This is a genomic window from Nocardia aurea (assembly GCF_003123685.1).
In the GTDB taxonomy this organism is placed as follows: domain Bacteria; phylum Actinomycetota; class Actinomycetes; order Mycobacteriales; family Mycobacteriaceae; genus Nocardia; species Nocardia aurea.
Map to the genome: position 1 here is coordinate 221195 of NZ_QCYJ01000020.1, position 57057 is coordinate 278251.

Annotated in this window: 56 protein-coding genes and 1 tRNA gene (2 of these 57 only partly in view); 20 read left to right on the forward strand and 37 right to left on the reverse strand. The window is 68.2% G+C overall.

The window, feature by feature from the left end; all coding sequences use genetic code 11:
* Positions 1–381 carry the 3' portion of a hypothetical protein gene (locus DAT37_RS06260; RefSeq protein ID WP_109523739.1) on the forward strand. It extends 261 nt beyond the left edge of the window, so only the last 381 of its 642 coding nucleotides appear in the window; the start codon falls outside the window, past its left edge; it ends in the stop codon at positions 379–381.
* Positions 382–664: 283 nt separating this feature from the next.
* On the opposite strand, the gene DAT37_RS06265 is transcribed toward DAT37_RS06260, so the two are convergent.
* Positions 665–737: transfer RNA gene (locus tag DAT37_RS06265), tRNA-Asn, on the reverse strand.
* A gap of 309 nt (positions 738–1046) precedes the next feature.
* Here DAT37_RS06265 and DAT37_RS06270 point away from each other — a divergent pair.
* A complete protein-coding gene (locus DAT37_RS06270; RefSeq protein ID WP_109523963.1) occupies positions 1047–1292 on the forward strand; it encodes a hypothetical protein in 246 nt (81 codons plus the stop codon).
* A 348-nt stretch (positions 1293–1640) separates the two neighbouring features.
* Here the strand turns inward: DAT37_RS06270 and dnaG are convergent, their stop codons facing one another.
* From dnaG to DAT37_RS06290, 4 genes are all read right to left on the reverse strand, one after another.
* Complete coding sequence (dnaG, locus tag DAT37_RS06275) at positions 1641–3560, reverse strand: DNA primase (RefSeq protein ID WP_109523740.1); 1920 nt, start codon at positions 3558–3560, stop codon at positions 1641–1643.
* 55 nt (positions 3561–3615) lie between these two features.
* Positions 3616–4878: a deoxyguanosinetriphosphate triphosphohydrolase gene (locus DAT37_RS06280; RefSeq protein ID WP_109523741.1), complete on the reverse strand. Its 1263-nt coding sequence runs from the start codon at positions 4876–4878 to the stop codon at positions 3616–3618.
* A complete protein-coding gene (locus DAT37_RS06285; protein WP_109523742.1) occupies positions 4878–5573 on the reverse strand; it encodes a YdcF family protein in 696 nt (231 codons plus the stop codon). Before DAT37_RS06285 ends, DAT37_RS06280 begins: the two co-directional genes overlap by 1 nt.
* A gap of 164 nt (positions 5574–5737) precedes the next feature.
* Positions 5738–6415 carry an MBL fold metallo-hydrolase gene (locus DAT37_RS06290; RefSeq protein ID WP_198654119.1) on the reverse strand — a complete coding sequence of 226 codons (678 nt, stop codon included), beginning with the start codon at positions 6413–6415 and terminating at the stop codon, positions 5738–5740.
* A 50-nt stretch (positions 6416–6465) separates the two neighbouring features.
* Between DAT37_RS06290 and DAT37_RS06295 the strand changes: the two genes are divergently transcribed.
* On the forward strand, positions 6466–8445 hold the full coding sequence (locus DAT37_RS06295) for a TPM domain-containing protein (protein ID WP_109523743.1): 1980 nt from the start codon (positions 6466–6468) through the stop codon (positions 8443–8445).
* A 47-nt stretch (positions 8446–8492) separates the two neighbouring features.
* On the forward strand, positions 8493–9317 hold the full coding sequence (locus DAT37_RS06300) for a MerR family transcriptional regulator (RefSeq protein WP_109523744.1): 825 nt from the start codon (positions 8493–8495) through the stop codon (positions 9315–9317).
* Positions 9318–9458: 141 nt separating this feature from the next.
* On the opposite strand, the gene DAT37_RS06305 is transcribed toward DAT37_RS06300, so the two are convergent.
* The 3 genes from DAT37_RS06305 to DAT37_RS06315 form a co-directional block, all read right to left on the reverse strand.
* Positions 9459–10262: a class I SAM-dependent methyltransferase gene (locus DAT37_RS06305; protein WP_198654120.1), complete on the reverse strand. Its 804-nt coding sequence runs from the start codon at positions 10260–10262 to the stop codon at positions 9459–9461.
* A 62-nt stretch (positions 10263–10324) separates the two neighbouring features.
* On the reverse strand, positions 10325–11761 hold the full coding sequence (locus DAT37_RS06310) for a molybdopterin-dependent oxidoreductase (protein ID WP_109523745.1): 1437 nt from the start codon (positions 11759–11761) through the stop codon (positions 10325–10327).
* Positions 11762–11843: 82 nt separating this feature from the next.
* Complete coding sequence (locus tag DAT37_RS06315; RefSeq protein WP_232839536.1) at positions 11844–13085, reverse strand: phthiocerol/phthiodiolone dimycocerosyl transferase family protein; 1242 nt, start codon at positions 13083–13085, stop codon at positions 11844–11846.
* Positions 13086–13176: 91 nt separating this feature from the next.
* Between DAT37_RS06315 and DAT37_RS06320 the strand changes: the two genes are divergently transcribed.
* Together DAT37_RS06320 and DAT37_RS06325 are read left to right on the forward strand one after the other, a co-directional pair.
* Positions 13177–13782: a TenA family protein gene (locus tag DAT37_RS06320; protein ID WP_109523966.1), complete on the forward strand. Its 606-nt coding sequence runs from the start codon at positions 13177–13179 to the stop codon at positions 13780–13782.
* A 62-nt stretch (positions 13783–13844) separates the two neighbouring features.
* Positions 13845–14240 carry a DUF1707 domain-containing protein gene (locus DAT37_RS06325; RefSeq protein WP_109523747.1) on the forward strand — a complete coding sequence of 132 codons (396 nt, stop codon included), beginning with the start codon at positions 13845–13847 and terminating at the stop codon, positions 14238–14240.
* 46 nt (positions 14241–14286) lie between these two features.
* Here the strand turns inward: DAT37_RS06325 and DAT37_RS06330 are convergent, their stop codons facing one another.
* The gene (locus DAT37_RS06330; protein ID WP_109523748.1) at positions 14287–15672 is read right to left on the reverse strand and encodes a glycine--tRNA ligase; all 1386 of its coding nucleotides are present in this window, start codon (positions 15670–15672) and stop codon (positions 14287–14289) included.
* Between the two features lie 312 nt (positions 15673–15984).
* Here DAT37_RS06330 and DAT37_RS06335 point away from each other — a divergent pair, with 312 nt between their 5' ends.
* The 3 genes from DAT37_RS06335 to DAT37_RS06345 all read left to right on the forward strand — a co-directional run bounded on the left by DAT37_RS06335 (position 15985) and on the right by DAT37_RS06345 (position 17840).
* A complete protein-coding gene (locus tag DAT37_RS06335) occupies positions 15985–16335 on the forward strand; it encodes an ArsR/SmtB family transcription factor (protein WP_109523749.1) in 351 nt (116 codons plus the stop codon).
* Positions 16336–16338: 3 nt separating this feature from the next.
* Positions 16339–16776: a Fur family transcriptional regulator gene (locus DAT37_RS06340; protein ID WP_109523750.1), complete on the forward strand. Its 438-nt coding sequence runs from the start codon at positions 16339–16341 to the stop codon at positions 16774–16776.
* Between the two features lie 83 nt (positions 16777–16859).
* On the forward strand, positions 16860–17840 hold the full coding sequence (locus tag DAT37_RS06345; RefSeq protein ID WP_157978339.1) for a hypothetical protein: 981 nt from the start codon (positions 16860–16862) through the stop codon (positions 17838–17840).
* Between the two features lie 282 nt (positions 17841–18122).
* Here DAT37_RS06345 and DAT37_RS06350 read toward each other — a convergent pair whose 3' ends face one another.
* Positions 18123–19103, reverse strand: coding sequence for an ABC transporter permease (locus tag DAT37_RS06350; RefSeq protein WP_109523752.1), 981 nt, complete (start codon positions 19101–19103; stop codon positions 18123–18125).
* A gap of 100 nt (positions 19104–19203) precedes the next feature.
* Here DAT37_RS06350 and DAT37_RS06355 point away from each other — a divergent pair, with 100 nt between their 5' ends.
* A complete protein-coding gene (locus tag DAT37_RS06355; RefSeq protein ID WP_109523753.1) occupies positions 19204–19818 on the forward strand; it encodes a TetR/AcrR family transcriptional regulator in 615 nt (204 codons plus the stop codon).
* Positions 19819–19822: 4 nt separating this feature from the next.
* On the opposite strand, the gene DAT37_RS46200 is transcribed toward DAT37_RS06355, so the two are convergent.
* From DAT37_RS46200 to DAT37_RS06380, 6 genes are all read right to left on the reverse strand, one after another.
* Entirely contained in the window at positions 19823–20026 is a 204-nt protein-coding gene (locus DAT37_RS46200) for a hypothetical protein (RefSeq protein WP_198654121.1), read from the reverse strand.
* On the reverse strand, positions 20026–20586 hold the full coding sequence (locus DAT37_RS46205) for a hypothetical protein (protein ID WP_198654122.1): 561 nt from the start codon (positions 20584–20586) through the stop codon (positions 20026–20028). Before DAT37_RS46205 ends, DAT37_RS46200 begins: the two co-directional genes overlap by 1 nt.
* A gap of 201 nt (positions 20587–20787) precedes the next feature.
* Positions 20788–21201: a YbjN domain-containing protein gene (locus tag DAT37_RS06365; RefSeq protein ID WP_109523967.1), complete on the reverse strand. Its 414-nt coding sequence runs from the start codon at positions 21199–21201 to the stop codon at positions 20788–20790.
* A 14-nt stretch (positions 21202–21215) separates the two neighbouring features.
* Positions 21216–22046: an isoprenyl transferase gene (locus tag DAT37_RS06370; RefSeq protein WP_109523754.1), complete on the reverse strand. Its 831-nt coding sequence runs from the start codon at positions 22044–22046 to the stop codon at positions 21216–21218.
* 71 nt (positions 22047–22117) lie between these two features.
* Positions 22118–22897 carry a DNA repair protein RecO gene (gene recO, locus DAT37_RS06375; protein ID WP_109523755.1) on the reverse strand — a complete coding sequence of 260 codons (780 nt, stop codon included), beginning with the start codon at positions 22895–22897 and terminating at the stop codon, positions 22118–22120.
* Positions 22898–22958: 61 nt separating this feature from the next.
* Complete coding sequence (locus DAT37_RS06380; RefSeq protein WP_109523968.1) at positions 22959–23549, reverse strand: helix-turn-helix domain-containing protein; 591 nt, start codon at positions 23547–23549, stop codon at positions 22959–22961.
* An 80-nt stretch (positions 23550–23629) separates the two neighbouring features.
* On the opposite strand from DAT37_RS06380, the gene DAT37_RS06385 reads away from it, so the two are divergent.
* A complete protein-coding gene (locus tag DAT37_RS06385) occupies positions 23630–24577 on the forward strand; it encodes an NAD(P)/FAD-dependent oxidoreductase (RefSeq protein ID WP_109523756.1) in 948 nt (315 codons plus the stop codon).
* Between the two features lie 113 nt (positions 24578–24690).
* Here the strand turns inward: DAT37_RS06385 and DAT37_RS06390 are convergent, their stop codons facing one another.
* On the reverse strand, positions 24691–25299 hold the full coding sequence (locus DAT37_RS06390; RefSeq protein WP_109523757.1) for a TetR/AcrR family transcriptional regulator: 609 nt from the start codon (positions 25297–25299) through the stop codon (positions 24691–24693).
* On the reverse strand, positions 25286–26152 hold the full coding sequence (locus DAT37_RS06395; protein ID WP_109523758.1) for an alpha/beta fold hydrolase: 867 nt from the start codon (positions 26150–26152) through the stop codon (positions 25286–25288). Before DAT37_RS06395 ends, DAT37_RS06390 begins: the two co-directional genes overlap by 14 nt.
* Positions 26153–26365: 213 nt before the next feature.
* Between DAT37_RS06395 and DAT37_RS06400 the strand changes: the two genes are divergently transcribed.
* Positions 26366–27835 carry an amidase gene (locus DAT37_RS06400; RefSeq protein WP_109523759.1) on the forward strand — a complete coding sequence of 490 codons (1470 nt, stop codon included), beginning with the start codon at positions 26366–26368 and terminating at the stop codon, positions 27833–27835.
* A gap of 1 nt (position 27836) precedes the next feature.
* On the opposite strand, the gene era is transcribed toward DAT37_RS06400, so the two are convergent.
* The 12 genes from era to hemW all read right to left on the reverse strand — a co-directional run bounded on the left by era (position 27837) and on the right by hemW (position 39835).
* A complete protein-coding gene (gene era, locus DAT37_RS06405; RefSeq protein ID WP_109523760.1) occupies positions 27837–28760 on the reverse strand; it encodes a GTPase Era in 924 nt (307 codons plus the stop codon).
* Positions 28753–29145 (reverse strand): cytidine/deoxycytidylate deaminase family protein, encoded by a 393-nt coding sequence (locus DAT37_RS06410; RefSeq protein WP_109523761.1) that lies wholly within the window; start codon positions 29143–29145, stop codon positions 28753–28755. The genes era and DAT37_RS06410 overlap by 8 nt, the downstream gene beginning before the upstream one ends.
* Entirely contained in the window at positions 29138–30514 is a 1377-nt protein-coding gene (locus tag DAT37_RS06415; protein WP_109523762.1) for a hemolysin family protein, read from the reverse strand. Before DAT37_RS06415 ends, DAT37_RS06410 begins: the two co-directional genes overlap by 8 nt.
* Positions 30511–31065: an rRNA maturation RNase YbeY gene (gene ybeY / locus DAT37_RS06420; protein ID WP_109523969.1), complete on the reverse strand. Its 555-nt coding sequence runs from the start codon at positions 31063–31065 to the stop codon at positions 30511–30513. Before ybeY ends, DAT37_RS06415 begins: the two co-directional genes overlap by 4 nt.
* 168 nt (positions 31066–31233) lie before the next feature.
* The gene (locus DAT37_RS06425) at positions 31234–32328 is read right to left on the reverse strand and encodes a PhoH family protein (RefSeq protein WP_109523970.1); all 1095 of its coding nucleotides are present in this window, start codon (positions 32326–32328) and stop codon (positions 31234–31236) included.
* Positions 32329–32816: 488 nt separating this feature from the next.
* Entirely contained in the window at positions 32817–33557 is a 741-nt protein-coding gene (locus tag DAT37_RS06435; protein ID WP_109523764.1) for a 16S rRNA (uracil(1498)-N(3))-methyltransferase, read from the reverse strand.
* A gap of 4 nt (positions 33558–33561) precedes the next feature.
* Positions 33562–34716: a molecular chaperone DnaJ gene (gene dnaJ / locus DAT37_RS06440; RefSeq protein ID WP_109523765.1), complete on the reverse strand. Its 1155-nt coding sequence runs from the start codon at positions 34714–34716 to the stop codon at positions 33562–33564.
* 240 nt (positions 34717–34956) lie between these two features.
* On the reverse strand, positions 34957–35988 hold the full coding sequence (gene hrcA, locus DAT37_RS06445; RefSeq protein ID WP_109523766.1) for a heat-inducible transcriptional repressor HrcA: 1032 nt from the start codon (positions 35986–35988) through the stop codon (positions 34957–34959).
* A gap of 224 nt (positions 35989–36212) precedes the next feature.
* Positions 36213–37031, reverse strand: coding sequence for an alpha/beta fold hydrolase (locus tag DAT37_RS06450; RefSeq protein ID WP_109523767.1), 819 nt, complete (start codon positions 37029–37031; stop codon positions 36213–36215).
* A 38-nt stretch (positions 37032–37069) separates the two neighbouring features.
* On the reverse strand, positions 37070–37888 hold the full coding sequence (locus DAT37_RS06455; RefSeq protein WP_332873268.1) for an alpha/beta hydrolase: 819 nt from the start codon (positions 37886–37888) through the stop codon (positions 37070–37072).
* Between the two features lie 358 nt (positions 37889–38246).
* Positions 38247–38456, reverse strand: coding sequence for a hypothetical protein (locus DAT37_RS06460; RefSeq protein WP_109523768.1), 210 nt, complete (start codon positions 38454–38456; stop codon positions 38247–38249).
* Positions 38457–38650: 194 nt separating this feature from the next.
* Positions 38651–39835, reverse strand: coding sequence for a radical SAM family heme chaperone HemW (gene hemW, locus DAT37_RS06465; protein WP_109523769.1), 1185 nt, complete (start codon positions 39833–39835; stop codon positions 38651–38653).
* 510 nt (positions 39836–40345) lie between these two features.
* On the opposite strand from hemW, the gene DAT37_RS06470 reads away from it, so the two are divergent.
* The 5 genes from DAT37_RS06470 (at position 40346) to DAT37_RS06490 (ending at position 45996) form a co-directional block, all read left to right on the forward strand.
* Positions 40346–42157, forward strand: coding sequence for a nitrite/sulfite reductase (locus DAT37_RS06470; RefSeq protein WP_109523770.1), 1812 nt, complete (start codon positions 40346–40348; stop codon positions 42155–42157).
* Between the two features lie 28 nt (positions 42158–42185).
* Positions 42186–42905 (forward strand): phosphoadenylyl-sulfate reductase, encoded by a 720-nt coding sequence (locus DAT37_RS06475; RefSeq protein ID WP_109523771.1) that lies wholly within the window; start codon positions 42186–42188, stop codon positions 42903–42905.
* On the forward strand, positions 42884–43831 hold the full coding sequence (cysD, locus tag DAT37_RS06480) for a sulfate adenylyltransferase subunit CysD (RefSeq protein WP_198654123.1): 948 nt from the start codon (positions 42884–42886) through the stop codon (positions 43829–43831). Before DAT37_RS06475 ends, cysD begins: the two co-directional genes overlap by 22 nt.
* A 1-nt stretch (position 43832) precedes the next feature.
* Positions 43833–45161, forward strand: a complete 1329-nt coding sequence (locus tag DAT37_RS06485) for a sulfate adenylyltransferase subunit 1 (RefSeq protein ID WP_109523773.1) — start codon at positions 43833–43835, stop codon at positions 45159–45161.
* 64 nt (positions 45162–45225) lie between these two features.
* Positions 45226–45996, forward strand: a complete 771-nt coding sequence (locus DAT37_RS06490) for a sirohydrochlorin chelatase (RefSeq protein WP_408637372.1) — start codon at positions 45226–45228, stop codon at positions 45994–45996.
* Positions 45997–45998: 2 nt separating this feature from the next.
* Here the strand turns inward: DAT37_RS06490 and DAT37_RS06495 are convergent, their stop codons facing one another.
* Positions 45999–46640, reverse strand: a complete 642-nt coding sequence (locus DAT37_RS06495) for a TetR/AcrR family transcriptional regulator (protein WP_408637373.1) — start codon at positions 46638–46640, stop codon at positions 45999–46001.
* A 100-nt stretch (positions 46641–46740) separates the two neighbouring features.
* Here DAT37_RS06495 and DAT37_RS06500 point away from each other — a divergent pair, with 100 nt between their 5' ends.
* Both DAT37_RS06500 and DAT37_RS06505 read left to right on the forward strand, forming a co-directional pair.
* Complete coding sequence (locus tag DAT37_RS06500) at positions 46741–48153, forward strand: MFS transporter (protein ID WP_109523775.1); 1413 nt, start codon at positions 46741–46743, stop codon at positions 48151–48153.
* A 2-nt stretch (positions 48154–48155) separates the two neighbouring features.
* Positions 48156–48845 carry an SGNH/GDSL hydrolase family protein gene (locus DAT37_RS06505; protein WP_109523776.1) on the forward strand — a complete coding sequence of 230 codons (690 nt, stop codon included), beginning with the start codon at positions 48156–48158 and terminating at the stop codon, positions 48843–48845.
* 210 nt (positions 48846–49055) lie between these two features.
* Here the strand turns inward: DAT37_RS06505 and DAT37_RS06510 are convergent, their stop codons facing one another.
* Entirely contained in the window at positions 49056–49463 is a 408-nt protein-coding gene (locus DAT37_RS06510) for a hypothetical protein (RefSeq protein ID WP_109523777.1), read from the reverse strand.
* A gap of 500 nt (positions 49464–49963) precedes the next feature.
* Positions 49964–50905, reverse strand: coding sequence for a helix-turn-helix transcriptional regulator (locus DAT37_RS06515; RefSeq protein ID WP_109523778.1), 942 nt, complete (start codon positions 50903–50905; stop codon positions 49964–49966).
* Positions 50906–50999: 94 nt separating this feature from the next.
* On the opposite strand from DAT37_RS06515, the gene DAT37_RS06520 reads away from it, so the two are divergent.
* Positions 51000–51413 (forward strand): VOC family protein, encoded by a 414-nt coding sequence (locus DAT37_RS06520; RefSeq protein ID WP_109523779.1) that lies wholly within the window; start codon positions 51000–51002, stop codon positions 51411–51413.
* 39 nt (positions 51414–51452) lie between these two features.
* On the opposite strand, the gene DAT37_RS06525 is transcribed toward DAT37_RS06520, so the two are convergent.
* The 4 genes from DAT37_RS06525 to DAT37_RS06540 all read right to left on the reverse strand — a co-directional run.
* The gene (locus tag DAT37_RS06525) at positions 51453–52253 is read right to left on the reverse strand and encodes an HAD family hydrolase (protein ID WP_232839538.1); all 801 of its coding nucleotides are present in this window, start codon (positions 52251–52253) and stop codon (positions 51453–51455) included.
* 156 nt (positions 52254–52409) lie between these two features.
* A complete protein-coding gene (locus DAT37_RS06530) occupies positions 52410–54530 on the reverse strand; it encodes an Hsp70 family protein (protein WP_198654124.1) in 2121 nt (706 codons plus the stop codon).
* Positions 54531–55105: 575 nt separating this feature from the next.
* The gene (locus DAT37_RS06535) at positions 55106–56698 is read right to left on the reverse strand and encodes an FAD-dependent oxidoreductase (RefSeq protein ID WP_109523781.1); all 1593 of its coding nucleotides are present in this window, start codon (positions 56696–56698) and stop codon (positions 55106–55108) included.
* Between the two features lie 13 nt (positions 56699–56711).
* On the reverse strand, positions 56712–57057 hold the final stretch of the coding sequence (locus DAT37_RS06540; protein WP_109523782.1) for an AurF N-oxygenase family protein. 656 nt of this gene lie beyond the right edge of the window; the window shows 346 of its 1002 coding nt (coding positions 657–1002); the start codon falls outside the window, past its right edge; the stop codon is at positions 56712–56714.

Genomic DNA, 57057 nt, shown 5'->3' on the forward strand with positions numbered 1-57057 from the left:
CGGTATCCATGGATCGCATACAACATCACCCTCGGCCTTGCGTCCGTCGTGCTCAGCAACTTCGGCGAGCAGTCCTTGCCCGACGGCGGAGCACACCAAGACACATTCGCCGTTGGCGTCCTCTCGGCCTGCGTCCTGATCGTGGTGACCGTAGCCCCGTCCCTATCACGCCAAAAAGCCCTTGCCATGATGCTGGGGGCTGCCGTCGTCGGTCTCGGCTCGGCGGCGCTCACCGTATGGGCATCGACTGCCGCCTCTGAGCAGTGGGTGGCTGATCACTACAACGCGCAGCTGACCGTCACTTCGATACTGGCGTCGGTGGCGCTATCCGGGACGGGCTTCTATGGGGTCGCGCGGACTCTGCGCAACAGCAGGTCGTGACGGATCATCCCCGTCACGCAACCGGATTGCCCCCACCCGGAACCACCCCGGGCCTACCTGTGGTTTCTCCCCACCGGATGAATATGACACACCTCACACCTCCGGATTATCGCAGGTCAGACCCTAAAAAGCCCCCCAAAACGCAGTTCAGCGTGGTTCGGCTAAAAAATTAGTGGGTTCACAAGACGTGCCATATACAGATGTTGGTACTTTTGTTGGTACCTCGACCTAAACTTCATAGTGGAGCTTCGCTATAACCACCGTTCAGAGTGGCAAATCGTTGCTCCCCCATCTGGACTCGAACCAGAAACCTGCCGATTAACAGTCGGCTGCTCTGCCAATTGAGCTATAGGGGACTATCCTTGTGGCCGTTCCGTGCCGGTCGGCCGAGATGAAACTTTAGCGCACGGTTGGTCGGGTTCCCAAATCGCGGTTCTACCTGGGCTGACGCTGGTGCGAAGGAAGACCACAGGGGCCACTCGAGGCACAGGCGTAGCGGGCGAACGACGAAGGCTGCGGGTCGATGAACGTTTCGGGCCACAGAACGCACGGTGCGACGTGTGTACCGGCGCGCCTCGGGCGGCACCCCGAATCCGGATCGACAGGTGGGGGCGGGGTCGGGCAGGATGGGAGCGCGCACTGGCTATTGGGAGGAGCTCAACGAGATGCTGCGGTTGATCATCGGCATTGCTGCCGGGTACGTGCTCGGCACGAAGGCCGGGCGGGCTCGGTACGAGCAGATCAGCGCGGCTACCCGCGCGGTGGCCGGGAGTCCGGTGACGCGCAAGCTGGTGTTGGTGGGGCGGCAGAGGTTGTCGGACAGATTGAGCACGCGGGCGCCGTTGGAGCCGATGGTGCCGTTGGATGAGCGGACCACGGTGCTGGTGCCGCAGGATCAGTTGCGACGCTGATCGTCGGACGTTCGGCGAGTGGCGGGGGTCGTATCTTCCGGCCGTAGGGGCTATCGGACCGCTGTCCGCGATTGTCTTGACGCTCCGGATCGGACTTCGGCGGTCAGACGGTCGTCGGATGCGTATGCGTGGACCTGATCGGGTTCATAGCCGCCCGAAATTCGGCCGATGCTACGGCTTCTGTCCGGCAGCGCGAGGCTGCCTGCCTCGGCGCGTGGGCGACGGCGTTCGACGCGCAGAACACTCACGCAACAGTTGTGGGCGCACACGACTTCCGCGAAACGCTCTCTCGCGGCCGTGACCATTTCCGGCCTCGCCTGCTCATCGCGTGGCTTTCCCCGAAAACACTCAGTTGGACACGAAGTCGTCCGAATTCCCCATCGCCTGCGTCAGCAGACTCTTCCGATACTGCTCCAGCGCGACCAGATCCCCGAACAGCGACATATACGTCTCCGCCGCATCCGTCGACGAGACCCGCTGCAACTTCGACTTCAGCTCGGCGACCTGCCGCCCCACCCACGCTTCCTGAGCCCGCGCCAGCACACCGGTGATGAACCGCGGAATGTCGTTGGCGGATTTCACCGGCAGCGGCTCGCTGGCGAGCTCGGACACCAGGGCGCGGAGGGTCAGTTCCTCGGTCCGGTCGGACACCGCGTTGACCCACTCGGCGCCGCCGAGCCCGCACGACGCACCGCCCGCTTCGGCGATCACCGCGCGAATGGCGATGTAGGCGGGGTGGGTGAACGCTTCCGGTTCGAGCGAGTCGAAGACGGCGCCCGCGATGGCGGGGTATTGCAGGGCCGCGCAGAGAACCTGACGTTGTGGCCGCAACACCGGATCGTTCGGATTCGGCCGCGCCGCAACGTGTTCGGGTGCGGCGGGAGCCTCGGCTCGGCCTTGGCGGAGGGGTGCGGCGGCGGTGCCACCGGCGCGGCCGCGTTTCGCTTCCTCGCCGACGCGGCGGACGACGGTCTGGATATCGTCCCAGCCGACCCAGCCCGCCAGCCGCGTCGCGTAGGCCTTGCGGGTGGCGTTGTCCTTGATCTGCGCGACGACGGGGACGGCGCGGCGCAGGGCCTCCACCTGACCCTCGACCTGATCGAGGTTGTATTCGGCGAGCAGTCCGCGGATGACGAATTCGTAGAGCGGTGTGCGGCGGGCGACCAGGTCGCGCAGGGCGCCGTCACCGGAGTGCTGACGGAGTTCGCACGGGTCCTGACCGTCGGGGGCTACCGCGATATAGGTCTGACCTGCCAGTTTCTGGTCGCCTGCGAAGGCTTTGAGCGCGGCGGCCTGGCCTGCCGCGTCGCCGTCGAAGGTGTAGATGATCTCGCCGCGCCAGAAATTGTCGTCCATCAGCAGGCGGCGCAGGATCGCCATGTGTTCGTCGCCGAAGGCAGTGCCGCAGGAGGCGACGGCGGTTTTCACACCGGCCAGATGCATGGCCATCACGTCGGTATAGCCTTCGACGACCACGGCCTGGTGGCCTTTGGCGATATCGCGTTTGGCCAGATCGAGGCCGAACAGGACTTGAGATTTCTTGTACAGCAACGTTTCCGGGGTGTTGACGTATTTGCCCGGCATGGTGTCGTCATCGAAGAGTTTGCGCGCGCCGAATCCGATGACCTCGCCGCCGAGGTTGCGCAGCGGCCACAGCAGTCGCCGATGGAAACGGTCGATGGGGCCGCGCTTGCCCTGTTTGGACAGTCCGGCCGCTTCCAGTTCCTTGAATTCGAAACCTTTGCGCAGCAGGTGTTTGGTCAGGGTGTCCCAGCCGTCGGGGGCGTAGCCGCAACCGAATTGCTGGGCGGCGTTGCCGTCGAAATTCCGTTCGGTGAGATAGCGGTGGGCGGCTTCGGCGTCGGGTTCGCGTAGGCGGGCCATATAGAACTCGTGGGCGGCGGTGTTCGCGGCGACGAGGCGGGAGCGGGTGCCCCGGTCGCGTTGGACCGAGGTGCCGCCGCCCTCGTAGTTGATCTGGTAGCCGATGCGGTCGGCCATCTGCTCGACGGCTTCGACGAATCCGATGTGCTCGATCTGCTGGAGGAATTTGTAGACGTCGCCGCCTTCGCCGCAGCCGAAGCAGTGGAAGAGGCCGTGGTTGGGCCGGACGTGGAAGGACGGCGATTTCTCGTCGTGGAACGGGCACAGGCCCTTTATCGAGTCGGCGCCCGCGCGTTTGAGGGCGACGTACTCCCCCACTACATCCTCTATCCGGACTCGGTCGCGTATCGCCGCGATATCGCGATCTGGGAGTCGTCCGGCCACCGTGTGAGTCTAGCCTCGAGCGCGGCGACGCTTCGATCCGGACGGGCGCGTTCGGTCAGGCGCGCAGGGTGGCCGCGACACGTTCCAATCGGCTCTCGGTGTAGGAGGCGATCTGGTCGACGATCACGCGGACGCGGGCGGTGTCGTCGGCGGCGTCGTCCCACCACGGCAGCAGAACCGGGTCGAGGGCGGCGGGCGCGGCGCGGAGCAGGCGGTGGGCGACGTCGAGGATGCGTTCGCGCTGGGCGGCTTGGCGTTGTTTGTGATCCTCGTCGGACATGACGTAGCGCAGCGCGACTGTTTTGAGCACGGCGACCTCGGCCTGCACGATCGGCGGGACGGTGAGGTCGGCGGCGTAGCGGGACAGGTGGTCGCTGCCCGCGGCCGAGCGGGTGGCGCTGATCGCGGCGATGGCGAAGCGGCCGACGAGTTCGCTGGTCAGGGCTTTGAGGGCGACGGAACTGGTGAACGAACCGTCGTAGGCGGCGACGGCGGCGACAACGGGGAGTTCGGACAGTCGCTGGGCTGCCGCGACCAGGTCGTCGGTGGACAGGGTGCGGTGCTGGGCGCTGCCCATGCCCGCCAGGGCGCGCTGTTCGGCGGGGTCGGCGAGCGCGCGCAGGTCGATGCGGCCCGCGATGACTCCGTCTTCGACGTCGTGCACGGAATAGGCGACGTCGTCGGACCAGTCCATGATCTGGCATTCCAGACTCTGTTTCCGGTCGGGGGCGTCCTTGCGGATCCAGTCGAGCCGGTCGGTGTCGATGTCGTAGGCGCCGAATTTCGCGCCGGGAGCGGGACGGACCCAGGGGTATTTGATGGCGGCGTCGAGGGCGGCGCGGGTCAGGTTCAGGCCCGCGCTGGTGCCGTCGGGGGCCATGACCTTGGGTTCGAGGCGGGTGAGGATGCGCAGGTTCTGGGCGTTGCCCTCGAAGCCGCCGTAATCGTGGGCGAAGGTGTCGAGGGCTTTCTCGCCGTTGTGGCCGTAGGGCGGGTGGCCGATGTCGTGGGCGAGGCCGGCCAGGTCGACGAGGTCGGCGTCGCAGCCGAGGCCGTCGGCGATGCTGCGGCCGATCTGGGCGACCTCGATCGAATGGGTGAGCCGGGTGCGCGGGGTGTCGCCGTCACGCGGGCCCATCACCTGGGTTTTGTCGGCGAGGCGACGCAGGGCCGCCGAATGCAGGACACGGGCGCGATCGCGGGCGAATTCGGTGCGGTGGCCGCTGTCGAATTCGCTGCGCGGCGGGCCGAGACCCGCCGTCTTCGCACCCTCGGAGACGAGGCGTTCCCGGTCGTGGTCGGTGTAGCCGCCGGTCATCACTGGCCCGCGGTGTAGGAGAAATCGGCGGAGAAATGGGTGAGTTGATACCACAGCAGCGCGCCGGTCTCCCTGGCGATGCCGTGGGCCTGGGATTCCCTGGTGTAGACGGCGGGACCGGTGCGGGTGGGGGCCGTCCACGCGTCCAGGCCCGCGTCGCGTGCCATGGTTCGGGTGCGCAGGGAATGCCACGGATCGCTGACCAGTACCGCCGAGGACATATCGCGCGCCGCCATGGCGGTGGCGACGGCCTCGATACTGCGCAGGGTGTCGGAGCCGGTTTCCACCGCGAGTATGTGATCGGCGGGCACGCCTCTGGATTGGAGATAGTTCTTGCCGGAGGCGGCCTCGGTGTAGAGGTCACCTTCCTGTTTGCCGCCGACGGTGATCACTTTCGACGCGACGCCGAGTTCGAACAATTCGTACGCCTGGTCGAGACGGGCCTCGAAAACCGACGACGGGGTGCCGGAGTATTGCGCGGCGCCGAGTACGACGATCGCGTCGGCTTTCGTGTAGTCGTCGATGCGGGCGACCTGCCAGACGCGAAATGCCGTTCCGCCGACCAGCACCGCCCCGGCGACCAGCACGCCGACGATCAACCGGACCGTCCAGCGCCGAAGGCCCGCGCCGAAGCCGCGCGGCAGTCCGGGATCTCGGACGGATCCGGCTGCGGAAGGCGGGGTTGACGAACTCACCGGGCCAAGTCTGCCAGGTCAGCCTGAATGCTCGATGAATTGGTGGGCCGAACACTCTGGGCCGCCGACGAATATGTGACGAGGTCGCCCGAATTTCCGGGAACTCGACGATTTCTCGCATCGATCGACCGGGTCCGATAACACTGCGAGCGCGGTGGAACGACTCACCAACCGCGCGATTTCCATTCCCCGAGTTGCGGCCGTTCGGTGCCGAGCGTGGTGTCGTCACCGTGCCCGGGATAGACGATCGTGTCGTCACCGAATACGTCGAAGATCTTGGCGGTCACATCGGCGAACAGTGACGCGAAGGATTCCGGGGTGGTCGTGCGCCCGAGGCCGCCGGGGAAAAAGGAATCGCCGGTGAAGAGGTGGGTGCGGCCGGAGGCGTCGGTCAGGGCGAGGGCGACGCCGCCGGGGGTGTGGCCCGCGAGGTGGATGACGGTGAAGGTGAGTTCGCCGATCTCGACGGTGTCGCCGTCGGCGAGCAGACGGTCCGGCGCGACCGAGAGTGGGTCGGCGTCGAGGCGGTGGGCGGCGGTGGGGGCGGCCGTGTCGGCGTGCACCTGTTTCAGGCCGAACCAGTGGTCGGCGTGCTGGTGGGTGGTGACGATGAGGTCGATCTTGCCCGGCGTCTCCTGGGCGACCAGCTCCGCGATGCGTTCGGGTTCGTTGGCGGCGTCGATGAGCAGGGTCGCGCCGGTGGCGGCGTCTTGGACCAGGTAGCAGTTGTTGTCCATCTTGCCGACGGACATCTTGATGATGCGCGCGCCGGGGATATCGCGCTGCTGCGGGTTGGACCCGGGGGACACGTGGCCGGTGTACGGCTGATCGATCGTGATCACTCTTCGATGCTAACCACCGGTCGGACCGGATCCGGGGATAGATTCATGACATGCCGCTGCCGTCGAATCACACTGTCCGCCGGTATGGCCGGGTGGTGGTGAGTTCCCTGCTGTTGTGCGTCGCGCTGATCGGCGGCCCGGTCGCCGTCGCGGAACCGCCGACACGCCTGGACACCTACGTGGTGGACGAGGCGAACGCGCTGGAAGGCGATCAGCCGGACCGGGTCCGTTCGGCGGTCGATCAGCTCTACGCCGACCACCAGACGCGGCTGTGGATCGTCTACGTGAACGATTTCGGCGGACTCACACCGGAGGCGTGGAGTTCGCGCACCGCGACCGAATCGCGGTTCGGACAGCGCGATCTGCTGCTGGCCGTGGCGACGGGGTCGCGCGAGTACGCCTTCGACGGCGTGGCGCCCGAGGGTGTCAGCGACGGGGAACTCGACGATCTGCTGATCCGCGACGTGGAACCGGCGCTGCGCGACAGCCGCTGGGCCGACGCGGGGATCGCCACGGCGGACGGACTGAACGCGGCGATGCGGGCCGACGGTATCGGCACCGCAACGCTGCTGATCCTCGGGCTGGTCGTGGTCCTCGTGGTGGGCGGCGTCGTGCTGTGGTCACGTAAACGTCGCCGGGACCGGGCGCGCGCGGAATTGGCGGCGGCGCGCAACCTGGACCCGGACAACAGCGCGGCGCTGGCCGCGTTGCCGGTGGAGGCGTTGCAGGCGCGGTCGCGCGAGGCGCTGGTGGAGCTCGACAACGCGATCAGGACCAGCGCCGACGAATTGGATTTGGCCACAGGTGAATTCGGCGCCACCGCGACGATGCCGTTCACGGCCGCGCTGGAGAACGCGAAAGCGGCGGCGGCCACGGCGTTCCGGATCAGGCAGCGTCTGGACGACGATATTCCCGAGACACCGGACCAACAGCGCTCGCTGCTGGTGGAACTGATCGGGGTGGTCGGGCGCGCGGATCGTGAACTCGACGCCAGGGTGGACGAATTCGACGCGATGCGCGATCTGCTGATCGACGCGCCGCAGCGGTTGGACGCTCTCACCAGGGATCTGGTCGAGCTCACCGGGCGGATCCCCGGATCGGAGGCCGAGGCGGCCCGGCTGACGGCGGCGCATCCGGCGAGCGTGCTCGCGCCGATCCGCGACAACGTCACGATGGCGCGGGAACGAATCACGTTCGCGGAACAGAGTATCGACGCGGGACGGTCCGCGTTGACGTTGCCGGTCGGGCAGCAGGGCGGCGCGGTCGCGTCGATCCGCGCGGCCGAGGCGGCGGTGGGCCAGGCGCGGACGCTGCTGGACGCGGTGGACAACGCGGCGACGAATATCCAGCAGGCGCGCGACGGACTCCCCGCGGTGCTGGAGGAGCTGCGCGGGGATATCGCCGCGGCCGACGAACTCGCGAGTTACGGCGGGCCCGAACTGGCCGCGGCGCGCACCGCCGCGCAGGGCACACTCGACAGGGCGTCCGCCGAGGGGCACGACGATCCGCTCGGCGCCTATCACGACGCGGTCGCCGCCGATGGGGACCTCGATCGCGCGATCGCCGCCGCGACCGACCGCAAACTTGCCGCCGAGGATCTGCGGCGCAGGCTCGATCGATCCTTGACCGACGCGCGGGCGCGGATCGGCGCGGCGAGCGATTTCATCACCACCCGGCGCGGCGGCGTCGACGCGGACGCGCGGACCCGGCTCTCGGAGGCGCAGCGCAATCTCGACGAGGCACAGCGACTCGGCGCCGACGATCCCGCGCAGGCGTCACCGCACGCGCAGGCGGCGGCGGATCTGGCCGGGCGGGCCCTCCAGGAGGCGCAGGCGGGGGTTCGGGCGTGGGAGTCGAGCAGGCCGTCCTCGGGGTCGGCGCAGGCGGGTGCGGTGCTCGGCGGGATTCTGATCGACGGGATGCTGCGGGGCGCGGCGACGGGTGGGCGGCGCGGTTCCGGTGGGTATCGGGCCAGATCCTACGGCGGTTCGAGCGGGTCGCGGCGCGTCAGCCGTGGTGGGCGCTTCTGAGCAGACTTGACTCTGACACCGTGTGAGGTCGTAGACCGGGAGGCGTCATGTTCAGTATCGGAGATTTCGCCAGACACGGACGGGTATCGGTCCGGATGCTGCGCCACTACGACGCGGTCGGATTGTTGCGACCGGATCGGGTGGACGCCGCGACCGGGTATCGGTACTACGAAGCCGCTCGACTCGCCAGGCTCAATCGCATCGTCGCGTTGAAGGATCTGGGGTTCACGCTGGAACAGGTGGGCCGGATTCTCGACGAGAAGGTCGACAGCGCCGAATTGCGCGGCATGCTGACCCTGCGGCGCGCGGAGCTCGAGCAGCGTATCGCCGAGGATCGCGCCCGGCTCGTCCAGGTCGACACGAGACTCCGGATCATCGAGAAGGAGGGCCTCATGCCCACCGAGGATGTCGTCGTCAAATCCGTCCCCGCCGTCCGGGTCGCCGAATTATCCGGCGCGGCCGAAGGTTTCGAGCCGGGGTCGATCGGTCCGGTGATCGGCCCGTTGTTCGAGGAATTGTGCCGCCGATTGGATCGAGCGGGGATCACCCCCGTCGGGCCCGCGATCGCCTACTACGAGCAGCGTCCCGAAGGCGACGGCTCGGTCGTCGTGCACGCGGCGATGCCGGTGTCGGCGGAATCCGATCCCTCGCAGGATTTCTCGATCGTCGATCTGCCCGCGGTGGCGCAGGCGGCCACCGTCGTGCACCGAGGCAGTATGGACGCCGTCATGGAGCCGTGGCAGACGCTGGGGCGGTGGATCGACGACAACGGCTACCGCTCGGCGGGTCCGGCCCGTGAGGTCACCCTGGAGTACACCGACGATCCTTCGGGATGGGTCACCGAGCTCATGGAGCCCATAACCACCGGGTAGGCGCTCGGCCGTCACCGGCGATCCGGAACCTCGGGGCCGCGCTTCCCCTGCCCGGCCTACCGATTCGCGTCGGATGACCTGGGGATACCCGCTGACGGACAGCTCCTCAGTGGGTATCGGTCCGGTGCCGGTATTCGACTGTCACGTTTCCAGGCGCAACCCGAGGACGGGATAGTTCGGGTCCTCGTACCCGGGGCGGGCCTGTCCGTGGCCGAGAAACGATGTCGCCGTGGACAATCGGAGACGGTGGCGCGCGCCGAGGGCGGTGAGGAGCGCGCAGCCGTCCGAAGGGATCCGGGTGGGCGGGAGCGCACCGGCCGGCCGCATCGCGGCGGCTTTGTCCACGGTCGTGAGGAAGAGTCCGCCGGGGCGCAGGACCCGGGCCACCTCGGCGAGCACCGGTTCCGCGTCGTCGAGCAGGTGCAGTAGCCAGACGGCGGTCACCGCGGCGACGCTGTCGTTCGGCAGTGGCAGCGCGGTGGCGTCCGCTCTGGCGACTCGGCCCGGTAGACGGCGGGCGGCGTGGCGCAGCATACCGGTCGACAGATCGATGCCGATGACGCGGTGGCCGAGGGAGTCGAGTCGCTCGGCCACGATTCCGGTTCCGACGGCGAGGTCGAGCACGACGCCCCCCTGGGGAAGCAGTGCACCCAGCGCGGACGCCGCCGCATCAGCCCTGGGCAGACCGCCCCGTGTGCGGTCGTATTCGGCGGCCTCGTCGTCGTAATCGAGCACAGCGTCATCATCACCCGAACTCGGGGGATTCGTCGACCGTCCCGAACCCCGATCAGAGCTCGCACGCCAGCCCTGAGAGCGGCGCCGATTCCTGATCGGCGCCACCACCGGCGAGTCGCCGTTGGCGATCAGTCCGCCGTCGATGTTGACCGGCAGCCTGCCGCCGAGCTCGGTCGCGCCCTCGGCGATGAGCTTCTCCTGGCACAGCATTCGGGGGCACGCGCCCGGCAGCGGCGGCCCGGTACGTTCGTCCCACGCTCAGATCTCGACTGTCACCGCGTGGAATCCACCGGGACCGCTGGGATAGGGGGGTCGGTTCTCCCCCGTCTGTACCGCTCCGGATCGGCCGACGACGCGGGCGCGGATCGTGTGACGGCCCGGTGGAAGTTCCAGGGTCGTGCGCCAACGCCGCCAGGCGGCGGGGGCGAGTTCGTCGGCCAGTTTCGTGGTCTGCCAGGCCCCTCCCCCGACCGATACCTCCACCTCGGCGACGCCTGCCGGTGGCGCCCACGCGACGCCGGCGACGACCGTCGTGCCCGCCGATTCCCGGCCCGGTGCCGCCACGTCGATGCGGGCCTGCGGTTCGACCCACAGCGGTTCGCTGGTCCAGCCGCGTTTCCACCAGTAGTCGACGTGGCTGTCGTCGGTGAGTTCGAGTTCGGCGAGCCATTTGGCGCCGGTGTACTGGCCGTACAGGCGGGGACGATCACGCGTGCGGGGAAGCCGTGGGTGGGGCTGAGCGGTTCGCCGTTCATGCCGATCACGAGGTAGCCGGGAAGTTCGCCCGAGCGCAATGGCTCGACCGGGAGCGAAATCGTGTAGCCGTCCACGGCCCTGGTGACCAGGCGGGTCGCACCGGAGGCCGGGATGACGTGGCGGAGCAGATCGGCGAGCGGGACGCCGACCCAGCGGGCATTGGCGACCCGTCCCTGGCCGGGCCGGTTGTGGACGCAGACCAGGACCGCGTCGAATTCGACCGCGTCGGCGGCCAGATCGGCCAACGACAATCGCAGCGGATGCGCGACCATGCCGGTGACGGCCAGCCGCCAGCGCGCCGGATCGACGCGGGGCGGGTGCGGGCTCACATCGGCGACGTAGAACTTGCGCTCGGGGGTGATCAGGGCCGAGAGGCCGGGTTCGTCCTCCAGTCCGTCCTCGGGCGTGACAGCGGGGTTGCCCATCGCGCCGATGCGGCGAATGGCGCTGCGCTGCTTGCGATCATGGTCGCGGTTCAGATTGTGCGCGGCGGCGAGCAGGCCGGTGCCCGCCGCACCGAGCGCGAGCGTGGCCAGCGGCCCACGTGGCCGGGTGCGCAGGCCCGCGGCGAGCACACCGGCGGCGGCCACCGCGCCCGCGGAGATCCAGGCCGATCGATTGGCCTGCCGTAGACCGAGTGCGCCCGCGCCCGCCCCGAAGGTCGCGGCGGCGGCGACGTGCCATCGGGCGGGCAGCCCGGCCAAACCGACCGCGCCCGCGAGCGTGCCCGCCACCGTGCCGAACCGGATGACGGTCTTGTCGTGCCGCCCGGTGAGTTCCACCGTCGTCTCGACCACCCGCAGTGGCGCGGTGTCGGTGAGCGTCCGCCCGATCGCGTCGATCAGGGACGCGCCGCCCACCGCCGCGACGACCTCACCGGAACCCAATGCCGCCAGGCCGACCGCGGCGGCTCCGAGCCCGCCGACCCGTTTCCGGTCCTTGCTCGTGCGCACCGCCGTAACACCCGCTCTCGTCTGGATGGTCGTGTCTCTTCTCGAATTGTCCCCGAATCGGCGACACCGCCGTGGCCGTTCCTCAGGAGTCGACCGGTTCGGCGGCGAGCGCTTCCAGATGTTTCGCGACCGCTTCCGGGAGCCGAGCGGCCGCGGCGCCGCCGCCGAGGATGCCGACGGTGAGGCGATCGGCGTAGGTGTAGACGAGGAAGGTCACCGCCGCGGAGGCGCCCGTCGACGGGCGCGGATGGGCCGAGAGGTAGACGATCTCGTACTCCGACAGCGCCGAGCCCTCGGGCATCGTGAAGGCGGGGACGCGGCCGGTGTTGGTCACGGCGATATGCCCGGCCAGCGAGTGGATCATGGTGGGACCGAAGAAGTCGGGGAAGTGCAGCACCGATTGCCGGACCGTTCCGTCGGCGAGGTCGCGGTGCAGGCGGGCGGAGATCTGTTCGCCGAGATTCTCGATATCGCCCGCGGGGTCGACGGTCGCGGTGAAACACGCGAGACCCGCCATATTCGTGCCGGCGACGGCCGGGACCGGCGGATCCAGGCGCGAACGCATGTCGACCGGATAGACGCAAGACACCGGTACGGGATCACCTGCGGCGCTGGATGTCTCGGCCACGTACGCGCGCAGCAGAGCGGCGGTGACCAAGCCGTTGACGGTGACGCCGGGTCGTCGTCCGAGTCGTACGACGCGGGCGGTGGTCTCGACGTCGAGCACCGTGCGTCGGGGGCGGGCCAAGGTGGGCGGCGACGGGATCTCCGGGTCCGGAGGCAGGATTCGCGCCTCCGGCGGCAGCACTCGGATCGCGTCCTCGAGTCCGGACCGTTCACCCCTGACGATGCCGCGCTCTGCCGCATACCATTCCAAGGACTGCGGATAGTCCTGTGGCACAACGGATATGGACCGGGTACCGACGTATTCGGTGTAGTTTTCCCACAGCCGGGTGAACAGTTCCACGCAGTGTCCGGCATCCGCGACGGCATGGTGGACGTACAGGGTGACCCGCGACCGGTGCGCGACCGTCACGTCCAGGTAGGCCAGCCGGCTTCGCGGGTCGATCGACTCGGCCGGAATACGCAGCTCGTCCGGTTCGCCGGGGGTGACCCACGCACCGACCTGTTCGTCGCTCGGGCGCAGGAGGTGGCCCTGTCCGGCCTCGTCTTCGCCGATTCGGCAGGTGAGTACCGGATAGGTCCGCAGCAGTGCGTCGAAGGCCGCGCGCAGCGCCGCGGTATCGAGTTCACCCTCCACCCGCACCGTTCGACCGGTATAGGTCGCGTGCCTCACGAAACGCTGTTCCGACGCCGCCAACACCCGTAGAACATCACCCGCACACCACCACACACGCACAGCGTGCGGCACGGGCGGATCACACGCAATCCGGCGGGTAGGAGACACTGCTCCGATGAGTCTCGCGGCACATCTGGAACAGCTCGGACGCCCCCTGGTCGAGCGACAGCTGACCCATCCGACGGTGGCGGGCATCGCGAACGGCGACCTGCCCGATCCCGTCTTCCGGTCCTGGCTGGAACAGGACTACCTGTTCCTGCTCGACTACGTCCGGGTGTTCAGTCGGCTCGCCTGGCAGGCTCCGGCCGCTCACCTGGGTGATCTGGTCGATCTCGCGCAGACCACCTACCACGACGAACTCGCGCTGCACCGCTCGCTGGCCGCGGAATTCGACGCGGACCTGAAGGGCGCGGTCAAAGGGAAGCCCTGTGCCGAATACACCGCGTTCCTGCTGGATTCGGCCGCCGACTACACCGACGGCCTGGCCGCCCTCTACCCCTGCATGTGGGGCTATTCCACCCTCGGAACCATCCTGGCCGAGAACCCGCCCGCCGACCCGCGCTACCGGCGCTGGGTCGACACCTACGCCGATCCCGGCTTCACCGCCCTGACCGCCCGCTGTGCCGAGATGCTCGACGAAGCGGGCGGTGACCGGGAGCGCGCGCAACGCTTCTTCCTCGAGGGAATGCGCCACGAATACGATTTCTGGGACGTGCCCTGATCCCGCGCGGATTTCCCGCCGCCGTGTGGGCGCGGGATCGACGGTGGACCTAGGCTGGGCCGGTGGGTTCCGAGCACGTACGCGCGTCCGACGCCGACCGCGAGAAGATCGTCGATCGATTGAAGTCGGCGATGAACGAGGGTCGGCTGACCCTGCACGAATACGACGATCGCGTCCAACAGGTCTACAGCGCCAAGACCTACGGTGAGCTGACGCCGGTGCTCGCCGATCTACCGGCCCAGCGCCCGACGAAATCCGTTCGCGGGGAGAGTATTCCGCAGTGGATCATCATCATGTGGATTCCGTGGGCGGCGGTGAACGCACTGTGCCTGGTCATCTACGCGGCCACCGGGGCGGGCTACTTCTGGCCGTTCTGGGTCGCGGTGCCATGGGGTTTCGCGTTGCTGATCCCGACGGCGATCGGGATCACCACCCGGCCGCGCGGCGAGCGGAAATGACACGAGGCCGACACCCCCGTGGGCGCCGGCCTCGAGGTCACGATCGCTACGCGCCGATGAGGTGCTGGGCCAGGTAGCCCTCGACCTTGTCCAGCGCGATGCGTTCCTGCGCCATGGTGTCGCGTTCACGGATGGTCACCGCCTGGTCCTCCAGGGTGTCGAAATCGACGGTGATGCAGAACGGCGTGCCGATCTCGTCCTGGCGACGGTAGCGGCGGCCGATATTGCCCGCGTCGTCGAATTCCACGTTCCAATTCCTGCGCAGTTGCGCGGCAAGGTCTTTCGCCTTCGGCGTCAGATCCGCGTTCCGCGACAGCGGCAGCACCGCGGCCTTCACCGGGGCGAGCCTGCGGTCCAGGCGCAGCACAGTGCGGACGTCGACGCCGCCCTTGGTGTTGGGAGCCTCGTCCTCGGCGTAGGAGTCGACCAGGAAGGCCATCAGCGAACGGGTCAGACCCGCGGCCGGTTCGATGACGTAGGGGACGTAGCGCTCGTTGGTGGTCTGGTCGAAGTAGCTGAGCTCGGTGCCCGAATGCTCCGAATGCGTCTTCAGGTCGTAGTCGGTGCGGTTGGCGATACCTTCCAGCTCACCCCATTCGCTGCCCTGGAAACGGAAGCGGTACTCGATATCGGTGGTGCCCGCCGAATAGTGCGACAGCTTTTCCTTCGGGTGTTCGAACAGCCGCAGGTTCTCCGGGTCGATGCCGAGATCGGTGTACCAGGAGAAACGGGTGTCGATCCAGTACTTGTGCCATTCGGCGTCCTCGCCGGGTTTGACGAAGTACTCCATCTCCATCTGCTCGAACTCGCGGGTTCGGAAGATGAAGTTGCCGGGGGTGATCTCGTTACGGAAGCTCTTGCCGATCTGGGCGATGCCGAAGGGCGGCTTCTTGCGCGCGGTGGTCATCACGTTCGCGAAGTTCACGAAGATGCCCTGCGCGGTCTCTGGCCGCAGGTAGTGCAGGCCCTCCTCGTCGTCCACCGGGCCGAGGAAGGTCTTGAGCAGGCCGGAGAAGTTCTTGGGCTCGGTCCAGTTGCCCGGCTGGCCGGTGTCGGGATCGTTGATATCGGCCAAGCCGTTGACCGGCGGGTGGCCGTGCTTCTCCTCGTACGCCTCGAGCAGGTGATCGGCCCGGTAGCGCTTGTGCGTGTGCAGCGATTCGACCAGCGGATCGGTGAAGGTCGCGACATGACCCGACGCCTCCCACACCGCGCGCGGCAGGATCACCGACGAATCGAGACCGACGACATCCTCGCGGCTGGTGACCATGGAGCGCCACCACTGCTTCTTGATGTTCTCCTTGAGCTCGACACCGAGCGGACCGTAGTCCCATGCCGACTTGGTGCCCCCGTAGATCTCACCGCACGGGTACACCAGACCCCGGCGCTTGGCGAGGTTGGCAACGGTGTCCACCTTCGACTTGGGTGCCACGCGAGAGTTCTCCGTTCACTGCGAGTGTTTGTTCCGATGCGAAACGCTGTGCAGACAATCATGTCGTGTACGAGCAATCATCTGCCGTACAGACTATCGGCACCGGCCAACCGCTTTTCCACCGCACAGGTGTTGCCGTGGCGCGTACGGTGGGCATACATCCCGAGGCGGAACTCCCGGTCTCGCGCGGGCGCGTACCCCGAGGCGCCGTGGGCCGCGCAGGTCTCGATGGCGCGAGCCGCGCATGTCGCATTTGACATGCGCACCCATGCATATCAAAATGGGATCGCTTTCCATTAAGGAGTTGGTTCGATGTCCGCCGAAGCCGCTACCGCTCATTCGCACAACCCCTACCGGTCCCCCGGCCCCGCGCCGCTGCCGACCCGGGGCGTCCTGGAGGACGCGGGCGAATTGCTGCGCGCCCTCGCGGCGCCAGTGCGCATCGCCATCGTGCTGCAACTGCGTGAATCGCCGCGTTGCGTGCACGAGTTGGTCGACGCGCTCGGCGTGACCCAGCCGTTGGTCAGCCAGCACCTGCGCATTCTGAAATCGGCGGGCGTCGTCCACGGCGAGCGGTCCGGGCGCGAGGTGCTCTACGAACTCGTCGACGATCATCTGGCACATATCGTCGTCGACGCCGTCGCGCACGCCGAGGAAGGTTGATCCGTGCCTGACAAAACCCTGGATACACACAAGTCGGTCGGTATCCGGAGCACCCGTCAACGCAGTGCCATCGCCGCGCTGCTCGGCGATATCGAGGAATTCCGCTCGGCTCAGGAACTGCACGACGAACTCCGCCGCCGCGGCGAGGGGATCGGCCTGACCACGGTCTACCGCACCCTGCAATCGCTGGCCGACGCGGGCCTGGTCGACGTGCTGCGCACCGATTCCGGCGAATCGGTCTATCGCCAGTGTTCCAACGGCCACCACCACCATCTGGTGTGCAGGCATTGCGGACGCACCGTCGAGGTGGAAGGGCCGACGGTCGAGGCGTGGGCGGAATCCATTGCGGGAGAACACGGTTTCACCGACGTGAGTCACACCATGGAGATCTTCGGCAGCTGTCGCGGTTGCGCGGCCGCCGACAGCGGCGGAAAACCCTGATACGGCGGGGTTAACATCGGGCGGATCAGCGCTTATTCACCTGGGAATCGATCAACACTGGATTCCTTACCCAGGGAGGAAGCGTGCGAGAATCTGTACGCGCCGCAAGGACATATCGCGTCACCCGAATCGGGGCGGCCGCGTTGCTCGGCTTCTCGGTACTCCTCACGTCGGCCTGCCTGGACGAGGAGACCACCGGAACACCGGTCACCAGCGCCGAAGGCGGAGTAGGCGGTCCGCAGGCTCCGGCGGGCACCGGCGCACAGCCCGACTCCGCCGACAGCTCCGGCCGGGCCGTCGTCCGGACGGTCGGCAAGACCGGCTGGTTCGAGGGTTTCGAGATCACCGTGGACAAGGCGACGGTGGTGCCCGACGAATACGGCGGCGGCAAGGTGCTCATCGACATCACCTACGAGAACACCGGACTCGAGGCCGCGACGTTGAGCAACAACTCCCATCTCGAAATGGGCAGGGAGGTCGACGGCGGAGCCGGTTTCGACAATCCGACCGTGCCGGGCAAGGGGACGGCCACCGGCAAGGTCACCACCCCGGTGCAGGTGTTGAAAGACGCCGATCATCTACTCGACACGATCACCGTGGTCTACGGCGAGGCGTCGGACAACCAGACCCGGATTCCGCTGGCCGCGTCGAGCAAGGTCGAGAGCGTCCAGCCGCGAACCCTGCCGATCACCGGCACCCTGGTGCAGGATCCGACCACCGTCGAGATCACCGGGGGCACACTCGGTCCGAGTTACGCGAAGAACGAACGCGGTGCGGACGAGCTGGCGCTGCGCATAAAACTCGTCGGCGGCGCGGGAATTCCCGACGGCGGGACCAATATCTACTACCAGTACTTCAGCCTGAAGACACCGGACGGCCGGACCGTGGTCGCCGATTTCCGGGGCACGATCAACGAATTGCTCGGACGCGGCGAGACCATCGACAACCCGAGGAACTACGTGATCTTCGTGGTGCCGACGCCTGTCGCGGGGCAGTACGTGCTGACCTACAACGCGGACAAGGATCCGGGGACCGCGGCGTCGATGCCGTTCACGGTGAGCTGACCGAACGTCCCGGACACGACCGTCGGCGTCGCACAGCGGCCTTTCCGCGAGCCGGACTGTCGGCGACCGCGGCCGTCAGCGGGTGCATCCCCATCGGGTCGACGGCGAGCCGCCGACCGTTCGGCTGCCCGCTGGACAGCCGGGTTGGCGACATGTGTCGGCGCGGCATCGGAACCGGGCGCTGCCGGTGGTCGGGCACGCGGGATCGGACCCGGCGTACCGCGGCTCGGTGTCGCCCAGCATGTGGACGACACCGAGCCGCAATAGATTCGGGCGAACGCCTCAGACGGCCGGTACCGGTTCCGGGGAGTCCACCGGAACCGGGTCGACTTCGACGCGGCGACCGCGCAGCACCGCGACACCGATCAGCACCACCGCCGCCACGGCCCAGACCAGCAGCACCGTCAGTGGTTTCGCGGCCCCGGCGCCGTCGAAGAAGGCGACCGAGCGGAGCAGGGTGGAAGCCGCGCCGGGCGGGAGGTACTGGCCGATGGCGCCCCACGGCTGCGGCAGCAGTTCCGGGGCGGAGGTGGCGGCCGAGAACGGGTTGCCGATCAGCAGCATGGTCAGTGCCGCGATGCCGATCCCCGGGCGTCCGATGACCGAGGCCAGGCCGACGACCGCACCGGCCACCGCGAAGGAGACCAGACCCGCCACCGCGGCCAGGGCGAGATAGGAACCCGGCACGACCGACATCCAGCCCTGGATGATCACCATGCCGAGCAGTCCGCCCACCACGCCGAAGGTGGCGAGTCCGGCGATACGGGCGGCGGGGGTAGGAACGAGCAGGCTGAGCAGGACGCCCGCGGCGATACCCGACATCACCAGTGGCAGCACCATCGCGCCGAAGGCGGTGCCGCGCGGATCGTCCGCGTCGGCGGCGACGACGTCTTCGACGGCCGCGGACGGCACGCCGGACAACTGCTGGGCCATGGCCGTGAGTTGCTGCGCGACAGCGGGACTCGCGCCGGAGGCGACGAGGACCCGTGGTGCGCCGCCGCCGGTGAGGACGGCGCCGTAGACCTCGCGGTCGACGATGGCGGCGCGGGCCGCGGCTTCGTCGGCGGGGGTGGTGATCTCGAAGGCGTCGGGGAGTTGGGCATCGAGCCGTTCGGCGACCAGCTGTGCCTGCGGACCGGTGACCGCGATGGGCAGATCACGCGGTTCGATATTGGCGGCGGGCCAGGCGAAGGCGATCAGCATCAGGGCCTGGAGCAGGGCGGCGGCGAGTCCGACCGCGAATGCTCGCTGCGTGGTGTTCATGACTTTCTCCCGAAAATCGAATGACCGTTCTTTATTGATTCTCACGGTCGCACGACGCCGGAAAGTTGTCAAGAACGGATATTCGTTTTACTTTGGGTCCATGCCCCGAGTCAGCGAAGAACATCTGGAACGCCGCAGGCAGCAGATCCTGGACGCCGCACGCCTGTGTTTTGCCCGCAAGGGCTTCCACGACTCCTCAATGCAGGACGTCTTCGCCGAATCCGGGCTCTCCGCGGGCGCGGTCTACCGATATTTCAAGAGCAAGGACGACATCATCGCCGCGCTGGCCACCCAGACGATGATCGAACTCAGGGGCACCATGGCCGAGGCGATCAGCGCCGAACCCCTGCCGACCCCCGCCGAGGTGATCACCCTCATCGCCAGGAACATCGTCGCGCGCAGCGGACCGGAAGGACCCGTGCGACTGGCCCCGCAGGCCTGGTCACTCGCCCTGGTCAACCCGGAGGCGACCGGTTACGTGCGGGAGGCGATACTCGCCATGCGCGGGGTCTGGGAGGACTACGCGGAGCGGATGCGGGCCGCGGGCTGGCTCCCGGCGGACGCCGACACCCACGCGGTCGCGGTGGCCATCATCGGCCTGCTGCCCGGCTTCATCCTGCAACACCTCATCATCGGCGACATCACGCCGGAGACGCTGGCGCGCGGGGTGCGGACTCTGCTCCCCTACGGCGAGCCCGCCGTACCGGGCGGTTAGCGGTTCACCGTAGCGGCACGCGCACGTCGCCGCCGCCCTCCGGGGTCAATCGGGCGCGCACCTTCAGCAGTGACGGGGCGGGCACGAAACCGCCCGCGAACAGCGCCTCGCCCTGGCGGAACCACGGCGAGCGCTCGAGCAGCGCGGTGGGCGCGTATCCGAAATATGTGCCGAGTTCGGCGAGATCGGACGGTGAGGTCATCTTCATCAGCGCCAGATTGTCGCACTGGGACAGGATGCCGGGATGGACCTTGGTCGGACGCTGGGTCGAAAGCAGCAGCCACAGACCGAATTTGCGTCCTTCCGCGGCGATCTGGACGAGTCGCTCCCGCACCGCGACCGCGATCGAGGAATCCAGGTGCGGCGAGGCCAGATCGTGCGCCTCGTCGATGACGAGCAGTAGCGCTTCGGCAGCAGCCGGGCCGGACCGAACGGCGGGGTGAGATTCACGCCGATGTCGAGTACCGCGCCGGTGGTCTCGTGCAGGGTCTGCACGATCCCCGAGTCGACCGGCTCGACGCGACCGCTGTCGAAGGCATGGCTGACCCCGGTGTCGATGCCGTCGACGGCGAGTTCACCGATCAGGCGGCCGCGCAGTCGCACGGGTGTGGTCAGCGTCCGTTCCTCGACCAGCGCCAGTTGCCGCGTGCCGTCGGCGTGCACCACGACGAGGGAACCGGCTACGAAAGAGCTACCGATGGCATCGGCGATGACGAAGGAGCGCCCATCGTCGGAGCGGGCGACGGGATAGCGGGAATCGGCGGGCATCTTCCGATCGTTCCACCACCCGGCAAACTCAGGGCTACATATAGGTTCCGACGCGGGTTCGGGCACACGGGGCCCGAACCGATGCCGCGTGGACCACGCCGCCGAACGCGGGCAGCGGTGACCGGCGCCGACCCGGTTCAGGTCAGGGGCCAGATCCCGCCGCCGAGGGCGACCGGGGACACCTCGTCGCCCGAGATCCGCCTACGGCTGGAGCAGGCCCGGCCTGGCCCGCGCCGCGCCGGACAGCACCAGCACCAGCATGGTCGCCAGCGCCTGATCGTCCAGGCCCGCGGCCGGGAAGGTGTAGCGCAGGATGACGTCGGCGAGTTTGCCGTGGGCGATCACCGTGAGCGAACCGAATTGCAGGGCGTTGTTGCGTTCGGCGACCCGCTTGTGCAGCTGCGGTTTCAGGGGGCGGTCCCAGGCCAGCACGCAGGTCAGCGTCAGCACGTCCAGGCCGGGCGCCAGACTCACCGCGCGCAGCGAGCACAGGGAACCCTCGTATTCGAATCCGATCGAGCCCTCGGGATCGACGCGGACGTCGACATCGTAGATCGACAGACACGCGCCCGCGCGCGCCTGTAGTTCCTGCTCGGGGGTGACCGCCGAGTCCATCTCCGCACCACCGTTCACTTGGTACCGCCGAAGCGGCGGTCCCGCGAAGCGTACTCGAGACAGGCGTCCCACAGGTTACGTCGATCGAAATCGGGGAAAAGTGTTTCCTGGTAGACGTATTCGGCGTAGGCGGACTGCCAGATCAGGAAGTTCGAGCTGCGGAACTCACCGGACGGCCGCAGGAACAGATCGACGTCGGGCATATCCGGTTCGTCCATGTACTGGGCGAGTGTCGACTCGGTGATCCGTTCGGGATCGATCTCGCCCGCCGCCACGCGACGCGCGATTTCCCTTGTGGCATCGGCGATCTCGGCACGGCCGCCGTAGTTGACGCACATGGTGAGAGTCATCACCGTGTTGTCCTTGGTCAACTCCTGGGCGGTTTCGAGTTCGTTGATCACGCTGCGCCACAGGCGCGGTCGCCGACCTGCCCAGCGCACCCGCACGCCCATCTCGTGCATCTCGTCGCGGCGGCGGCGGATGACGTCACGGTTGAAGCCCATGAGGAAACGCACCTCGTCGGGGCTGCGCCGCCAGTTCTCGGTGGAGAAGGCGTAGGCCGACAGCCATTTCACCCCGATCTGGATACAGCCCTCGACGGTGTCCATCAGGACCGCCTCGCCGCGCTCGTGTCCGGCGGTGCGCGGCAGTCCCCGCTCCTGCGCCCACCGGCCGTTGCCGTCCATCACCAAGGCCACGTGTCTCGGCACGAATTCGATCGGCAGTTTCGGCGGCACGGCACCCGAGGGGTGCGGCGACGGCGGGCGGACTGTCCGGTCGCTGTCCGATCCGGTCTTGCTCGGCCTTGTCGTAGTGGAGTCTCGGCGGAGGATCACGGGGTCCATCCTGCCTGATGCGCCGTGCCGGGCGAACAGCCATCCACGCATCCGCCACACGATCCCCGCACGACCGCCACCTACCCCGCCACTTGCCGCCCGCCCGCGGCGGACACCGACGACACCGAGGCGGACCGTTCGATCAACGGCAGCGTGCGCAATTGCCGTTCCAGATGCCATTGCAGATGCGCCGCCACCAGTCCACTGGCCTGATTGCGCACCGAATCGGGCACCGTCGCGACGTAATCCCACTCGCCGCGCAGCAGCGCGATCAGCAGATCGAAGACCCCCGGCGCGGGCGTGGCAGCGCCGGGCGGGCGACAGTGCACGCAGACCGCGCCGCCCGCGCCGACGTGGAAGGCGCGATGCGGACCGGGGGTGGCGCATTTCGCGCATTCGTCCAGCGCGGGCGCCCACCCGGCGAAACCCATAGCGCGCAGCAGGAACGCGTCGAGTATCAGTTCGTGCGGGCGCTGTTTGGCCGCGATGGCGCGCAGCGCGCTCGCGGTGAGCGCGTGCAGTTTGGGCGCGGGCGCGCGTTCCTCGCCCGCCAGGCGTTCGGCGGTCTCCAGGATCGCGCAGGCGGTGGTGTAGCGGCCGTAGTCGTCGATGATGTCGGCGGCGAACGCCTCCATCGTGTGCACCTGGGTGACCACGTCCAGCGTGCGTCCCGGATGCAGTTGCACGTCGATGTAGGCGAAGGGTTCGAGTCGGGCCCCGAATCGCGACTTGGTGCGCCGTACTCCCTTGGCCACAGCTCTGACCAGGCCGTATCTGCGCGTGAGCAGCGTGACGATGCGGTCCGCCTCGCCCAGTTTGTGCTGGCGCACCACCACTGCCTCGTCCCGATACAAACGCACGGGGCCATCCTCCCACGCTGCGGCGACAACGCCGGAGAAGGGAGTGGCGAGGGGCGGTCCGCTATCCGGCCCGGCTCTGCGGACGGGCGCGGAAATGCGCGCGCTCCCCCTGTTTGCCGAACAGGGAGAGGAATTCGACCGCGTCGTCGTCGGCCGCGCCGAACCAGTGCGGCTGGCGGGTGTCGAATTCGGCCGCCTCGCCGGGGACGAGGATCAGATCGTGCTCGCCGAGCACGACGCGCAACCGCCCGTTGAGGATGTAGATCCACTCGTAGCCCTCGTGGGTCTTGGGTTCGGGCTCCTTGCGGGCGCTTCCGGCCTCGATCACGATCTTGTACGCCTGGATGCCGCCCGCCCGACGGGTCAGCGGGACCATGGTCATGCCGTGGTGGGTCACCGGGCGCAGGTGGATGCGCGGATCACCGGTGGTCGGCGCGTCGACGAGTTCGTCGAGCGTGACACCGTGCGCTCGCGCCAGCGGGAACAGCAGTTCCAGCGTGGGTTTGCGGGCACCGGATTCCAGGCGCGACAGCGTGCTCACCGAGATCCCGGTGCGCGTCGACAGGTCTGCCAAGGTGGTCTCGCGCTGTTTGCGTAGTGCGCGCAGGCGTGGCCCGACCGCGTCCAACGCTCGGTCGAAGTCGATGTCCATGAGATCCACTTTGCCATATCGGCAAAGAATGTTGCCGAAATCCGGAGTGGTCACGCACTGTCGTCGTAGGAGGTGGTCAAATGACCGATCAGTGGAAAGATAGCTATGACGTGGTGATCGTCGGTGGCGGCGCGGCGGGGTTGAACGGCGCGTTGATGCTCGGCAGATCGCGGCGTTCGGTGGTGGTGATCGATTCCGGTACGCCGAGGAACGCACCCGCGGAGGGGGTGCACGGGCTCTTGGCACTCGATGGGATCGCGCCCGCGGAATTGCTGGAACGCGGACGCGCGGAAGTGCGCGGCTACGGCGGACAGATCGTGGACGGCGAGGTCGTCTCGGTGGCGCGCGACAAGGACGGTTTCACCGTGACGCTGGCCGACGAGAACATCGTCCGGGCGCGCCGGGTGCTGGTAGCGACCGGGCTGACCGATGAGATCCCCGACATTCCCGGGCTGCGGCAGCGGTGGGGCAGGGATGTCGTGCATTGCCCGTACTGCCACGGCTGGGAGGTCCGAGACCAGGCGATCGGGGTGCTCGGCACCGGGCCGATGTCGGTGCACCAGACGCTGCTGTTCCGGCAGTTGAGCGCCGATGTCGTGTATTTCGCGAACACCGCGCCGCCCACCGCCGAACAGGCCGCACAACTGGACGCCAGGGGCGTCCGAGTGATCGACGGCGCGGTCGCGTCGGTGGAGATCGCGGACGATCGCCTCGCGGGCGTTCGCCTGGTCGACGGGACGTTCGTGGCACGGGAAGCGGTCGCGGTGGCGTCCAGGATGGTGGCGCGCGCCGGATTCCTCGCTCCGCTCGGGCTGGAACCGGTCGCACATCCGTCCGGCATGGGTGAGCACATTCCCACCGACCCGATGGGACGCACCGAAGTGCCGGGAATCTGGGTGGCAGGCAATGTCACCGATCTGTCCGCCCAGGTCGGTGCCGCGGCGGCGGCCGGGGCCATGGCCGGGGCTCAGATCAATGCCGATCTGGTCAACGAGGAGATACAGCAGGCCCTCATCCCGCAACCGTAATCGGTTCCCCGACAGCAGTATTCGGATCGCCGCGCCTCACGGCACCCGGCCGTCGCACGCCTTCGGCCGCGCACATTTCACAACCCGCGCCCGTACCGCGACAGACGATCCCATCAGGATCGCGCGTCCTTCAGCAGCCCGCCCACGAGCAGCATCAGCGAGTGCATGGCCTGTGCGCGGGCGGCGTCCTTGTCGGCGGCGTGGGCGACGATCAGCCCCGCCTCCGACACCGCGCTGAGGATGAGCTGGGCCAGGGTGCGCAGCGGGGCGTCGGCGATCAGGCCGTCGTCGCGGGCCCGCTCGAGCTGGGAGACGATCAGGCCGAGGCCGTAGCGGGCTTCCAGCTCGCGCCACTGCTCCCAGCCGAGGACGGCGGGAGCGTCGAACAGGGCGATGCGGATCATCTCGGGCCGCTGGCAGATCCCGAGGAAGACGTCGAGTCCGATCGCGACGGAGACCAGCACGTCCTCGGTCCGCGCCGCGTCGATCGCCCGCTCGATCTCGGCGGTGTTGTCCGACTCCAGCTGTTCGAGGACGGCGAGGAAGAGTCCGCGTTTGTCGCTGTAGTGGTGGTGCAGCGCGCCACGGGTGACGCCGGCCTCGGCGACCAACTGCTCCGCCGAGGTACCCGCGAAGCCGCGCTCGGTGAACAGGCGGCGACCCGCCTGTTCGAGCGCGGCCCTGGTGGTGCGGGAGCGATCCTCCTGGCTACGACGTGGCATGCAGCCGAGTGAACTCCAGAATCCGCCGGGTGAGCAACTCGGGCTGGTCTTCCGGGAGGAAGGTGTACGAGTCGTCGACGAGGGTCAGGGTCGCGTCCGGGAGGTCGCGGGCCAGGCGTTCGGCGAATTCGATCGGGAAGATCCTGTCCTCGCGCGCCCAGGCCAGCAGGACCGGAACCCGGACGTCGGCGAAATGCCGCGCCGCCTCCAGGGTGTAGCGACGGCGCGCGGTGATCAGGAAGCGGCGCAGGTCTTTTCGGATCGCTGCCGAATCGCGGCTCGGCAGCAGATAGGAATCGGCGATCTCGCGCGGCACCGGCCGCTTGGCCACCAGCCCGAAGGCCAGCGGCAGTCGATGCAGCGCCCTGATCCGCATCAATTCGGTGAACGGCCGGATCGAGCCGGGGACTCGGGCCAGCACGCCGAGAGCGGTGAAGGGCTGCGGCAGGAATGCCTCGTAGCTGTCGACCGAAGCCAGCACGACGCGGCCGATACGTTCCGGCCTGCGGGTCAGCAGCACCTGGGTGATCGCTCCCCCGGTGTCGTTGGCGACCACCGTGACGTCGGTGAGGTCGAGCCGTTCCAGGAAATCGGCGAGCAGGTCGGCCAGACCCGTCGGGGTGAGATCGGCGTCGGGCACGGCAATGGTGTGCGCGCCCAGCGGCAGTGTCGGGGTCAGGCAGCGATGACCGGCGGCGGCGACGGCGGGCACCACGTGACGCCAGAGATCGGCGTTGACGAGCAGGCCGTGCACGAACAGCACGGGCGCGCCCGCTCCGGTGTCGTGGTATTCGATGCGGCCGCCGGGCAGGTCGATCTCGTGGGCGGGGCCGAGCGCGGGACTGATTGCCATGGTGTTCGCCTCTCGCAGTGATGAGCCTTCCCGGTCAGTTTTACATACATACGGAATGTATGTCTATGCCCGCGCAGGTCGTGACCGTGACACGGGTTCGACACGTTCCGGATACGGACGGTGCGTTTGCGGCCCGGAACGCGATAACCGATGTGGACGGTTGACCAGATGCGCGCTACCGTTCACGTCCACAGGCCGAACAAGGGAGATCGGATGACCGCGTCCGAACGCGGGAGGCTCGCGGCGGTGCCCGCCCCCACCGAGCACCCGGCAACCAGCGCCTTCGCCGCACCGCACCGGGGGCTCGCGCGACTCGCCGCCGACCTGGCCGAGGGCACACTCACCTCGAGCGAGGCCGTCACGTCCGCCCTCGACCGCATCGAGGCCAGTCAGCCGACGCTCAACGCCTTCCGCGTCATCCGGCGCGACAAGGCGCTGGCCGAAGCCGCCGACGCCGATCGCCGGATCGCCGCGGGCGAACGCCTTCCGCTGCTCGGCGTGCCGATCGCGGTCAAGGACGACACCGATATCGCGGGCGAGCCGACGGCGTTCGGCTGCGGCGGCGAATTCGCGCCGAAGACCGAGGACGCCGAATCGGTGCGCAGACTGCGCGCGGCGGGCGCGGTGATCGTCGGCAAGACCAATACCTGCGAACTCGGCCAGCTGCCCTTCACCAGCGGCGCCGCCTTCGGCCACACCCGCAATCCCTGGCATGCCGAACGCACCCCGGGTGGGTCCTCGGGCGGCTCGGCGGCGGCCGTCGCGGCCGGATTGGTCCCCGCCGCACTGGGTTCCGACGGCGCGGGCTCGGTCCGCATCCCGGCGGCATGGACGAATCTGGTCGGCATCAAACCCCAGCGCGGGCGCATCTCCACCTGGCCGCTGCCCGAGGCGTTCCACGGCCTCACCGTCAACGGACCGCTGGCCCGCACCGTGGCCGACGCCGCGCTACTCCTCGATCTCGCGGCAGGCCCGCACGCGGGCGACCTGCACACCCCCGCGCCGGTCACCGTCTCCGACGCCGTCGGACGCGATCCCGGCAGCCTGCGGATCGCGCTTTCCCTGCGCATCCCCTTCACCGCCACCAGAACCGCGCTGAACCCGCAGATCGAAGCGGCGGTCCTGCGCATGGCCGCGACGCTGCGCGCGCTCGGCCATTCGGTGACCGTCGCCGACCTGCACTACGGCATCATGATCGGCGCGTCGTTCCTGCCGCGGTCGATGGCCGGTATCAGCCGGGTATGCGACGCCATGCCCGGCGCGGTGGTCGATCCGCGCACCCGCGCCAACGTCCGCTTCGGGCGGCTGTTGAACGGACCGGCGCTGTTCGCCGCCCGGCAGGCGGAACCGTTGCTGCACAGGCGAATCGGATCGTTCTTCCGCGACTACGACCTGGTGCTCGCGCCGACCACCGCCACACCGCCGCCCCGCGCGACCGAGATCGACGGCATCGGCGTGAACGACACCAACAACCTCATCACCGCCGCGTGTCCCTACACCTGGCCGTGGAACGTGCTCGGCTGGCCGAGTGTCAACATCCCGGCCGGGTTCACCGACGACGGATTGCCCATCGGCGCCCAGCTCATGGGCACCGCGAGTTCGGAGCCACTACTGGTCTCGCTCGCGGCGCAGGTGGAATCGGAGCTGCACTGGGAACGCCGCCGCCCCGAACCCTGGTGGTGAGCTAGAAGCCGAGTTTGCCCAGCTGTTTGGGATCGCGCTGCCAATCCTTGGCGACCTTCACGTGCAGATGCAGGTAGATCCGCACGCCGAGGATATGTTCGATCTGCTGGCGGGCATTGGTGCCGACCTCCTTGAGCCTGGCGCCACCCTTGCCGATGACGATCGCCTTCTGACTCGGGCGCTCGACGTAGAGCAGGGCGTGCACGTCGAGCATGTCCTCGTTCTCCTCGCGCGGCAGCACCTCCTCGATGACGACGGCGAGCGAATGCGGGAGTTCGTCGCGCACGCCCTCGAGCGCGGCCTCGCGGATCAGCTCGGCCATGAGGGTTTCCTCCGGCTCGTCGGTCAACTCGCCGTCGGGGTAGAAGGCGGGACCTTCCGGCATCTTCGAGGCGATGACGTCGACGAGTACCTCGACCTGCTCACCCTTGACCGCCGAGACCGGCACCACGTCGGCGTCGGGACCGAGCAGCCGGGACAGCCCGAGCAACTGGGCCGCGATCTCGTCGCGGCTCACCTTGTCGATCTTGGTGACCACGCCGAGCACGGTGGTCTTGGGCGCCATCTGCTTGATCTGCTGCACGATCCACCGATCGCCAGGACCGATCTTCTCGTCGGCCGGGATGCACAGCGCGATGACGTCGACCTCGGAATAGGTGTCGCGCACCAGATCGTTGAGGCGCTGTCCGAGCAGGGTGCGCGGACGATGCAGTCCCGGGGTGTCGACCAGGATCAGCTGCGTGTGGTCGCGGTGCACGATGCCGCGAATGGTGTGCCGCGTGGTCTGCGGACGCGAGGAGGTGATCGCGATCTTCGCACCGACCAGGGCGTTGGTCAGCGTCGACTTGCCGGTATTGGGTCTGCCGACGAAACAGACGAAACCCGAACGGAATTCGGCGGAGTCACCCGCGCGACCGTCAGCCACCCCGCACCTCGGCGGTAGCCGCCGTGGCGGCTGTCGAATCGTCGGACTCTTCGGAGTCGTCGACGATCTCGAAGACCGCGCCGTCACGATCGGTGAACACGATCCTGGCCGCGGGCGAAACCTCGCGCACCGCACCGACACCGGCGTCGGAGAACCTGCCACCGACCACCGCGGCGGCTTCGAACCCTTCCGCGCCGCTGGAGATCGCGGCGGCGACCGCGGATTGCAGCGCGGTCAGCCGCAACGCGTCCAGCGTCACCTCGCCCGCCGCGTAGGTGCGGCCGTCGGTATCGCGGATCGCGGCACCGCTCACGCCGCCGGTCCGCGCGAGCGCACCGCGAGCGAGAACCACCAGCTTGTTGTCCTCGGCATCCAATTCAATCATCGGTGTCTCCGTCCTCGTGACGATCGGCCGGGCTCTCCCGATCCGATCCATTGCCTTTCCGCTTGCCGTTCTTCTCACCCGCCGCGCGATCGTCCTCCGACTTCTCGCGCACCCGCTGCGGCGCGCGCCGCACCACGACCGTGTGCACCCGCATCCGCCCCCTGGCGTCCGCGGCGCCCTCGCCGCGCAGGACCAGTCCGTACGCGACCACCTTGGAACCGGGCAGCGGCACCCTGCCCAGTTCGTGAGCGAGCAGGCCGCCGACGGTGTCGACATCCTCGTCCTCGATCTCCAGGCCGTACAGCTCACCCAGATCCTCCACCGACAACCGCGCCGACACCCGGTAACGGCCCTCACCGAGATCTTCCACCGGCGGGGTCTCGTCGGTGTCGTATTCGTCGGCGATCTCCCCGACGATCTCCTCCAGGACGTCCTCGATGGTGACCAGACCGGCGATGCCGCCGTATTCGTCCACCAGCAACGCCATGTGATTGCGACGGCGCTGCATCTCGTCGAGCAGATCATCGAGCGGTTTGGAATCGGGCATGAAGACGGCCGGGCGCATCACCTCGCGCACCCGCACCTTCCTGCTCCGATCCGCGTACGGCACGAGATCTTTCAGGTAGACGACACCCAGGATGTCGTCGACGTTCTCACCGACGACCGGAATACGCGAATGGCCGCTGCGCACCGCGAGCGACATCGCCTGCGACGCCGTCTTGTCCGCTTCGATCCAGACCATCTCGGTGCGGGGCACCATGACCGCGCGCGCGGCGGTGTCGCCGAGTTCGAAGACGGACTGGATCATCCGCCGCTCCTCGTCGGCCACGACGCCGCGCTCACCGGCCATCTCGACGACCTCGCGCAATTCGATCTCCGAGGCGAAGGGCCCGTTGCGAAATCCCTTACCCGGGGTGATCGCGTTACCGATGAGGATGAGCAGACGGCTGATCGGACCGAGCACCATGCCGATGAACTGCAACGGCAGCGCCGCGACGAGGGCGAGGGAATAGGCGTGCTGACGGCCGAGGGTGCGCGGGCCGACCCCGATCACGACGTAATCCACCAGCACCATCACCACGGCGGTGATCAGCAGAGCCCAATTGTCGTTCCAGATCTCGATGAGGGCCGCCGCCAGCAATACGGTGGCGCTGATCTCGCACAGGATGCGCAGCAGCACCATGAGATTCACATAGCGCGGCCGGTCGGCGACGATGCGGCGCAGACGCACCGCGCCCGACCGATCGGCGCGCACCATATCGTCGAGGCGGGCCGGGGAGACGGTGTTGAGGGCGGAATCGATACCGGCGAACAAACCGCCCACCGGGACGAGCAGGCACGCGAGTAGAACGAGGGTCAGTGAACTCACGCCGGGCCCAGAGCGTCACCCGGTGTGGTGAAACCAGCCTTGCCGAGCAGACGGGCGTCGCGTTCGGCGAGTTCGGCGCGACGCTCGGCCTCGCGCAGGCTCTCGTACCACTCCTCGAGCAGTTGGGCCTGCAACGCGAACATCTCCTTCTCCTCCTCGGGCTCGGCATGGTCGTAGCCGAGCAGATGGAGGACGCCGTGCACGGTGAGCAGCGCGAGTTCGTGATCGAGCGAATGCCCGACCTTGCGCGCCTGGGTGGCCGCGAACTCGGGGCACAGCACGATATCGCCGAGCATGGACGGACCCGGTTCGGGGCTGTCGGGCCTGCCGCCCGGTTCGAGCTCGTCCATCGGGAACGACATCACGTCCGTCGGGCCCGGCAGATCCATCCAGCGCATGTGCATATCCGCCATGGTGTCGAGGTCGACGAGCACCATCGACAGTTCCGCCGCCGGGTGCACATCCAGGCGGGCGATCACGAAACGCGCGACGCTGACCAGGCCTTCTTGGGGTACGTCGATCCCCGACTCGTTGGCGATCTCGATGCTCACCCGCACAGCCTATCGGCCGCCATCGGACCGGGTCCGCCCGCAACCCCGCCACGAACCGCACCGCGTCCAGACCCCCGCGACGATGCCGTCCCCGGCCGTCCCTCGAGGTCGTACAGACGCCGATGGCGCCCGGACGATCCGGACGCCATCGGGGATCCGCGTCTTCGATTACCGCCGGTCACCGCGGCCCGCGGCACGGCGCTGCGCCCGGTTTCCCGGGTAGTGCTCGCCGACGGCGGGGCGGGTATCGGATTCGAACTTCTCGTAGGCGTCGACGATATCGGAGACCAGCCGGTGCCTGACCACATCGCTGCTGGTGAGCTGGGCGAAATGAATATCCTCGATACCGGTGAGGATCTCACTCGCCGCCCGCAGCCCGGACCTGGCGCCGGTCGGCAGATCGACCTGGGTGACGTCACCGGTCACCACGATCTTCGAGCCGAAACCGAGTCGGGTCAGGAACATCTTCATCTGCTCTGCCGTGGTGTTCTGCGCCTCGTCGAGAATGATGAACGAATCGTTGAGCGTCCGGCCTCTCATGTACGCCAGGGGCGCGACCTCGATGACACCGGCCGCCATCAGCTTCGGAATGGCCTCCGGATCCATCATGTCGTGCAGCGCGTCGTAGAGCGGGCGCAGGTACGGGTCGATCTTCTCGTTGAGCGTGCCGGGCAGGAAGCCCAGCCGCTCCCCCGCCTCCACGGCGGGACGGGTCAGGATGATCCGGTTGACCTGTTTGGTCTGCAACGCCTGCACGGCCTTGGCCATGCCGAGGTAGGTCTTGCCGGTGCCCGCCGGACCGATGCCGAACACGATGGTGTTGGTGTCGATGGCGTCGACGTAGCGTTTCTGGTTCAGCGTCTTGGGTCGGATGGTCTTGCCGCGCCGGGACAGGATGTCCAGGCTCAGCACCTCCGCCGGGGATTCGGAGGTTCCGTCGGTCAGCATCGACACCGTGTGACGCACCGCTTCCGGCGTCACCACCCGATTGCGGCCGGTCAGCGCCACGAGCTGTTCGATCACCCGCTCGGCCAGCGCCACATCGGCGGCCTTACCGGTCAGGGTGACGGAATTGCCGCGCACATGGATGTCCGCGTCGAGCAGTTGCTCGAGTTCACGGAGATTCTGGTCGGCCGAACCGAGGAACGGGAACACGGATTCGGGAGCGAGTTCGATACTGGAACGCACGGTTCGCGCCGCGGGGCCCGAGCCCCCACTGTCGCCTGCACCGGTGCCTGCTGCGGGTGTGGTCGGGTCGCCGATCTCGCCTTGTGTTCTCAAAAGTGGCTATAGCCTGCTTCCTGTCTCGATCCTTCGTTGCCCAAAGTTTAACGCGCCCTACCGACACAACACAGTGAATAATCGGGTATGAGCAGCACAGGACGGGCACCCGGCGCACACGGACGGGTTCCCGTACTCTCGACGCCGAGATTCGATCGTGAGGCTTGGCGTGCTCGTACCCTGGGACATTCGGCGCACCGTTCGGTTTCTCGCCGTGGTGCACATCCCCTGCCATCGCTGTCGCCGCCCCGCGGAACACGGACTTCGGCAGCTGGTCACCGGATTCGGTGTGAACGGGAAGTCGTGGGGTGAGATCCACACCAGGCGCGCGCTGGAATGCCGCTCCTGCGGCGCCATATCGGAGATCCCGCGAGAGTATTTCCGCCAGTTGCTCAGACGCGCGGCGGCGGCGCGGACCGCGCCGTGGGTGACGGTGACGCCGCAGCGCCGGTATCCGAACGCTCGGGGATCTACCAGCGGGTGGTGAGCGCGCCCAGCGCGCCGAGCGCCACGGCCGCGGCGGTGGAGGTGCGCAGCACCGTCGGCCCCAGCAGAACCGGGGCGGCTCCCGCCTCGGTGAGCGCCGCGATCTCGGAATCGTCCAGACCGCCTTCCGGGCCGACGACGAGGATGACCTCGCTCGCCTCGGCGAACGGCAGTTCGGTGAACTTGCCCGCCCCCGATTCGTGCAATGCGGCCACGATCGCGCCACCGGAGACGGCGGTGCGGACCAGATCGACGATCTCGCGGGTCCGATGCAGGTCCGCCACCTCGGGAATGTACGGGCGACGGGACTGGCGCGCCGCCGAACGCGCGGCCGCACGCCATTTCTCCACCGCCTTGGCGGCTTTGCCCTCCCAGTTGGCGATACAGCGGGCGGCCTGCCACGGCACGACGGTGTCGACGCCCGCTTCGGTCATCAATTCGACGGCCAGTTCCGAGCGATCGGATTTGGGCACCGCCTGGATCACCGTGACGGTGGGCGTCACCCGTTGCGCGACAGTGCGATTCAGGATCCGCAGATCCAGCCGGTCGCGCCGGCTCGCGACGACCTCGGATTCGGCGAGCAGTCCGCGTCCGTCCGACAGCGTGATCGGCTCACCCACCCGGATGCGGCGCACGGTGGCGGCATGACGGCCTTCCTGACCGTCGAGGACCGCCACCGCGCCCGTTTCCGGGATGTCGTCCAGATAGAAGACCGTGGCGGCCAACGGGTCAGCGTCCGCTGAACGAGGCGCGCAGCCGGGCGAACAGTCCGCTGTTGTGTTCGGACTGCGCCGTCATGACCTCGGCGCGGTCGCGCTCACGCATGCCCTTGTACTTGCGCAGCAGATCGGACTGTTTGCCGTCGAGTTTGCTCGGCACCACGATGTCGAGGTGCGCGAGCAGATCGCCGCGCGCGCCCGAACGCAGGCGCGGCATTCCGTGGCCGCGCAACACCGAGATCTCGTTGGGCTGGGTACCCGGCTGGATGGTGAGTTCGGTCGGGCCGTCGAGGATGGTGTCGATGACCACGGTGGTGCCGAGCGCGGCGTCCACCATCGGAACCCGGATCGTGCAGTGCAGATCGTCGCCGTCGCGCACGAACACGTCGTGCGGCTGCTCCACGATCTCCACGTAGAGGTCACCCGCGTGACCGCCGCCGGGACCGACCTCGCCCTGCGCGGCCAGACGAACCCGCATTCCGCTGGCGACACCGGCCGGAATCGGCGCGGCGATCTCCCTGCGAGCGCGCACCCGACCGTCACCACCGCATTTGTGGCAGGGGTCCGGGATGGTCTCACCGGCGCCGCGGCAGGTGGGGCACGGACGCGCCGTCATCACCTGACCGAGGAACGAACGCTGCACCGACTGCACTTCGCCTGCGCCACCGCAGGTTTCGCAGCGCACCGGCTTGGAGTTGCCGTTGGTGCCCGCACCGGTGCAGACATCGCAGAGGATCGCGGTGTCGACGGTCAGGTGTTTGGTGACACCGACCGCGCATTCGGCGAGGCTGAGCCTGGTCCGCAACAGCGAATCGGCGCCCGCCTGCACCCGGCCGCGCGGTTTGCGCTGGCCACCGGAGGTGTTCATCCCGCCGAAGAAGGCCTCGAAGACGTCGCCCAGACCACCGAAACCCGCACCGGAGAATCCGCCCGCGCCACCGCCGCCGGATTCCAGCGGATCACCGCCCAGGTCGACGATGCGCCGCTTCTCCGGGTCCGTCAGCACCTCGTAGGCGGTCGACACCTCCCTGAACTTGGCCTGCGCCGCCTCGTCGGGGTTGACGTCGGGATGCAGTTCACGCGCCAACTTGCGGTAGGCGCGCTTGAGTTCCTGGTCGGTCGCGTTCTTGGCGACGCCGAGCAGTCCGTAGTAATCCCGTGCCACGTGAGTCTCTTAGTCCTTGGTCGCTCTCCACCGCCGACCTGCCGGCCGGGCGTGGGCTCATCCTTGTCTGCTCCGTTCCGACCGGATACACACGGCGGCACGAACGCACACCACCGCCGTCGGCATTAGTCGGATGCACTCAACTTTATCCGGCCGGAAGTTCGAGAGTAACAGCGCCTTCGATCGACACCGTCCGGCCGTGCCGAGCGCTACCTTCACGCTACCTCGGCGGCGCCGAGATCAGCGTTCGGCCAGCACCTCGCCGATGTAGCGTGCCACGGCCGCCACCGAGGCTATCGTGCCGGGGTAATCCATCCGCGTCGGGCCGAGTACACCCATTCCGCCGAGAATCGCGCCGGAAACGCCGTAGCCGGTCGAGACCACCGAGGTGCCGCGCATCTGCTCGACCTGGGTCTCCTCGCCGATACGCACGGTCACCGTCCCCGGTTGCTGGGCCGCTGCCAGCAGCTTGAGCACGACGACCTGCTCCTCCAGCGCCTCGAGCACGTGACGCAGCGATCCGGGCAGGCCGAAATCGGCGGCGTTGCGCGTCAGATTGGCGGTGCCGCCGAGCACGAGACGCTCCTCCGGATGTTCGACCAGGGTCTCCACCAGCACCGTCGATACCCGGATCAGCACGTCGCGCAGGGTGCGCGGGGCGTGTTCGGGAAGTTCGGCGACCGCCGCCGACGCGGCCGCGAGCCGCTTACCGTCCATCGCGCCGCCGAGCATGCCGCGCAGCACCGCGAGATCCTCGTCGTCGATGAGGGCGCCGAGTTCGACGAGTCGCTGGTCGACTCGGCCGGTGTCGGTGATGACGACCAGCAGCAGACGCGCGGGATTCAGCGCGACGACCTCGATGTGGCGGACCGTCGAGGCGGAGGCGGTCGGATACTGCACGACGGCCACCTGCCTGGTCAGCTGCGCGAGCAGCCGCACGCCACGGCGCAGCACGTCGTCGAGGTCGACGCCCGATTCCAGGAATTCCATGATCGCCCGGCGCTCGGGACCCGAGAGGGGTTTGACCTCGGAGATGCGGTCGACGAACTGGCGGTAGCCCTTGTCGGTGGGAATGCGCCCGGAACTGGTGTGCGGCTGGGTGATGTAGCCCTCGGCTTCCAGTACGGCCATATCGTTGCGGATCGTCGCGCTGGAGACGCCGAGATTGTGGCGGTCGACCAGGGTTTTCGACCCGATGGGCTCCTTCGTCGCCACATAATCCGCGACGATCGCGCGTAGGACCTCGAAGCGCCGGTCCTCGGTGCTCGACATCGGGCCTACCTCCTCGCTCATCGGTGCGTCGCCGAAAACCGACGCACCCGGGCGGGGATTCTCATCCGCCGTACCCGGTTCCGTCTGAGTATCCAGTCTAGTTGCCCTCACACCAATAGCCCGATCGTCGCGCGTGGGCACATCCGGCTCCGGAGACCGTGCTGCCGGGTGATCGAGGCGATCGATCACCCGGCGGCGGACCCCGATTCTCGACTACCCGTGGCTCAGTCGCCCACGGCCAGTTCGACCACCGCGGCGACCTCGGCCGGGCGCGACACCAGCGACGCGTGCGACGCGTCGATCTCGCTGGTGGTGGCGCCCATGCGATCGGCCATGAAGCGCTGCGACGACGGCGGGATCACCCGGTCGCCCGCCGAGACCAGATACCAGCTCGGCGTATCCGCCCAGGACGGTGCGGCGGAGGGCTCCAGATTCGCCGCGATCGCGATCGAACGCTGGTGGGCGATCATGTCGGCGGCGGTGGCGTCGCTGACATCCTGGGCGAAGACGTCGTGGAACCGGTCCGGCGCGACGTAACCGTCCAGGTTCTTGCCCGCGATACCCTGCGGATCATCGACCACCGCCACTTGCAGCGCGGGCGGCAACAGCTGGCTGCCGGGGAATCGGATCGGATCGAGCGCCAGCTGGGCGACCTCACCCCGGACCGGGGCGAACGCCGCGATGTAGACCAGGGATTCGACATCGGGATCGTGGATCTGGGTGATGACGAATCCACCGTAGGAGTGACCGACCAGCACGATGGGCCCGGAGACGGTGTCGAGCGTCCGCTGGACGGCCGCCGCGTCGTAGGCGGGGCCGCGCAGCGGATTCTCCGGGGTGAGGACGGTGTAACCGTCGGAGCGCAACTGGGCCGCCACACCGTCCCAGCTCGTGGTGTCGGCGAAGGCGCCGTGCACGAGGACGATCGTCGGCTGCGGCGCCGCCTGCGCGGGGGCGGCGGCGAGCGCCGCGGTCAGCGACAGTGCGAGCGCGGCGAGGGCACCGCGTAGCGCTGACCCGAATTTCGTGGTGACGGTCGGCATAACAGAACTCCTCCGGTGAGTGTGTCGTGCGACGGGTGTCAGCTGCCGGGCGGGACGTCCGGCAGGTTCTTCTCCAGGAATTGCAGTGCGGTATCGGCCAATTCACGCCAGCCGTGATCGGCGGACATGGAGTGGCACCGATCGGGCAGTACGACCAATTCGGTGATGCCGGAATTGCGACTCTGGAGTTTGTGCGCGGCGCGGACGGTGGCCTCGGGCACCGTGCGATCCAGTCCGCCCGCGAACATCAGCAGCGGGCCGCGTTCGGCGGCGGTGTCGACCTGCGCCTCGCTGCCCGGCACGAAGTTCGCCACCGCCGCCTGGAACAGCGGCTTCGCGGGTGCGGGAATGGCGTAGTCGGCGAAGAGCCGATCCGATTCCTCGCGCGGTACCCCGTTGGCGAACGAACGGTGATAACTGTCCGCGCTGTGCGCCCAGGTCTTGCCGCGCAACCAGGGTTTGCCGAGCACGGGTAGCGCGCTGCGGATTTGGGCGGGCGGTAGCGCGAGCACGCCTTTGAACTGCGCGGGTGCGATGGCGACGCAGGCGGCGGCCGATCCGGCGGCGAGCAGTTGCTGCGCGATCAGCCCGCCGAAGGAATGGCCGATCACCACCGGCGGTGTCGGCAGCGCGGCGATCAGTCCGGTGTAGTGCGCCGTGACTTCGGCGATGCCGCGATTGTTCAGATCGTCCGGGTTCGCCCTGGTGGCCTCCGGCGTCGGTCCGTCGCCGGGCCATCCGGGCGCCTGTGCGCGATATCCCGACGCGCTGAACAGTTCGACCCACGGATCCCAGCTACTGCTGTGCATCCACAATCCGTGGATGAAGACGACCGGACGTACTCCTGACAGGGACACGAATTCTCCTCGAGCTGAACTCGACCGACAATCGGACGTCGATCGAGCATAAGTCGCGGAGGGAAACGGCGTTGACTGTGCGAGACGGCTGTGACCGGAGGTACACCATCGGGAGTGACGACGTGCGGATATGTTTCGAAACGAAAATATTCGTGCGGCTCGGCGCATTCCGAGCATTCGGCCGTGGCGGCGGATCGGGGGTCCAGCGGGACCTTCGCGCGACCTCTCCGGACAGGAGTCGGGCCACCGCCGCGTCGCCCGGGCACAGGGGGCCTACCGAGCCTCGGGTGACACTCCGAGGAGTGTCACACCGCGCCGAACCGGAATATCCCGTGTGCCCGAACGCCTGTCGTGAGGACTAGCGCATGCTCTTGGCGTGCTTGCCCGCGAGCGCGTCGAGACCGAGCATCGCCAGCAGCGACTGGCAGTCGTCCGCGTTCTCGGAATGGCTGGCGACGGTCCTGGCGGCGATCGCGCTCTGGCGGGCGGTTTCCGCCTTCTCCGCGGCCCGCGCCTCGGCGAACTCGTTCTGCTCGTGGATCAGGGACATGTGACGTGCCGGTGGCATAGGACTCCTCGGGGTTGTTCGGAGCCTATACGGGTTCACCGGTACCGCATAGTGGTGCACACCCAGAGTCGCGCATGTCGGTTGCGGACATGTCACTACGCGGCGCCGATACCGCCGACTCCTCGCTCCCCTTTCGAGGCTTCGCACGCCGGTGGGAACGGTACAACGTCCGGCCGGATCCGTCACGGCGTACGTCAGACGAGAAGGTCCCGGACGACGCCGTCGGCGAGGAGCCTGCCCGCGTCGGTGAGGATCAGGTGGGTTCCGGTGCGGCGGGCCAGGCCGTCGCGTTCGGCGCGGGCGATGGCGGGGGCGGCCTCGGGGGCGAGGTCGGCCAACGGGAGACCGGTGCGCAGGCGCAGGGTCAGCATGACGCGTTCGGTGTAGCGCTCGTCCCGGGTCAGGGTCTCCCAGCCCGCCGAAGGCAGCTCGCCGGTGGCCACCCGGTCGACGTAGCGGGCGGGATGTTTGACGTTCCACCACCGCACGCCGCCGACGTGACTGTGCGCGCCCGGCCCAGCGCCGAGCCAGTCGCCGCCGTCCCAATATCCGAGGTTGTGCCTGCACCGGGCGGCATCGCTCGACGCCCAGTTCGACACCTCGTACCAGGTGAGCCCGGCGGCGGACAGTCGCGCGTCGATACGTTCGTAGCGGGCGGCGAGGACGTCCTCGTCGGGCGCGGGCAGTTCGCCCCGGCGCACCCTGCGGGCCAGGGCCGTGCCGTCCTCGACGATGAGCGAATACGCCGACACGTGGTCGACGCCCGCGGCGAGGACGGCGTCGAGGCTGGCGTCCAGATCGGCGTCGGACTCACCGGGGGTGCCGTAGATCAGATCCAGGTTGACGTGGTCGAACCCCGCCGCGCGCGCCTCCCGCGCCGCCGCCACCGCGCGGCCGGGGGTGTGGGTGCGATCGAGTACCGACAGCACGTGCTGGGCCGCCGACTGCATGCCGAGGGAGACGCGGGTGTACCCGGCCGCGCGGATCCGCTCGAAGAAGGCCGGTGCGGTGGATTCCGGATTCGATTCGGTGGTCACCTCCGCGCCGGGGGCGAGTGTGAAATTCGCGCGGACGGCGTCGAGTACCGAGGCGAGGCCGTCGCCGCCGAGCAGCGACGGGGTGCCGCCGCCGACGAAGACCGTCTCGACCGGCGGCGTCGCACTGGGCAGGTCGCCGAACCGGGCGGCGGCCGTCGCGAGTTCGCCCCGCAGGCCTTCCAGCCACGACTGCGGCGAGGCCGATGTGCCCAATTCACCCGCGGTGTAGGTGTTGAAATCGCAGTATCCGCAGCGCGTGGCGCAGAACGGCACGTGGATGTAGATCCCGAACGGTCCGCCGCCGAAATCACGCAGCGCCGGGGTCGTCGGCTCGGCGTCCATCGATGTCGTGGCGGGTGAACTCACCCCTCCAGTGTGACTGTCCCGGCGCGGGCCGCTGTTTCCGGGCGGACGTGCGCGACCGCGCGTGTGACGAAGTCGATACCCCCGCCGAAATCCCGCCACACACCGCTTATCGGACATAACGGATGCATCACCACCCGGGTTCAGGCAAGCAACTATGACAGCCGTCACAAATAGACCCGGCGGTACAGGGTATTTCCCCCACTTTCGCGGGAAATACTGGCAGGGCGGTCGGATCGGCCGTTCGTACATGGCACAATGGGCCCCATGCGCGGATCAGGAGTACGGCTTGTGGCACGACGCCACGTCGACTTCAAGCGCGTCTGCAGTGCCAGTTGTCAGTCCGGTCGTCACCGGTAACTCAGCGGCGCGCATTCCCGGGTTTGCCCGGAATTCTCCGATATCGCATCGGTCCGCTGACACCGCGGGAGCGAGTCAGCCCCTCGCCCCTTCAGCACGGATGTACCAACACCAGCAGGAGCGACCCCCATGACGTCGAGTACCGACGCCGGTCCCAGCGATCAGCCCACGCCCGAATCCGGGCCGGGACAGCGCGCGCGTCCGGAACGTCCCGCCTCGGAGCGGCGCGTACGACCCGACCGTCCACGACGCGAGACCCCCTCGGGCCCGCGCGAGCGCACCGGGAAGCCGGTCCGCCGCCGAGCCGAGGGCCAGTGGGCGCTCGGCTACCGCGAACCGCTGAATCCGAACGAACAGTCCAAGAAGGACGACAACCCGCTCAACGTGCGGGCCCGCATCGAGAACATCTACTCGAAACAGGGTTTCGACAGTATCGACAAGGGCGACCTGCGCGGCCGCTTCCGCTGGTGGGGTCTCTATACCCAGCGCGAGCAGGGCTACGACGGCACCTGGACCGGCGACGAGAACATCGACATTCTCGAGGCCAAATACTTCATGATGCGCATCCGCTGCGACGGCGGCGCACTCAGTGCGGCACAGTTGCGCACCCTGGGCGGCATCTCGACCGAATTCGCCCGCGACACCGCCGACCTCTCCGACCGCGAGAACGTCCAGTACCACTGGATCGAGGTCGAGAACGTCCCGGAGATCTGGCGGCGCATCGAGGCCGTCGGCCTGCAGACCACCGAAGCCTGCGGCGACTGCCCGCGCGTGGTGCTCGGATCGCCGCTCGCCGGTGAATCGCTGAACGAGATCATCGACCCGACGCCCGCGATCGATGAGATCGTGAAGCGCTATATCGGCAAGAAGGAATACTCCAACCTGCCGCGCAAGTTCAAGACCGCGATCTCGGGCCAGCAGGACGTGGTGCACGAGATCAACGACATCGCCTTCATCGGCGTGGAACACCCCGAACACGGACCGGGCCTGGACCTGTGGGTCGGCGGCGGTCTGTCCACCAACCCGATGCTCGCGCAGCGGGTCGGCGCCTGGGTGCCGCTGGACGAGGTCGCCGATGTGTGGGAGGCGGTCGTCTCGCTCTACCGCGACTACGGCTACCGCAGGCTGCGCACCAAGGCCCGCCTGAAGTTCCTGATCAAGGACTGGGGTATCGAGAAGTTCCGCGAGGTGCTGGAAGAGAAGTACCTGAAGCGCAAGCTGATCGACGGGCCCGCGCCCGAGCAGCCGTCCAAGCCGATCGACCACATCGGCGTGCAGAAGCTGCGCAACGGCCTCAACGCCGTGGGCTTCTCGCCCATCGCGGGCCGGGTCTCGGGCACCGTGCTGACGAAGGTGGCCGACGCCGTCGAGCGGATCGGATCCGATCGCGTCCGGTTCACCCCGTACCAGAAGTTGATCGTGCTCGACGTGCCCGACGAGGCCGTCGACTCGTTGATCGCCGAACTGGAACCGCTCGGCCTACAGGGACGGCCGTCGATGTGGCGGCGAAATCTGCTGGCGTGCAGCGGTATCGAATTCTGCAAGCTGTCGTTCGTGGAGACACGGAAGCGTTCGCAGGTGCTCGCGCCCGAACTCGAGCAACGGCTGGCCGATATCAACGCCAGCCTCGACGTGCCGATCACGGTGAACATCAACGGTTGCCCCAACTCGTGCGGGCGCTCCCAGATCGCCGATATCGGGTTCAAGGGACAGCTGGTCGATGACGGCGACGGGAATCAAGTCGAGGGTTTCCAGGTTCATCTCGGCGGCAGCCTCGGACTCGACAGCGCCTTCGGACGCAAGCTGCGTCAGCACAAGGTGACCAGCGTCGAACTCGGTGACTACATCGATCGCGTGGTGCGCAATTTCGTCAAGCACCGCGAAGAGGGTGAACGGTTCGCCCAGTGGGCCGTTCGCGCCGACGAGGCCGACCTGCGGTGAGCACGGCCGGTGTGACGGGAGATCAATTGTGACAACGAAACTCGCGCAGAAACTGTCCGAGGACGAATTGCGGAGCATCGCCGAGAGCGGAGCGGCCGAACTCGGGCCGGACGCCTCGGCGGTGGACCTGCTGCGCTGGACCGAGCAGACCTTCGGCACCAACTACATCGTCGCCTCGAATATGCAGGACGGGGTGCTGGTGCACCTGGCCGCCGAGGTTCGCTCGGGCGTGGACGTATTGTTCCTCGACACCGGCTACCACTTCGCCGAGACGATGGGCACCCGTGACGCGGTGGAAGCCGTGTACGGGGTGAACGTGGTGAACGTGACACCGGAAACCACGGTGGCCGAACAGGATCGACTGCTCGGCAAAGATCTCTTCGCCCGCGACGCCGCCGAATGCTGCCGCCTGCGCAAGGTGGTTCCCCTGAAGAACTCGCTCAGCGGTTACAACGCCTGGGTGACCGGAATCCGCCGGGTGGAGGCCCCTACCAGGGCCAATGCCCCGCTGATCTCCTTCGACGAAGGCTTCGGGCTGGTGAAGATCAATCCGATCGCACCGTGGTCCGACGATGAGATGCAGTCCTATATCGAACAGCACGGCATTCTCGTCAATCCCCTGGTGGAAGAGGGATATCCGTCCATCGGCTGCGCTCCGTGCACACGGAAGCCGGAGCCGGGATCCGATCCGCGAAGCGGCCGCTGGGCCGGCCTCGCCAAGACCGAATGCGGGTTGCACCAATCATGACCGGAACCATCAGCGAACGTTCACTCGGTATCAGCGAATTCGACACGCTGGCCGCTCTCGAATCCGAGTCCATCCACGTGTTCCGCGAGGTGGCCGGTGAATTCGAGCGGCCGGTGATCCTGTTCTCCGGCGGCAAGGATTCCACGGTGCTGCTGCACCTGGCCCTCAAGGCCTTCTGGCCCGCGCCGCTGCCCTTCGCCCTGCTGCACGTCGACACCGGTCACAACCTGCCCGAGGTTCTGGAGTTCCGGGACCGGATCGTCGAGAAGTACGGCCTGCGACTACATGTCGCCAAGGTCGAGGACTACCTCGCCGACGGACGTCTCACCGAACGCCCCGACGGCATCCGCAACCCGTTGCAGACCGTTCCGCTGCTCGACGCCATCACCGAGAACCGTTTCGACGCGGTCTTCGGCGGCGGCCGTCGCGACGAGGAGCGCTCCCGCGCCAAGGAGCGGATCTTCTCGCTGCGCAACGCCTTCGGCCAGTGGGATCCCAAGCGTCAGCGTCCCGAGCTGTGGAATCTGTACAACGGCAGGCACGCGCCGGGCGAGCACGTGCGGGTCTTCCCGCTGAGCAACTGGACCGAACTCGACATCTGGCGCTACATCGCCCGCGAGGATGTCGACCTGGCCAGCATCTACTACACCCACGAACGTCCGGTATACCAGCGCGACGGCATGTGGATGACCCCCGGCGTGTGGGGCGGCCCCCGCGACGGCGAGGTGCTCGAGACCCGTTCGGTGCGTTACCGCACCGTCGGCGACGGCTCCTCCACCGGAGCCATCCTTTCCGACGCGGGCGACAACGAGGCGATTCTCGCCGAGGTGGCCGCGTCCCGACTGACCGAGCGCGGCGCGACCCGTGGTGACGACCGGGTTTCCGAGGCCGCGATGGAAGACCGTAAGCGAGAGGGTTATTTCTGAGATGTCCGACCTATTGAGACTGGCCACCGCCGGTTCTGTCGACGACGGCAAGTCCACCCTGGTCGGACGGCTGCTCTACGACACGAAATCCGTACTCGCCGACCAGATCGACGCCGTCACGCGCGCGTCGGTCGACAAGGGTCTGGCGACCCCGGATCTCTCGTTGCTCGTCGACGGCCTGCGCGCGGAGCGGGAACAGGGCATCACCATCGATGTCGCCTACCGCTACTTCGCCACCCCCGCACGGTCTTTCGTGCTCGCGGACACCCCCGGGCACGTGCAGTACACCCGCAACACCGTCTCCGGAGCCTCCACCGCGCAACTGGTGATCCTGCTCGTCGACGCCCGCAAGGGTGTCATCGAGCAGACCCGCAGGCACGCGGCGGTGCTCGCACTGCTCGGCGTGCCCAAACTGGTTCTCGCCGTGAACAAGATCGATCTGGTCGGTCAGGACGAGCCGACCGACGAGGCCCGCACCGCGGCGCAGGCGGCCGTGTTCACCGCGATCTCCGCCGAATTCAACACCCTCACCACCGCGCTCGGCTGGACGGCCGAGGACGTGCTCGAGATCCCCGTGTCGGCGCTGCACGGCGACAATGTCGCCTCGCGCTCGACCAATACCCCGTACTACGACGGCCCCTCGCTGATCGAACACCTGGAGTCGGTCCCGGTCGACGCCGACAACACCGGCGCGCATTCCATCGGGCTGCGTTTCCCGGTGCAGTACGTCATCCGGCCGCGCACCGCCGAATACCCGGACTACCGCGGCTACGCCGGGCAGATCGCCGCCGGTTCGGTATCCCCCGGCGACGAGGTCGTCGTCCTGCCCTCCGGTATCCGCACCACGGTCGCCCGTATCGATACCCCCGACGGCGAACTCGCGGTGGCCCAGCCGGGCCGCAGCGTGACGCTGATCCTGACCGACGAGGTCGACATCTCGCGCGGCGACGTCATCGCCTCGGTCACCGACGCGCCCGAACCCATCGACACCTTCGACGCCACCGTCTGCTGGCTCGGCGACAAACCGCTGCGCGCGGGCGCCAGACTGCTGCTCAAGCACGGCACCCGGACCACCCAGGCCATCGTCGGCACGCTGGTCGAACGGTTCGACGAACAGCGTCTGGCGGCCGAGCCGAGCCCGGAATCGTTGGCACTCAACGATATCGGCCTGATCTCGATCCGCGTCGCCGAGCCGATCGCGGCCGACGACTACCGGGTGAACCGCCATACCGGCAGCTTCCTGCTCATCGATCCGGCCGGGGGAAACACCCTCGGCGCCGGACTCGTCGGTGACGTGCTCAGCGCTGTCGAGGTCGGCGCCGGAGTCTGAGGTGCTCACCTCGATCGGCATCGTCACACCGGGCGCGGGAGCGTTCGGCGGTGCTGCCGGGGTGGTGCGCGATGCGGCGATCCCTCGGTCGGCGCGCACCGACCGGCCCGCTCTGATCGCGGTGGCGCACGGCAGTCGTGACCCGAGATCCGCGGCGACGATGGCGGCCGTCGTCGCCGCTGTCGCCTCGGCCCGCCCCGACGTCGATGTCCGCCTCGCCTTCCTCGATCTGAGCGTGCCCTCGGTCGACCGGGTCGTCGACGCCGTTGCCGCACAGGGACATACGCACGCGGTTGTGGCCCCGCTGCTGCTGGGCAGCGCGTTCCACGCCCGGATCGACCTGCCCGCGCTGTTGGACGCGGCGCGAGCGCGGCATGCGCGGTTGCGCCTCACCCAGGCCGACGTCCTCGGACCGGACCCGCGCCTGGTCGACGCGCTGCGCGACCGGGTGCGCCGGACGCTGGATCCCGAGCCTGGTCCCCGCCGTATCGGTGTCGCGGTCGCGGCCGTCGGCTCCTCGAACGCGGCCGCCAACACGCGCACCGCCGCCGTCGCACGCCGTCTGGCCGCCGAGACCGGCTGGCTCACCGAAATCTGCTACGCCACCACCGAACCCACGCTCGACGCGGCCACCGCACGCCTGCGGGCGCGCGGCGCGGACCGGGTGCTCGTCGCCCCGTGGTTCCTCGCCCCCGGCCTGCTGACCGACCGATTGGCTTCGGCGGCACCCGATCTCGCGCACGCCGACGTCATCGGGGCGCATCCGGCGCTCACCGATGTCGTCTGGGACCGTTACGGCACCGCGTACGCGAACACCTTGGCGCTGACCGCCTGAGTTCAGCTTTCCGCCCGGCCGAGCAGGCGACCGGCGATCCGTCTCGCCGTCGCCACCTTGGCTTCCGATCCCAGCTGCCGGGCCATATTGGCCGCGCTGACCACGGCGTCCAGTTCGAAGGCGAGGGTGGCGGGGTCGACGGGGGGTAGTTCGCCCATGTCCTGCGCCTTGCGGATCTCTCCGGCGAGGAAGACCAACCATTCCTCGTGGTCGGCGGCGAGGGCGTCGCGGACCGGGCCCGGCCTGCTGTCGAACTCGATCAGGGCCGCGGTGCGGAAGCAGCCGCCGGGGAACGCGGGTTCGGTGATGTGGTCGAACCATCGGTCGATGAGCGCGCGCACCCGGGCCACGCCGCGCGGTTCCGCGAGGCTCGGAGCGATGATCTGCTCGACGAAGACCTCGCGGGCGGCGTGCACGGCCGCGAGTTGCAGCGCTTCCTTGCTGCCGAACAGGGTGGCGATACCGCTCTTGCTGATGCCGAGGTCGGTGGCGAGTCGGCCGATGCTGACCCCGTTCAGCCCTTCGACGGTGGCGACATCCGCGGCATGTCTGGCGATGGAGGCCCGGGAACGCGCACCTTTGACCAGCCGCTGATCGGTGACGTGCGGCGCGGAAGCTGATGTCGTCTCGGCCATGGAGCCCATTGTCCCACCGATGCCTTGCATATATGAACGTTCGGTCGTATTTTATTGTACGAACGATCGTACTTTTAGTTTCGGCAGCATTCGCTCCCTAAGGACAGAGATGACCGAAGTGTCCACGCGGACCACCGCTCCCCCGGCGTCGAAGGCTGCCACGCGCACCCTGCTGATCGCCTGCGGCGCCGCGTTCATCGCATTCCTCGACCTCTCCGTGGTCAATATCGCCTTCCCCTCGATCGCCCGCGACTACCCCGGCACCGCGACCACCACACTGACGTGGGTGGTCAGCGGATACTCCGTGGCCTTCGCGGCACTGCTCACCCCCGCCGGACGCATCGCCGACACCCTGGGCCGTCGCCGGGTATTCCTCATCGCGCTGGCAGGATTCGCGCTCACCTCGCTGTTGTGCGCCCTCGCCCCCACCGCGGGCTGGCTGATCGCGGGCAGGCTGCTCCAAGGCGCGACGGCGGCGCTGATGATGCCCGCGGCGCTCGGACTCGTCCTCGACAGCACTCCCAGAGAGCGGATCGGCGCGGCGATCGGCGCGTGGACCGCCGCGGGTGGATTCGCCGCCGTGGTCGGACCCGCCATCGGCGGCGCGCTGGTCGAGGTCTTCGGCTGGCGCTCGGTGTTCGTCATCAATGTGCCGGTCGTGTTGGGCCTGATCCTGCCCGCCCTGCGCATTCCGGTTTCCGACACCGGGCCACGGCGCGGGCCCTTGCCCGATCCGCTCGGCACGCTCGCGGTCGCGCTCGGACTCGGCGGTCTGGTCGCCGGGGTGACCGAGGGGCAGCGCTGGGGCTGGACCTCGGCGGGCACGATCGCCGCGCTCGGCGGCGGCGCGCTACTGCTGCTGTTCGCCCTGTTCCGCTCGACACGTCATCCCGAGCCCGCCATCGCGGTGACGCTGTGGCGCAGCGGGTCGTACGCGCTGGCCAACGCGGCCTCGTTCGTCTTCGGGGCGGCCATGTTCGCCTGGCTGCTCGCCGGGCCGCTGTTCCTCGACGCCATCTGGGACTATTCGGTCCTGGCCTCGGCGGGCGCGCTCACCATCGGCGCGGTCGCGTCGATGATCACCGCCACGGCGGCGGGCCGGGTCACCGATCCGGGTCGGCGGCGCTGGGTGGGTGTCGTCGGGGCGTCGATGTTCGCCGCCTCCGCGGTCTGGCTGAGCACCGACGCCTTCGGTCCGGATGCCGCGTTCTGGTCGGCCTGGGTCCCGGCGGGCGTGCTCGGCGGCGGCGGGGTCGGCATCGTGGTGACGGTGCTCGGCACCGCGGCGGCGAGTGCCCTTCCGCCGCAACAGTTCGCGGCCGGTATCGGCATGAATCTGACAGCGCGCCAGGTCGGCGGCGCGTTGGGCGTCGCGGTCTTCGCGGCGATCCTGGCCGCGAACGTGGACGATCCACTCGCCACGTTCCACCTCGTCTTCGCGGTGTGCGCGGGTATCGCCGTGGTCGCGGCGATCATCACCGCGATCCCGTCCCGCGTCCTCACCGGCACCGAACAGGAGTAACGATGACCGACAGTATCTCTCGCACCGAAGCCGACGATCCGATGCTGGTGCCCGCCGACGCGGCCCGCGAACTCCTCGACGGCGCGCCGTGGCGACGTTTCGCCGTCATCGGCGATTCGGTCGCGCTCGGGATCGGCGATCCCAGCCCCGGCTATCTCACCTCGGGATGGTCGGACCGGGTCGCGGCCGTGCTCCGCTCGGTGAATCCCGGACTGGCCTATCGCAATACCGGCCGGGTCGGCGCCACCATCGGCGAGGTCATCGCCGAACAGCTCGGTCCCGCACTGGATTTCCGGCCCGACCTGATCCATGTCACCTGCGGCGGCAACGACCTGTTCGCGCGCGGCGGCCCGGAGGAGATCCGGAGGGATCTCGATACCCTCTTCGCGGCGTTGTCCCGTAGCGGAGCGCAGATATTCACCTTCACTCTCGCCGACGTGTGGGACACCGAGCGAATGGCGCCGATGCGTCCGCTGCGGGACCGGATGGCCGAGTTGAACGACATCGTCCGGGAGACGGCCGCGCGCTACGACGTCGCGGTCGTGGAGTTCTGGGATCACCCGTTACGGCTGCGCCCGGATCTGATGAGTGCGGATCTGATCCACTTCACCTCGAGCGGGCACGCGGTGGTGGCCGCCGAGACCGTGCGCGCGCTGAGCAGGCTGTTGCCGAGTAATACCGTCGCGAAGTGACACGCCCGTCTCGGTGAGCACGGGGCAATCCTCGTACTCGCCGACACGCGGGTGGCACCGAGTGCTCGGTGCCACCCGCTCTGTCGATCTACTCCGACTCTCTACCGACGCTCGACACACCGGTGAGCCCGACAGCGCGTGGCGGCGCGCATGATCGCCGGACTCGCCGGACGCGATTACGCCCGTGCCGGTGTCATGAACACGGCCGGATCAGGGCAGTACCTGCGGCACCACACTCGGTGCCACCGCGCCGACGATGAGACCGATCGCGGTGCCCCACAGCGCACCGCTGGCCGCGCCGAGGATGGCGCACGGAATCAGGAGCGGGCCGCACGAAACACCCGACAGGAAGCCCGATCCGGCGGCTCCGGCGAGTGCGCCCGCCGCCGCGCCGTTGACCAGCGGATCGGAATTGCGCGCCTCCGGGTTCGTCGCGACCTCCTCCAACGGCAGACCGCTCGCCACGGGTTCGGTCACCTGCTGGGCCACCGGCGCGGGCGCCTGGACGACCTGTCCCGGATCGGCGGCGGCGATACCGGCGAAGGCGACGACGGCCGCGATCGGCAGCACCGCCGCGATCAGTGTGCGCGCTACATTCGTGAAAGTCCCACGGACCATGTTGTTTCTGTTCCTCCCCGACCCCCGGCGTGAAATCCGCGCGCTCGATGAATCATCCGAGCAGTACAGAACGAAACATGTTCGATTCATACCGAGGAGCCGATTCGATGATGTATTGAGTGCCCGGACGACGTCCGCGAGCGACACTCTATCGCACAGTTTTTCCTTTCACGGACGTATAGGGGCAGCCGATCGGCAAACGGTGAGATCGTCCGATTCGCCGGAATTCTCCGATGCCATCTCGGGAACCGATCGGCACCCCTTCGGTTCGCCCACCAGTACCGTAGATCGCCAACCAGGTTGGCCCGACACTCACTTCCGGTCGCCTCACTCGTACCGCCGGGGCTGGACACACCCGCTCGGGGGACCATTCTCCCCGATAGTCAATTCGTAGCGAACAACAACACGAATTCTGTTTCCCATTCGGCTACAGGATATTTCGGCACATCCTCACACACGTCGAGAACACTGTGTTGAGTCCATTGTTCGATATGTCCGAGTCAGCGCCGATACCGGTCGATCAGCTCCGCACCGAGTGCCGCGAGTTCGTCCCGAACCGACTGCGGCCCCAGCACTTCGACATCGGCGCCCCAGCCCGCCAATTGCCTGGCGACCATATTCGCGCTCGGCGCGGTGACACGCACCCGGACACGACCGTCCTCGGCCGGTCCGTCCACTTCGCAATGCCTGCCCTGCTGATCACGCAGCACCGGGAGCAGTTCGGCGGAGACGAGCGCGGTGGCCGCGACCGCGCCACGGCGCCGTTCCATCGCCCCGACCACTTCCTCCCACGCGGTGGCCAGATCGAAATCTGCGGGCCGAGAGGCGATTTCGTCGGTGATCACGGCATCGACCACCCGATCGACGCGGAAAGTGCGTCTGCCCCGGTCGGTCCCGGCGATCAAATACCAGATGGCGTCCTTGTCGACCAGCCCCCACGGATCGACCAGCCGCTCCGAACGCACACCGGAACGCTCGTACACCAGGCGCACCCGGCGGCGGCGCACCACCGCGCGCTGCAACAGGGTGACCACACCGGGCCGGGTCCGGTCGTGCTGCCCCCAGCGGGCGGGGTCGACGACCACCGCTTCGGCCGCCGCTTCCGCGTCGGCGCGGAAAGTCTGCGGCAGTGCGCGCACCAGTTTGCGCAACGCGGACCGCACCTCCGGCTCCGCACCCGCCGACGAGCCCGCCAACAGGAACAACGCCCGCGCCTCGGGTTCGTTCAGCCCGCTGAGATCGGTGCGCGCACCTCCGACCAGCGACCAGCCCCCGCCCCGGCCCGGCTGCGGATACACCGGGACGCCCGCCGCGGACAGGGCCTCCAGGTCACGGCGCGCGGTGGCCACCGAAACCTCGAGTTCGGCGGCGACCTCGGCCGCGGTCACCCGCCCGCGCGATTGCATCAACAACAGGGTCGCCACCAACCGGTCCGCTCGCATACCCCGATTCTTCCCGTAAAAGTGCTCATTCCGTGCGCACTTTGGATGCGATTCTTATTTCACCAGCGAGAACAACGAACCGGAGGAACTCGACATGCTTCGTGGAATGGCGACAACCACCTACTACGCCGACGATCTGGAGGCCGCCAAGGATTGGTACAGCGAATTCCTCGGCCTCGCGCCCTACTACCACGTCCCCAACGGGTACTACGAATTCCGTCTCGGCGACTACCAGCACGAATTCGGCATCATCAACCGTGCCTACGCGCCGCCGAGCGCGCGCAACGAGCCGGGTGCGGGCGGAATCGTGTACTGGCACGTCGACGATCTGGCGGCCACCTTCGAACGACTGCTCGCCATGGGCGCGAAGGAGTATCAGCCGATCACCGCGCAGGGCGACGGCGAGGGTTTCGTGACCGCTTGCGTGGTCGACCCGTTCGGGAACACGCTCGGCATCATGACCAATCCGCACTACCTCGAGGTGGTCGCGAAGACCGGCGGCGTGTAGGCGCGGACGACGGCACCGCCCCGGCGAATCGGGGCGGGATCAGCCGGGGAACCAGCGTTCGAGCACCTTGGCCACGCCGTCGTCGCGAACATCGTCGGCGACTTCGTCCGCCAGTTCCTTGATCTCGTCGGGCGAGTTCCCCATCGCGACCGAATGTCGGGCCCACCTGAGCATTTCGCGATCGTTGTAACCGTCGCCGATGGCGAGGGTGGACTCGTGCGGGACGCACAGCGCGGTGCGGAGACGTTCCAGCGCCCAGCCCTTGGAGACACCGCGGCGCGAGACCGTCACCCAGGGGCCGAATTCACCGTGCACCCAATCCGCGCCGGGCACGTAGAGCGATTTCAGTTGTCGCAGCATCTCTTCCAACGAGCCGTCCGGCCACCAGCCGTTGAGCCGAGGGGTCGGCTCGCGGCTGAGTTCACCGTGATCGACCAGCAGATAGTCGCCGATGGAGAATTCCCCCGGACTGCTTCCGGTGGCCCACGTCCCGACGCCGACCTTCTCCACCGCGAAGATCATGTCCGGGAACAAATCTCGCAGCGCCGCGACCGCCGGGGCCGGATCGAACGATTGCACCGCGACCGGTTCGTCGCGCGCCACATCGATGTGCACCGCGCCGTTGGAACACAGCGCGTGCCCGTCGACCAGTCCCAATTCCTCCAGTACCGGCCGCGTCGTGAGCAGCGTGCGCCCCGTCGTGACCACCACGTGCGCCCCCGCGTCGACGGCACGGCGCACCGCACCCGCCACTCGCTCACTGATCGGCGAACCGGTCTCCAGCAGAGTTCCGTCCACGTCCAGCGCGATCAGGCGCGGCCCTCCCCCGACAACATCCACCAGCCCATTGTGCAACGCGGATCCCCCCGTCGTCACCGGTACGAGCGCACATCGGGGCGCGCACCCGCCCCGGTCGCCGACGCGTCGCGGCAGTCCGTGCGCAGCGCCATCGCTCGCGTGCTCCACCACCGGTGCCCGAACAGGTCGTGCGCGGGATCATCGCCCGCGCGCGCCACCACCGCCGCCCATGCCGCCGCCCGATCCGCCGCCGGGGCCGCCACGGGATCCGCCCACCGAGGAGGATGGGCCACCGGGGCCTCCGCCGACGGATGAGCGGCTCGACGGGCCACCGGGGGATGTTCCACCTCCGGGGTTTCCGGCGCCCGCTGATGTCCCCGGGCTCGATCCACCGGGGCCGAGACCACCCGTGGCCCCGCCCGGCGCTGTTCCGCCGGACGAAGCGCCCGGTGAACCGCCGACCGACGCGCCACCGCCGGAATGTGAGCCTCCCGAAGCGCCGCCGGGAGCTCCGGAACCCGCTCCGCCCGAACCCGATCCGTCCGCACCCGGTCCGCCGCTGCCACCGGACACGCCGCCGCCGGACGCCCCGGAGGCGCCGCTCCCACCGCTGGACGCGTCACCGGATGCGCCACCACCGGAATGGCTGCCGCCGGACGCACCCGAACCCGCGCCGCCCGAACCCGCACCGTCGGAGCCGTGCGATCCGTTCGAGGAATCGCCGTCATCGGACGAGCCTCCGGACGCACCCGACTCTCCGGAATTCTGCTCTCCACCACCTGAATCGGCGGCTCCGCCGCTCCCCGATGACGGTGTGCCACCGCCACTTCCGGTTCCACCGGACGCACCACTGCCGTCCGCTCCCGAAGGCGCGCCGCTACCCGAGCCCGGATCGGGTGCCGTCTGCGAATGCCGGGGCGTGCCGGAAGCGTCCGTGCTCTCGCCGGGCAGGCTCACGCGTGGGACCTCCCGCTCGTCCGGCCAGGAAATCGGCTTTCCCGATACCGAACGCGCGGTGTTCAGGGCGTTGAAAGGCAGCGGATTCACGAAATGCGCCGGATCGGCGTACAGCCTGCCGTCGCGTAGGGACGCGCAGCAGGACCGAGGGTCCGGGCGCGAGGCGCGACCCGATTCGGCGATCGATGGACCCATCGGGACGGTGCGTGCGAATGCGGCGAGACCCGGTCCGTCGCCGAGCGGTGCGGCCGTGGTCCCCGCGAGCGGAAGTCCCTGCCGGACGACCCGGTCGAGGGCGGAATCACCGTGCGGGTCGTAGAGCAGACCGTCGGCGAAGGTCTCGGCGCCCGGCAGGATTTCCAGGACGGGGGACATCCCCTGGTCCCCGGTTCCGCCGCAGACCGTCGCCGCCGACATGGCGAGCGCGGAAGCGACGGCGGCGCTGGAGAATACGCCGACCTTCGGGGTGCGGTGTCCGCCGATATCGGCGGGCGCGAAGACGCGGGCGGCGAAATGCGCGGCTCCGGCCGCGCAGCACTGGCCCGGATCCGCCGACATCACCACCGGTCTGCCGAGTTCGGCGACGGTGCGGGCGACTTCGGCGGGCCTGGCCGCCCCGCCGACGACGAGGATCCGGTCGATATCGGCCATGGTGCGCCCGCTGGCGCGGACGCAGGATCGCACGAGGTCGAAGGATTTCCTGATGTGCGCGGTGCGCAGATCCCGGGCGTCACGTGGCGCGATCGACGAGGTCAGGCCGTCCGGTGTGGCGCCGCGCGCGTAGCGGGCGATGACGGCACCCAACGGCCTGCCGCCGAATTCGTGTGAGCGCATCGGCATTCCGATGATCGGATGGTCCGGCCAGTCCGGACCGACGCGCACTACCGCGACGTCGAGACTGTTGGCGCCGAGGTCGTAGACCAGGATGAACCCGGATTCGAACGGGCCGCGCTCGCGGTCGAGCCACTCGGCAGCCGCCACGGCCTCGGGGACGAGCAGAACGTCGCGCGCACCGGATAGGTCGAGCGCCTGGCGTAGCAGCGCGACCTGTTTGTCGGAGTACACCGCCGGATAGGTCGTCACGACGCCCGCGCTCGGTTCGGAGGCGGCGATGAGTTCGTTGGTCACCGCCGCGACGAGATTCGCGGGCGAGTAGATCCTTCCACCGACGCTCACCGGCTCCGGATCGAGGCTCAGATCCGCGAATTCGGTGACGGCCGTGTCGAATCGGAGCGTGCCCCCACCACCGTTGTCGCCCCCGTAGCCGCGGTTGCCGGCGTTGTCGTAGATCAGTGCCGTGCGCCGTGTCCGCACCCACGGTCGTCGCCGTTCTCCGCTCAGCGTGGCCGATACGGAGTTCACTGAACCAATGCTGAAACCCAGCCCTGTAGTCATCGCTATCCCGTCAACGCACCGTGACCACGTCCATCACATGTCCACCCATGTGGCCGCGGTCGTCTTCCAAACAGCTCACACAGGTTAGCTGTCACTCGGCGAATAGGGATGCGGTTTCGGTATGAATCCTGCGAATCCTGTTGATACGAGCATGAAGATACTGGTAGACCGGTTTCGAACGGTGAGATCACGGCGACCGGTTCGCGGGAAAACCGATGCGCGGTACCGGATTCCGCTACTTCTCAGCCATCGAATTCCACACTCCGCAGGATTCGCAAACATCGGGGAGCCATCGCCGGAAATGGGACAGCACGCACCGACTGGTCGGTAACCGAATCGTAGCTTATCGGTCGATCTTCACCATTCGGACAGCGAGACCCGAACGATAGCCGGAATCGAACGCGACATCAGGTCGGGGATCGGCCGCACGGGTGACCGGAGGCAGGCAGACGAAAACCGGCACTCGTCGCCCCGGGTGCGGTACGGAATCCGGAGAGGAGAATTCCGTACCGCACCGGGACGACGAGTGCCGGAGTGCGCGCTCAGGTGCGAGACAGCGACAGCAGTCGCCGCAGACCGCGCGCGGGCCGCAGGACGGCACCGCTCGCACGGACCGCGGGACAGCGGGCGCGGACCAGACTGTCGAATTCCGCCGCGCTGCCGGTCGGTTCGCGCAGCAGTCCGGCGTTGAAGTCCTCGGCGAGCGCGCGCACCGTCTCCTGGGCACAGGATTTGTTGGTGCCGATGAAGCCGGTGGGACCGCGTTTGATCCACCCGGTGACGTATCCGCCGGGAAGTACCGCGCCACCGGGCTTTTCGAGCACGCGCCCCGCGAGATTCGGGATGATCCCGGCACGGTCGTCGAACGGCATACCCGCCGACGGCACTCCTCGATACCCCACGGAGGTCAGCACGAGTCCGGCGTCGAGACTGTCGGTGTCCCCGGTCGCGACCGCGCCGACGCGACCGTCCTCGCCGAGGACGAGTTCGTTGCGCACCACCTCGATACCGGTCACCGCGTCGGGACCGAGGATCTCGACCGGCGAGGACAGGTAGCGCAGGACGATGCGCTTGCGTGCGCCGAAGGGCCGGGTCCGCACCGCGTGCAGCAGTTTCAGCTTCTGTTCGACCTGGTAGGGCAGTTCCACGCCGTAGTCGGGCAGTTCGCCCTCGATCGCGATATCCACGTCGGCGCCGAGCAGACCGACGAATTCCGGTACGGTGAAAGCGGATTCGGCCGGACCGCGGCGGCCGAGGATCACGACCTCCTCGATCCGACTCTCCCGCAGGGCTCGCAGCGCGTGGGGGGCGATTTCGGTCCGCGCCAGTTCTTCGGGGTCCGAGGTCAGGATCCTGGCGACGTCGAGCGCCACATTGCCGTTGCCGACGATGACCGCGCGCGGGTTCGACAGGTCGAACTCGTCGTCGGCGTGGTCGGGATGGCCGTTGTACCACGCGACGAAATCGGTGGCCGAGACGTTACCGGGCAGACCTTCGCCGGGTATGCCCAGTTTCCGGTCCGACGAAGCGCCGACCGCGTAGATCACCGCGTGGAAGTGCGCGAGCAGTTCGTCGTGGGAGATGTGCTCGCCCACTTCGACATTCAGATACGAACCGAATCCCGGTTGGGCCGAGATCACATCGAACAGGTCGGCCACCTGGCGCGTTCGGCCGTGATCGGGCGCGACACCGTGCCGGGCCAGGCCGTAGGGCACCGGCAGCCGATCGAAGACGGTCACCGAGACATCGGGCTGGGTCAGCAGTTCGTCGGCGGCGTACATGGCCGACGGTCCCGAGCCGACGATCGCCACCCGCAGCGGTTCCCTTCCCGCGCCGATCTCGGCGGCGGGCACCGGCCTCGCGAGCAGCGGGCGCGGCCGGGACCGCCGATAGAAATCGGCGTTGATCTCGATGAACGGCTTCTGCTCCTCGGTCAGCTTCTTCGAGGAGGTGATGGCGTCGACGGGGCACGCGCTGGCGCACGCGCCGCAGTCGACGCAGGCCTGCGGATCCACGTAGAGCATCTCCGCCGACAGGAAGTCGGGCTCGTCGGGCGTGGGGTGGATGCAGTTGACCGGGCAGGCGTAGACGCAGGACGCGTCGCTGCAACAGGATTGGGTGACGACGTAGGGCATATCGGCGTGCCGCTCAGGCCGCTTTGCCGCGCAGCGGCTCCGAGCGGTAGCGGGTGGTGTGGCCGTCGATCTTCAACAGCTTCCAGACGCCGCGCGCGATCGGGTTCATCAGGCCGATATTCCTGGCCAGGGTCCGCACGTCGCCGAAGAAATCGGCGAATTCCCGCTTCGCCTCCGGGGTTCCGTAGAACAGTTCCTTGCGGACATGGTCCGGGATGTCGAATTCCTTCCAGAACGACCGCGGCGGGGTGTAGATCGACCGGCCCAGAATCCACATGACGATCGGCATGGCGAGGGAGAGCACGAACCTGTTCGCGGCGTTCTGTTCGGGCACGTGCCGCTCGAGGAATTCGTGCGCG

Excerpts from the sequence above, each read along its gene's own strand:
- hrcA (WP_109523766.1), bottom strand. The coding sequence starts at position 35,988 with ATGTCGAGCACCGAGGACCGGCGCTTCGAGGTCCTACGCGCGATCGTC.
- DAT37_RS06515 (WP_109523778.1), bottom strand. The coding sequence starts at position 50,905 with ATGCGAGCGGACCGGTTGGTGGCGACCCTGTTGTTGATGCAATCGCGC.
- cysD (WP_198654123.1), top strand. The coding sequence starts at position 42,884 with ATGCGGGTTGCACCAATCATGACCGGAACCATCAGCGAACGTTCACTC.
- DAT37_RS06280 (WP_109523741.1), bottom strand. The coding sequence starts at position 4,878 with ATGACCGGCGGCTACACCGACCACGACCGGGAACGCCTCGTCTCCGAG.
- DAT37_RS06400 (WP_109523759.1), top strand. The coding sequence starts at position 26,366 with ATGACCGCGTCCGAACGCGGGAGGCTCGCGGCGGTGCCCGCCCCCACC.
- DAT37_RS06410 (WP_109523761.1), bottom strand. The coding sequence starts at position 29,145 with ATGATTGAATTGGATGCCGAGGACAACAAGCTGGTGGTTCTCGCTCGC.
- DAT37_RS06470 (WP_109523770.1), top strand. The coding sequence starts at position 40,346 with ATGACGTCGAGTACCGACGCCGGTCCCAGCGATCAGCCCACGCCCGAA.
- DAT37_RS06500 (WP_109523775.1), top strand. The coding sequence starts at position 46,741 with ATGACCGAAGTGTCCACGCGGACCACCGCTCCCCCGGCGTCGAAGGCT.
- DAT37_RS06385 (WP_109523756.1), top strand. The coding sequence starts at position 23,630 with ATGACCGATCAGTGGAAAGATAGCTATGACGTGGTGATCGTCGGTGGC.
- DAT37_RS06350 (WP_109523752.1), bottom strand. The coding sequence starts at position 19,103 with ATGAACACCACGCAGCGAGCATTCGCGGTCGGACTCGCCGCCGCCCTG.
- DAT37_RS06355 (WP_109523753.1), top strand. The coding sequence starts at position 19,204 with ATGCCCCGAGTCAGCGAAGAACATCTGGAACGCCGCAGGCAGCAGATC.
- DAT37_RS46200 (WP_198654121.1), bottom strand. The coding sequence starts at position 20,026 with ATGAAGATGACCTCACCGTCCGATCTCGCCGAACTCGGCACATATTTC.
- DAT37_RS06450 (WP_109523767.1), bottom strand. The coding sequence starts at position 37,031 with ATGCCGACCGTCACCACGAAATTCGGGTCAGCGCTACGCGGTGCCCTC.
- DAT37_RS46205 (WP_198654122.1), bottom strand. The coding sequence starts at position 20,586 with ATGCCCGCCGATTCCCGCTATCCCGTCGCCCGCTCCGACGATGGGCGC.
- DAT37_RS06320 (WP_109523966.1), top strand. The coding sequence starts at position 13,177 with ATGAGTCTCGCGGCACATCTGGAACAGCTCGGACGCCCCCTGGTCGAG.
- DAT37_RS06520 (WP_109523779.1), top strand. The coding sequence starts at position 51,000 with ATGCTTCGTGGAATGGCGACAACCACCTACTACGCCGACGATCTGGAG.
- DAT37_RS06300 (WP_109523744.1), top strand. The coding sequence starts at position 8,493 with ATGTTCAGTATCGGAGATTTCGCCAGACACGGACGGGTATCGGTCCGG.
- DAT37_RS06535 (WP_109523781.1), bottom strand. The coding sequence starts at position 56,698 with ATGCCCTACGTCGTCACCCAATCCTGTTGCAGCGACGCGTCCTGCGTC.
- DAT37_RS06395 (WP_109523758.1), bottom strand. The coding sequence starts at position 26,152 with ATGGCAATCAGTCCCGCGCTCGGCCCCGCCCACGAGATCGACCTGCCC.
- DAT37_RS06390 (WP_109523757.1), bottom strand. The coding sequence starts at position 25,299 with ATGCCACGTCGTAGCCAGGAGGATCGCTCCCGCACCACCAGGGCCGCG.
- hemW (WP_109523769.1), bottom strand. The coding sequence starts at position 39,835 with ATGGACGCCGAGCCGACGACCCCGGCGCTGCGTGATTTCGGCGGCGGA.
- DAT37_RS06295 (WP_109523743.1), top strand. The coding sequence starts at position 6,466 with ATGCCGCTGCCGTCGAATCACACTGTCCGCCGGTATGGCCGGGTGGTG.
- DAT37_RS06510 (WP_109523777.1), bottom strand. The coding sequence starts at position 49,463 with ATGGTCCGTGGGACTTTCACGAATGTAGCGCGCACACTGATCGCGGCG.
- DAT37_RS06365 (WP_109523967.1), bottom strand. The coding sequence starts at position 21,201 with ATGGACTCGGCGGTCACCCCCGAGCAGGAACTACAGGCGCGCGCGGGC.
- DAT37_RS06505 (WP_109523776.1), top strand. The coding sequence starts at position 48,156 with ATGACCGACAGTATCTCTCGCACCGAAGCCGACGATCCGATGCTGGTG.
- DAT37_RS06305 (WP_198654120.1), bottom strand. The coding sequence starts at position 10,262 with ATGCTGTGCCAGGAGAAGCTCATCGCCGAGGGCGCGACCGAGCTCGGC.
- DAT37_RS06380 (WP_109523968.1), bottom strand. The coding sequence starts at position 23,549 with ATGGACATCGACTTCGACCGAGCGTTGGACGCGGTCGGGCCACGCCTG.
- DAT37_RS06495 (WP_408637373.1), bottom strand. The coding sequence starts at position 46,640 with ATGGGCTCCATGGCCGAGACGACATCAGCTTCCGCGCCGCACGTCACC.
- DAT37_RS06370 (WP_109523754.1), bottom strand. The coding sequence starts at position 22,046 with ATGGACCCCGTGATCCTCCGCCGAGACTCCACTACGACAAGGCCGAGC.
- DAT37_RS06270 (WP_109523963.1), top strand. The coding sequence starts at position 1,047 with ATGCTGCGGTTGATCATCGGCATTGCTGCCGGGTACGTGCTCGGCACG.
- DAT37_RS06335 (WP_109523749.1), top strand. The coding sequence starts at position 15,985 with ATGTCCGCCGAAGCCGCTACCGCTCATTCGCACAACCCCTACCGGTCC.
- DAT37_RS06485 (WP_109523773.1), top strand. The coding sequence starts at position 43,833 with ATGTCCGACCTATTGAGACTGGCCACCGCCGGTTCTGTCGACGACGGC.
- DAT37_RS06460 (WP_109523768.1), bottom strand. The coding sequence starts at position 38,456 with ATGCCACCGGCACGTCACATGTCCCTGATCCACGAGCAGAACGAGTTC.